The 57671-nt window shown below is 44.8% G+C and carries 44 protein-coding genes and 1 pseudogene (1 of these 45 running past the window's edge); 26 read left to right on the top strand and 19 right to left on the bottom strand.

The features are described from left to right. From QUA58_RS07515 to cobU, 3 genes are all read right to left on the bottom strand, one after another. Positions 1-1539, bottom strand: partial view of an AarF/ABC1/UbiB kinase family protein gene (locus QUA58_RS07515; protein ID WP_333393520.1) — the 5' portion only. 534 nt of this gene lie to the left of the window's left edge; 1539 of the gene's 2073 nt are visible here — the first part of the coding sequence; its start codon is at positions 1537-1539; the stop codon falls past the left edge of the window. 77 nt (positions 1540-1616) lie between these two features. After that, entirely contained in the window at positions 1617-2039 is a 423-nt protein-coding gene (locus tag QUA58_RS07510) for a hypothetical protein (protein WP_333393519.1), read from the bottom strand. A 277-nt stretch (positions 2040-2316) separates the two neighbouring features. After that, the gene (gene cobU, locus QUA58_RS07505; RefSeq protein WP_333393518.1) at positions 2317-2868 is read right to left on the bottom strand and encodes a bifunctional adenosylcobinamide kinase/adenosylcobinamide-phosphate guanylyltransferase; all 552 of its coding nucleotides are present in this window, start codon (positions 2866-2868) and stop codon (positions 2317-2319) included. Positions 2869-3263: 395 nt separating this feature from the next. Between cobU and QUA58_RS07500 the strand changes: the two genes are divergently transcribed. Continuing rightward, positions 3264-4235, top strand: a complete 972-nt coding sequence (locus tag QUA58_RS07500) for a glycosyltransferase family 2 protein (RefSeq protein ID WP_333247596.1) — start codon at positions 3264-3266, stop codon at positions 4233-4235. Position 4236: 1 nt separating this feature from the next. On the opposite strand, the gene QUA58_RS07495 is transcribed toward QUA58_RS07500, so the two are convergent. Then, positions 4237-4449, bottom strand: a complete 213-nt coding sequence (locus QUA58_RS07495; RefSeq protein WP_333247943.1) for a hypothetical protein — start codon at positions 4447-4449, stop codon at positions 4237-4239. On the opposite strand from QUA58_RS07495, the gene QUA58_RS07490 reads away from it, so the two are divergent. After that, on the top strand, positions 4358-5293 hold the full coding sequence (locus tag QUA58_RS07490) for a glycosyltransferase family 2 protein (RefSeq protein WP_333209095.1): 936 nt from the start codon (positions 4358-4360) through the stop codon (positions 5291-5293). The genes QUA58_RS07495 and QUA58_RS07490 overlap by 92 nt on opposite strands. Before the next feature lie 88 nt (positions 5294-5381). Here QUA58_RS07490 and QUA58_RS07485 read toward each other — a convergent pair whose 3' ends face one another. Further along, on the bottom strand, positions 5382-6179 hold the full coding sequence (locus tag QUA58_RS07485) for a cation diffusion facilitator family transporter (protein ID WP_333393517.1): 798 nt from the start codon (positions 6177-6179) through the stop codon (positions 5382-5384). A 55-nt stretch (positions 6180-6234) separates the two neighbouring features. Between QUA58_RS07485 and hpsU the strand changes: the two genes are divergently transcribed. Continuing rightward, positions 6235-6912: a hormogonium polysaccharide biosynthesis acetyltransferase HpsU gene (hpsU, locus tag QUA58_RS07480; protein ID WP_333393516.1), complete on the top strand. Its 678-nt coding sequence runs from the start codon at positions 6235-6237 to the stop codon at positions 6910-6912. Between the two features lie 19 nt (positions 6913-6931). Here hpsU and QUA58_RS07475 read toward each other — a convergent pair whose 3' ends face one another. Both QUA58_RS07475 and QUA58_RS07470 read right to left on the bottom strand, forming a co-directional pair. Beyond that, complete coding sequence (locus tag QUA58_RS07475; RefSeq protein ID WP_333393515.1) at positions 6932-8260, bottom strand: response regulator; 1329 nt, start codon at positions 8258-8260, stop codon at positions 6932-6934. 5 nt (positions 8261-8265) lie between these two features. Continuing rightward, positions 8266-12399, bottom strand: coding sequence for a PAS domain S-box protein (locus QUA58_RS07470; protein WP_333393514.1), 4134 nt, complete (start codon positions 12397-12399; stop codon positions 8266-8268). A gap of 1099 nt (positions 12400-13498) precedes the next feature. Here QUA58_RS07470 and QUA58_RS07465 point away from each other — a divergent pair. Together QUA58_RS07465 and QUA58_RS07460 are read left to right on the top strand one after the other, a co-directional pair. After that, positions 13499-15010 carry a mechanosensitive ion channel domain-containing protein gene (locus QUA58_RS07465; protein ID WP_333393513.1) on the top strand — a complete coding sequence of 504 codons (1512 nt, stop codon included), beginning with the start codon at positions 13499-13501 and terminating at the stop codon, positions 15008-15010. A gap of 11 nt (positions 15011-15021) precedes the next feature. After that, a complete protein-coding gene (locus tag QUA58_RS07460) occupies positions 15022-16218 on the top strand; it encodes a flagellar assembly protein H (RefSeq protein WP_333393512.1) in 1197 nt (398 codons plus the stop codon). Positions 16219-16306: 88 nt separating this feature from the next. Here the strand turns inward: QUA58_RS07460 and QUA58_RS07455 are convergent, their stop codons facing one another. Then, a complete protein-coding gene (locus tag QUA58_RS07455) occupies positions 16307-16918 on the bottom strand; it encodes a TetR/AcrR family transcriptional regulator (RefSeq protein WP_333393511.1) in 612 nt (203 codons plus the stop codon). A gap of 112 nt (positions 16919-17030) precedes the next feature. On the opposite strand from QUA58_RS07455, the gene QUA58_RS07450 reads away from it, so the two are divergent. The 3 genes from QUA58_RS07450 to QUA58_RS07440 all read left to right on the top strand — a co-directional run bounded on the left by QUA58_RS07450 (position 17031) and on the right by QUA58_RS07440 (position 20659). Beyond that, a complete protein-coding gene (locus tag QUA58_RS07450) occupies positions 17031-18449 on the top strand; it encodes an HlyD family efflux transporter periplasmic adaptor subunit (protein ID WP_333393510.1) in 1419 nt (472 codons plus the stop codon). Positions 18450-18581: 132 nt separating this feature from the next. Next, complete coding sequence (gene devC, locus QUA58_RS07445) at positions 18582-19766, top strand: ABC transporter permease DevC (RefSeq protein WP_333393509.1); 1185 nt, start codon at positions 18582-18584, stop codon at positions 19764-19766. Between the two features lie 176 nt (positions 19767-19942). Continuing rightward, positions 19943-20659: a DevA family ABC transporter ATP-binding protein gene (locus tag QUA58_RS07440; RefSeq protein WP_333393508.1), complete on the top strand. Its 717-nt coding sequence runs from the start codon at positions 19943-19945 to the stop codon at positions 20657-20659. A gap of 235 nt (positions 20660-20894) precedes the next feature. Here the strand turns inward: QUA58_RS07440 and QUA58_RS07435 are convergent, their stop codons facing one another. From QUA58_RS07435 to QUA58_RS07425, 3 genes and pseudogenes are all read right to left on the bottom strand, one after another. Next, a complete protein-coding gene (locus tag QUA58_RS07435; RefSeq protein ID WP_333247576.1) occupies positions 20895-21950 on the bottom strand; it encodes a glycoside hydrolase family 104 protein in 1056 nt (351 codons plus the stop codon). Positions 21951-22094: 144 nt separating this feature from the next. Next, positions 22095-22517, bottom strand: a pseudogene (locus QUA58_RS07430) (glycosyltransferase); the annotation flags it as partial. 588 nt (positions 22518-23105) lie between these two features. Continuing rightward, positions 23106-23993, bottom strand: a complete 888-nt coding sequence (locus QUA58_RS07425) for a YihY/virulence factor BrkB family protein (RefSeq protein WP_445243618.1) — start codon at positions 23991-23993, stop codon at positions 23106-23108. Between the two features lie 114 nt (positions 23994-24107). On the opposite strand from QUA58_RS07425, the gene QUA58_RS07420 reads away from it, so the two are divergent. The 4 genes from QUA58_RS07420 (at position 24108) to QUA58_RS07405 (ending at position 27553) form a co-directional block, all read left to right on the top strand. After that, entirely contained in the window at positions 24108-25193 is a 1086-nt protein-coding gene (locus QUA58_RS07420; protein WP_333393506.1) for a hypothetical protein, read from the top strand. Between the two features lie 369 nt (positions 25194-25562). Then, on the top strand, positions 25563-26456 hold the full coding sequence (locus QUA58_RS07415) for a CNNM domain-containing protein (RefSeq protein ID WP_333393505.1): 894 nt from the start codon (positions 25563-25565) through the stop codon (positions 26454-26456). 118 nt (positions 26457-26574) lie between these two features. After that, the gene (locus tag QUA58_RS07410; RefSeq protein ID WP_333393504.1) at positions 26575-26772 is read left to right on the top strand and encodes a hypothetical protein; all 198 of its coding nucleotides are present in this window, start codon (positions 26575-26577) and stop codon (positions 26770-26772) included. 154 nt (positions 26773-26926) lie between these two features. After that, positions 26927-27553, top strand: coding sequence for a hypothetical protein (locus QUA58_RS07405; RefSeq protein ID WP_333393503.1), 627 nt, complete (start codon positions 26927-26929; stop codon positions 27551-27553). Between the two features lie 57 nt (positions 27554-27610). Here the strand turns inward: QUA58_RS07405 and QUA58_RS07400 are convergent, their stop codons facing one another. Continuing rightward, positions 27611-34594: an FkbM family methyltransferase gene (locus QUA58_RS07400; protein WP_333393502.1), complete on the bottom strand. Its 6984-nt coding sequence runs from the start codon at positions 34592-34594 to the stop codon at positions 27611-27613. A gap of 500 nt (positions 34595-35094) precedes the next feature. Between QUA58_RS07400 and ftsH3 the strand changes: the two genes are divergently transcribed. Then, a complete protein-coding gene (gene ftsH3, locus QUA58_RS07395; RefSeq protein ID WP_333247568.1) occupies positions 35095-36933 on the top strand; it encodes an ATP-dependent zinc metalloprotease FtsH3 in 1839 nt (612 codons plus the stop codon). A 234-nt stretch (positions 36934-37167) separates the two neighbouring features. On the opposite strand, the gene QUA58_RS07390 is transcribed toward ftsH3, so the two are convergent. Further along, positions 37168-37431, bottom strand: coding sequence for a type II toxin-antitoxin system RelE family toxin (locus tag QUA58_RS07390; RefSeq protein WP_265237788.1), 264 nt, complete (start codon positions 37429-37431; stop codon positions 37168-37170). Then, positions 37424-37741 carry a hypothetical protein gene (locus QUA58_RS07385; RefSeq protein ID WP_333247566.1) on the bottom strand — a complete coding sequence of 106 codons (318 nt, stop codon included), beginning with the start codon at positions 37739-37741 and terminating at the stop codon, positions 37424-37426. Before QUA58_RS07385 ends, QUA58_RS07390 begins: the two co-directional genes overlap by 8 nt. A gap of 257 nt (positions 37742-37998) precedes the next feature. Between QUA58_RS07385 and QUA58_RS07380 the strand changes: the two genes are divergently transcribed. Both QUA58_RS07380 and QUA58_RS07375 read left to right on the top strand, forming a co-directional pair. Beyond that, on the top strand, positions 37999-38637 hold the full coding sequence (locus tag QUA58_RS07380; RefSeq protein ID WP_333247564.1) for a bifunctional 4-hydroxy-2-oxoglutarate aldolase/2-dehydro-3-deoxy-phosphogluconate aldolase: 639 nt from the start codon (positions 37999-38001) through the stop codon (positions 38635-38637). 125 nt (positions 38638-38762) lie between these two features. Continuing rightward, entirely contained in the window at positions 38763-39284 is a 522-nt protein-coding gene (locus QUA58_RS07375) for a L,D-transpeptidase (protein ID WP_333247563.1), read from the top strand. 285 nt (positions 39285-39569) lie between these two features. Here QUA58_RS07375 and QUA58_RS07370 read toward each other — a convergent pair whose 3' ends face one another. Next, on the bottom strand, positions 39570-40397 hold the full coding sequence (locus QUA58_RS07370) for a YwqG family protein (protein ID WP_333247561.1): 828 nt from the start codon (positions 40395-40397) through the stop codon (positions 39570-39572). Positions 40398-40470: 73 nt separating this feature from the next. After that, positions 40471-42060: an Hsp70 family protein gene (locus tag QUA58_RS07365; protein ID WP_333247929.1), complete on the bottom strand. Its 1590-nt coding sequence runs from the start codon at positions 42058-42060 to the stop codon at positions 40471-40473. Positions 42061-42270: 210 nt separating this feature from the next. On the opposite strand from QUA58_RS07365, the gene QUA58_RS07360 reads away from it, so the two are divergent. After that, on the top strand, positions 42271-42960 hold the full coding sequence (locus QUA58_RS07360) for a type II CAAX endopeptidase family protein (RefSeq protein ID WP_333393500.1): 690 nt from the start codon (positions 42271-42273) through the stop codon (positions 42958-42960). A 296-nt stretch (positions 42961-43256) separates the two neighbouring features. Here the strand turns inward: QUA58_RS07360 and QUA58_RS07355 are convergent, their stop codons facing one another. After that, positions 43257-43472, bottom strand: a complete 216-nt coding sequence (locus QUA58_RS07355) for a hypothetical protein (RefSeq protein WP_333247558.1) — start codon at positions 43470-43472, stop codon at positions 43257-43259. A gap of 960 nt (positions 43473-44432) precedes the next feature. Here QUA58_RS07355 and QUA58_RS07350 point away from each other — a divergent pair. The 6 genes from QUA58_RS07350 to QUA58_RS07325 all read left to right on the top strand — a co-directional run bounded on the left by QUA58_RS07350 (position 44433) and on the right by QUA58_RS07325 (position 50583). Further along, complete coding sequence (locus QUA58_RS07350; protein WP_333247556.1) at positions 44433-45623, top strand: glycosyltransferase family 4 protein; 1191 nt, start codon at positions 44433-44435, stop codon at positions 45621-45623. A gap of 588 nt (positions 45624-46211) precedes the next feature. Continuing rightward, on the top strand, positions 46212-46901 hold the full coding sequence (locus QUA58_RS07345; RefSeq protein WP_333393499.1) for a hypothetical protein: 690 nt from the start codon (positions 46212-46214) through the stop codon (positions 46899-46901). Between the two features lie 30 nt (positions 46902-46931). Then, a complete protein-coding gene (locus QUA58_RS07340; protein WP_333247552.1) occupies positions 46932-47225 on the top strand; it encodes a glycosyltransferase in 294 nt (97 codons plus the stop codon). Between the two features lie 106 nt (positions 47226-47331). Further along, a complete protein-coding gene (locus QUA58_RS07335; RefSeq protein WP_333247550.1) occupies positions 47332-48702 on the top strand; it encodes an O-antigen ligase domain-containing protein in 1371 nt (456 codons plus the stop codon). A gap of 443 nt (positions 48703-49145) precedes the next feature. Beyond that, the gene (locus QUA58_RS07330; protein WP_333247548.1) at positions 49146-49940 is read left to right on the top strand and encodes a WecB/TagA/CpsF family glycosyltransferase; all 795 of its coding nucleotides are present in this window, start codon (positions 49146-49148) and stop codon (positions 49938-49940) included. A gap of 199 nt (positions 49941-50139) precedes the next feature. Beyond that, a complete protein-coding gene (locus QUA58_RS07325) occupies positions 50140-50583 on the top strand; it encodes a DUF4079 domain-containing protein (RefSeq protein ID WP_333393497.1) in 444 nt (147 codons plus the stop codon). Positions 50584-50664: 81 nt separating this feature from the next. Here QUA58_RS07325 and QUA58_RS07320 read toward each other — a convergent pair whose 3' ends face one another. After that, positions 50665-51573 carry an alpha/beta hydrolase gene (locus tag QUA58_RS07320; RefSeq protein WP_333247927.1) on the bottom strand — a complete coding sequence of 303 codons (909 nt, stop codon included), beginning with the start codon at positions 51571-51573 and terminating at the stop codon, positions 50665-50667. 467 nt (positions 51574-52040) lie between these two features. On the opposite strand from QUA58_RS07320, the gene QUA58_RS07315 reads away from it, so the two are divergent. The 4 genes from QUA58_RS07315 (at position 52041) to QUA58_RS07300 (ending at position 55556) form a co-directional block, all read left to right on the top strand. Beyond that, a complete protein-coding gene (locus QUA58_RS07315; RefSeq protein ID WP_333247545.1) occupies positions 52041-52400 on the top strand; it encodes a FeoA family protein in 360 nt (119 codons plus the stop codon). Between the two features lie 235 nt (positions 52401-52635). After that, positions 52636-52878 carry a FeoA family protein gene (locus tag QUA58_RS07310; protein WP_333247543.1) on the top strand — a complete coding sequence of 81 codons (243 nt, stop codon included), beginning with the start codon at positions 52636-52638 and terminating at the stop codon, positions 52876-52878. Then, complete coding sequence (gene feoB, locus QUA58_RS07305) at positions 52878-55217, top strand: Fe(2+) transporter permease subunit FeoB (RefSeq protein WP_333393496.1); 2340 nt, start codon at positions 52878-52880, stop codon at positions 55215-55217. The genes QUA58_RS07310 and feoB overlap by 1 nt, the downstream gene beginning before the upstream one ends. A gap of 72 nt (positions 55218-55289) precedes the next feature. Beyond that, a complete protein-coding gene (locus QUA58_RS07300; protein WP_333232888.1) occupies positions 55290-55556 on the top strand; it encodes a FeoC-like transcriptional regulator in 267 nt (88 codons plus the stop codon). A 191-nt stretch (positions 55557-55747) separates the two neighbouring features. Here QUA58_RS07300 and QUA58_RS07295 read toward each other — a convergent pair whose 3' ends face one another. Then, positions 55748-57592, bottom strand: coding sequence for an ATP-binding protein (locus QUA58_RS07295; RefSeq protein WP_333393495.1), 1845 nt, complete (start codon positions 57590-57592; stop codon positions 55748-55750). Positions 57593-57671: the final 79 nt, after the last annotated feature.

Genomic DNA, 57671 nt, shown 5'->3' with positions numbered 1-57671 from the left:
TTTGAACAGCAAATCTTTCAGAGATGCTCTCAATTCCGGTGCGGGGTCGCTCAACAGCCGTTTTGCTACGTAAGGATAGGCTTTGCTGAGCACTTTGAATTCCGGGTCAACGTTGATGGCGATGCCTTCTAGGGTGACGAGCGATCGAATAATCAAAGCGTAGTACGCTGGAACTCGGAACGGATATTCGTACATCACGGCGGAAAGTTCGTCAGTAATGCTTTTGAAATTGAGTTCGGCAACGCTAGCACCCAAAGCATTGTTAAACACGCCGGCCAAAGCTGGAATAATTGGCGTTAAATCGGTATCCGGTGTCAAAAATTCTAACTTGACATAATCTCTAGCTAAACCTTCAAAGTCGCGGTTGACCAAATGCACTACAGCTTCCAACAAGCCGTATCGCTGATAAGGTTTAACTTCGCTCATCATTCCGAAATCGAGATAAGCTAATTGACCGTCAGGAGTTGCCAAAAGATTGCCTGGATGCGGGTCTGCGTGAAAGAAACCGTGTTCTAGAAGTTGTCTGAGAGAGCACTGCACCCCCACTTCAATTAAGTAAGGAGCATCGATTCCTTGAGCTTTAACGGCTTCTAAATTCGTAAGTTTGATGCCGGTGATCCACTCCATTGTTAAGACGCGGCGGCGGGTATATTCCCAGTAGATGCTGGGAACATAAATGTCTTTGATGTGGCCGTATAGTTGGGCAAACCGTTCGGCATTTTGACCTTCGTGGGTGTAGTCCATTTCTTCGTAAATGCGCTCACCCAACTCGTCCATAATGCTTGCGAGGTCACTGCGAATTATTTTGAAGTTGTTTTGTGCCCAAACTGCAACGCGCCGCAGGATGTAGATATCTAAGCCGATGTTCTCGGCTAAGCCTGGTCGCTGGACTTTGATGGCGACTGTTTCTCCGGTTTTGAGTTTGCCTTTGTAGACTTGTCCGAGGGATGCTGCTGCGATCGGATCTGCACTGATTTCTGCGTAGATGTCTTTGGGGTGGGCTCCCAATTCTTCTTGGATGAATTGATATGCTACTTCGTTGGGAAATGCTGGCAATTGGTCTTGCAGCGTTGTTAGTTCTTCTAAATATACTGGCGGTACTAAGTCGGGACGTGTTGAGAGTGCTTGTCCGATTTTGATGAAAGCTGGGCCGAGTTGAGCCAGAATTTCTCGCAGTCGGACGGCGCGACGCTTTTCGTTTTTGAGGGTACGACCTGTTTTGCCGTCGAACCACAAACTGAAGGCAAAGCTAAAAAATGTCCAAACAACGCTCGACAGCCTTCCCCAGACTTGTAGAGGTCGATTTTGGTACAGGGCTGCGATCGCCACGGGATCGTACCGAACAGCATCTCCGGCCAACTCGAAAGCTATTTCTCTGACTGATTTGAGCCGATCGTCCGTTACCACCTCCGTCTCTAGTGATACTGGTACTGCTTGCAGGGGAATTGTATTTGCATCTTGGAGATTGCCGAGTACAGCCTGAGTCCCTGAATTTACATAAGTTTGCGGGGAGGCTGGCGATACTGTCTTGACATTCATAAATCAGACCTAGTGTGAAGCATTGTAAATATATTGTAACAATTTAAGGAAGAAGACCCTTCTTCCTTCTTATATACTTACTCGTCGCTGGATTTTTTGAGTCGATCGCGAATGCCTGAAAGTTGCGATTTTGTGCTGACGGGCGATCGAGGTTGGGGCATTTCGGTATCGGGCCAGTTCGGTAAATCGTTACAGGGACAGAACTCCGGCTGCATCCCGTTTTGTTGGAACACTACAGGCATAGCGCAGCGCGCGCAGGGACTGATTTCCCATGCTGGTGTCAGCAGTTGGGCAATTGTTTCGTTTGTGCCTTGCAGGTAGCAGTCTCCGCTTTCGGGGGAAATGATTTTTTGCCAGCAGTCTTCAAATTCGCGGCTGTAGCGATCGCCCGCAATTACCGATTTTGGCAGCAGCGCTTCGGAACCGTTGCGAATTAATACTTTTTTGCCTAACTGAAACCAGTAAGCAATATATTTTTTTACTTCAGTATTTGATGCCATAACTTTTTGTCAATCCTGCGATTAGTTGATGATTTTAAGCTTAGAAATTGAAATTTGCACTCTTGTTCAAAAGACATTTTCTATTTTACATTTTTGCAAAATTTGGCTATTCCTCGTATCAAATTGTTGTGCGGGTTGCCCGATGGAGTATTTTTTGCGAGTAATTTTTGTGAGGTTTGAGTTTTCAATCTTAGTTAGAACTATACCTGATTTTTAGTTAAAATTGTTCATCGGGAAACCGACATTTTTTCTCCCTTGTCGATCGGGACTCCGCCTGTTAATTTTTCGCAGCAGGCGGCAGTGGCGTACCCAGAGCGCTCAAATTCAAGGCGTAACCTCCGGTAGCGAGATAAACAGTATCGGCGATCGCCCCGATGTGGCGGACGAGAGTGCCGAGGCGATCGCGAAACAGTCGCCCCGCCGGATAAGCAGGCACAACACCCCATCCGGTTTCTTCTCCTACAAAAATTACATCGGCCGCCGTTGACTTCAAACTAGCGAGCAAATCTTGCTGCGTAGTAGCCCAAACTGCCGCTTCTTGTTCCAAAAGATTTGCTGTCCAAGTTCCTAGAGAATCAATTAACAAGCAATCCGACGGTTGGCCGGCACGCACAACTTTCGGTAATTCGATCGGCACTTCGAGAGTTTTCCAATTAACTGGACGGCGATTTCGGTGCTGTTCGAGACGACGAACCCACTCCAAATCCGCTTCATCAACCAAGCCGGTAGCCACATAGATTACTTGTTTTCCTGAATCCGCCGCCAAAGTTTCGGCCCATTCACTTTTGCCACTTCGGGCCGGCCCAGTTACTAAGATTATTTTAGTCATTTATGGTTGGTTATTTGTTGTTGGTTATTTGTTGTTGGTTATTGGTTATTTGTTATTGGTTATTTGATTGCCAATTATTTTAAGGCGATAATAGCATTAATGGGACAATATAGCGGTTCTCAAAAAAGTGAGGTATGCCATATCCCCGATGCCCGATGCCCGATGCCCGAAGCGTACCTGATCTTTCTGAGAAAGGCTATATCAGAGTCAGTCGATCGAGCTTCCTAGCATAGCCGTTTTCTTTTCAAGTGAGGTACTACTAATTCGCAATTCAGGTAGAAGAAGCAAGAAGCAGAAACTATTCCCAATGCTCAATCCCTCCGCTTCGCTTCGCCCAATGCCCTGTTTGGCCAATGCCCGATGCCCGATGCCCAATATTTCCCAAGCTGTTATTTATGCCAGATCATCCTCAGATCTCAGCGATTATTTGCACCCACAATCGCGCCGCCTATTTAGCTGGGGCGATCGACAGCTTGCTGGTACAGGATTTTCCCGACAACTTTGAAGTAGTAATAGTCGATAACGGTTCTAGCGATTATGCGACTGCCGAAAGTTCCATTTCGCGCACCCGTGAGGTGGTAGAAGCGAGACTGGGCGATCGACGGCTCAAGTACGTATGGGAACCCGAAATCGGTCTGTCAGTAGCCCGGAACACTGGCGCAAAGGCAGCTCGTAGCCAAATATTGGCTTATCTCGATGACGACGCTATTGCTGAGCCGAATTGGCTCAGGGTGCTGCACGCGGCTTATCAAAGCAATCAAAAACTAGCCATAGCAGGCGGCAAAGTTAATTTGCTGTGGCCTGCTGGAGTCTCTCCGCCCGACTGGCTGTCGCCCGGATTGGCCCAGAATTTGGGAGTTTACGATTTGGGCGATACTTACCAGTACGTGACGACAGCAGGTTTGACTCCCAGGGGCGTAAACTACTCGATCCGGCGCGATTTTCTCGAACAAATTGGCGGCTTCGATGTCAAACTCGGTAGAGTCGGCAAAAAGTTGCTGTCAAATGAAGAATTGCGCGCCACAGAATTAGCATTAGAGTTAGGTTGGCAAGTAATTTATCTGCCGTCCGCGTTGGTGATGCACAATGTTGCCCCAGAACGGCTCAACAAAGCTTGGTTTCTAGAGCGCGGTTGGTGGCAAGGCATCAGCGAGTGTTATCGGGAACAATTGTGCGATCGAGCCGGTATTGCTCAGCTTGGGCGGGGGGGTGAAAGAATATTGAGGGGTGTATGGAAGTCTTTTAAATATATTAGAGATCCAGGGCTGCGCTTTGAAAATTTCGTTTTTGCCTGGGGTCAAATCGGTTATTTGATCGCAGCCATCCGCGGCCTGATTTTTGCACCGAAATCGACCAGCAGGCATTAGGCTATAGGCAATATCCCTCGCTGCTCAAGTCGTCGGCGCGGCTGTGCCGATCGCAATTCATCCACCAAAACTCGACCGCATTTAGGTTCAAGCACTCGATTATGACATCTAGTTCATCCAAGATTCCGGTTTCAGTTCTCATTCCGGCAAAAGACGAAGAACTTAATCTACCTGCGTGTCTAGCCAGCATTGCCAGGGCGGATGAAGTTTTCATGGTTGATTCCCAAAGTAGCGATCGCACGGTAGAAATTGCCATCAGCACTGGCGCAAAAGTAGTGCAGTTTTACTTTGACAACCGCTGGCCGAAAAAGAAAAATTGGTCTTTGGACAATCTGCCCTTTCGCAACGAATGGGTATTAATTGTCGATTGCGACGAGCGCATTCCGCCGGAACTTTGGGACGAAATCGCGCAGGCGATCGAAGACCCGAATTTTGACGGTTACTACCTCAACCGCAAAGTCTTCTTTTTAGGTCAGTGGCTGCGTTACGGCGGCCGATATCCCGACTGGAATTTGCGTTTGTTCAAGCATCAAAAAGGACGTTACGAAAATCTCGGCACTGAATCCGTCCCCAATACTGGCGACAACGAAGTTCACGAACACGTCATTTTAGCTGGTCAAGTCGGCTACTTAAAAAATGACATGATCCACGAGGATTACCGCGATTTATTTCACTGGATAGAACGGCATAACCGCTATTCTAATTGGGAAGCTCGGGTTTATTACAATATTATTGAAGGGCGCGACGACAGCGGCACTATTGGCGCTCACTTATTTGGAGATGCAGTGCAGCGGAAACGCTTTCTCAAAAAAGTTTGGGTGCGGCTGCCTTTTAAACCAATGCTCAGATTTATTTTATTTTACTTCATTCAGCTCGGCTTTTTGGATGGAAAAGCTGGCTATATTTATGCAAGGTTATTGAGTCAATATGAGTATCAAATTAATGCAAAACTTTACGAGTTGCGTTGTTGTGGCGGTCAGTTGAATGTGGCAGAACCAGAGCCTACTCTGTCGCCGCCAGTAGTTATCACTCAGGAGACAGAAGTGAAATTGCCTTAATATTTTGGAGGCATGGGGGAATTGGGAATTAGGAAGTGGTAGTTGGAAATTAGGAAAGTTAGCCCCTACCGAGTGGGTTGAGGGATTTTCATTTAATAAGTTCTTCGAGGGATGGAAAAAGCAATTTTTCTGCGCTCACTTTTTCGCAGTCGCAAGGCGGTTGAGTTGCGGATATTGCTGATACTTTTCCCAGCAGCAATTGGATGCTTTCGATTAGCAATGGTAGAGTTAATAAAATAATTGATGCAGAGACTAGCAAGCTAATTAAGCCGTCAGCCCAATTCCAGTGCAGCCACGCGACGGCGATCGCAGCTAAAATTACTCCAACCGACGAAAAAATGTCGGCGACTGCGTGCAGAAAGGCGCTTTTGAGATTCAAGTCGCCGTGACAGCAGGAATGCAAACAACAAGCATTAATCGAGTTGATGCTTAAACCGACTATGGCGGTAATTAACATCGGCAGCCCTTCTACTTCGGGAGTTGGGGACTGCAAACGGGCGATCGACTCTGCTGCAATCCACAGGGCGATCGCTACTAAACTGATACTATTAATTAAAGCAGCAATGATTTCTCCTTTTTCAGGGATTGGCGATTGTGCGATCGTACAATCTACGGATTTACTTTTGCGTTTGACTGAGGAGTACCAAGTCGCTGTCAAAGTTATTGCTAAAGCTGCTACATCTGAAAAAACGTGACCCGCGTCTGCTAATAGGGACAAACTATGAGAATTAAGTGCGGCGATTAACTCTGCTACAAAAAAGCTGCTAAGCAGTACCAATGCTGTTTGTAAAAGTCGAACTTTGCCAATTCTGGGATTTGTATTCTCGCATTGTGGGAGATCCTTGGCGTTTTCAGACTCAAAATTGTCCCTAACTGGAAATATCATGCAGCAGTCCTTAAGGTTAAATTCGATTTTAAATTAAACATTAAATTAACTATCAATGACCGATTATATACCAAATCCCAACCAAGATCAGGAAAATTTGATCGCAAATTCCCCAAATCCTGAAATAAACCCTAGTCCAATTAGCGACAATCACGCAAATACTTTGACAGGCGAATCTTTGGTTGATTTGCGCCGCTACGATCAATCAAAGTTCGATCGGGGAAAGCCTACTTGGCTAATTTTGCTTTGGTGGTTCGTCCAGGCGATCGCATTTCCCCTCACTCCACACCCTTGTAATAGCATCAGGAGCGGGCTGTTGCGGTTATTTGGAGCAAAAATAGGTCGCGGTGCGGTGATTCGCCCTACGGCTCGTTTTACCTATCCTTGGAAAATTGAAATCGGCGATTACAGTTGGATCGGAGATGATGTTGTATTGTACAGTTTGGATCGAATTGCGATCGGCAAACACTGCGTCATTTCTCAAAAAAGTTACCTCTGCACCGGCACTCATGACCCTCAAGATCCAGCGTTTCGCTTAATCACAGCACCTGTTATCATAAATAACGGCGTTTGGATTGCCGCCGACTGTTTCATTGGCCCCGGCGTCGAAATCGGTGCCAACGCTTTAATTGGAGCTCGCAGCAGCGTCTTTAAAAATATGCCAGCCGGCTTTATTTGCATGGGAACACCCTGTCGTGCCCGCTACCTGCGAGAAATTAACCAAAGTTCATAAGAGACATTGCACCGGGATACTAAGCAGCTTGACAAGCTTCCTGCCGAATAGGAATTTCAATGACGAATTCTATTCCCTTTCCTTCTGTAGGCTGGCAGTACAATCTGCCCCCATGCTTTTCAACGATAATTTGGTAACTGATAGATAACCCCAATCCAGTTCCCTTACCGATCGGTTTGGTGGTAAAAAAGGGGTCAAATAGCTTTGGTTGTAGGGTTTCGCAAACTCCTCTACCGTTGTCACTAATATGAATAGCCACCGAATCCTCGTCAATTACTTTTGTACTAATCTGAATGCGGTTCGGGTGTTGTTTGATTTCTGAAAACGAACGCTGCTGATTAGATTCATCTAAAGCATCAATGGCATTGGCAATAATATTCATGAACACTTGATTTAATTGTCCGGCATGGCATTCTACTGGTGGAAGCTGACCATATTTTTTTATTAGTTCAATCTCAGGATGCTCTGGTTTTGCTTTTAAACGATGATGCAGAATCGTGAGTGTACTATCAATTCCTTCATGAATATTTACTGCTTTCACCTCGGCCTCATCCACACGAGAAAAGATTCGCATAGACTTGACAATCTCCTGGATGCGCTGCGTCCCTAAGTTGATAGAGTTAAGAACTTTGATAAAATCTTCCTCCACAAATTCCAGTTCTATTTCATCCATTGCTGCTTGAATCCGAGGGGTGGGATTTACATAATCTTCTTGATAGAGATGTATAAGTTTTAGTAAGTTATGAGCGTACTCTTGGGCATAACCCAGATTGCCAGATATGAAATTTACAGGGTTGTTTATTTCATGAGCAATACCAGCAGCCATTTGCCCTAAGCCGGACATTTTCTCGCTTTGGATTAACTTAAGTTGCATTTGTTGTGAATCTTCATAGGCTTGGCTGACTTCTAAAACTTTTTGCTCCAATAAGGTATTTTTTTCTTCTAATTTATCAGCTAGAACATGAAGCTTTAAATGCAGCTTGACGCGAGCTAATACTTCCTCCTGTTGGAAGGGTTTGGTAATATAATCTACAGCCCCAAGCTTAAACCCCTCAACTTTATTAGCCGTATCCGAGAGAGCAGTCATAAATATAATGGGAATCTGTTTAGTTTCTGGATTAGCCTGTAATCGACGACAGGTTTCAAATCCATCAATTTCTGGCATCATGACATCTAGCAAGATTAGATCCGGTAGAGCATATTTGACCCGCTCTAGTGCCATTTTTCCAGATTTTGCAACCCGAATTTCAAATCCTTCCTGACTTAAGGCATCAGATAAGACACCCAAGTTGGCTGAATTATCATCAACTATAAGAATTGTACCCTTGGGTTGAATTGCTGAATTCATAAACCTTACTTGTAGGATTGAATAAAGATTAAAATCTCTTCGTCTTGAAAGTCCTTTGCCATTTGATGCAATCTTTTAGCGAAGGGAATGTATTTTGGATCTATTTCTTCAAGTAATACCGCCTGTTTAACTATTTCTCGGAAATTTCCTTTCATCGCCAGCTCGTATAGTATTTCCATTTCTGTAGCAGGTGGGGCAATTAGCTCATTGGTGTCTGAGGATCTCGCCAGTGGCTCTTCATTAGCTTCATAAACCCATTCCAAACCAAGATACTGTTGCAATTTTTGTAGTAGTTCCGTGGCTTGAACAGGTTTGGGAATAAAGGTGTTGCCTCCTGCTTCTAAACTTCTGTATTGATCGGTTTCAAATACGCTCGCAGAAGAGACAATAATCACGATGTCTTTGAAATTTTCCGATTCTCGAACCCGCTTAATTAGTTCGTAGCCATCTAGTTCGGGCATTAGTAAGTCGGTAACGATTAAATCTGGCTGCACCTCTATAATTTTTTCCCATCCTTCCTGCCCATCGTTGGCTTCAGACACCTCAAAGCCGATCGGACTAAGCAAATTGCTAATTACTGAACGGTTAGCCCATTTGTCATCGATCACCACAATTTTAGGTTGGCGGTCTTTGATGCCGATTATCTGCCCGCGATGGTCGATTTGAGACGTTTTCACCCATTCCTCGGCTTGATACAGATCGACATCAAACCAGAAAATACTGCCAACATTCATCTCACTTTGAACCTGAATGGTACTCCCCATTAGTTCTACAATCCTTTTGCTAATTGCCAGTCCCAATCCGGTGCCTTCCGTCTGCCGCCTGCGATCGCCTACCTGCTCGAAGGGCTGAAAGATAGTTTGGAGTTGATCTTGTGCAATGCCAGTACCTGTATCGCGTATTTCAAAGCGAATTTTTTCGTGTGTGGCAAAACTGACTATAAAAGTAACAGTGCCCGCATCCGTAAATTTAATAGCGTTACTCAAAAGATTAATTAACACTTGTCGCAAGCGTTTTTCATCCGCACGAATACCGATCGGCAGTTCGGGGCTTGATGGAAAATGAAACTGAATTCCCTTTAGTTCAGCTCGGATGCGACACATCTCTGCTACACCTTGCAGGAACGCTGGGAAATGAAAATCGGTGGGCTGGAGTTCCACTTTCTGTGCTTCAATCTTCGACAAATCGAGAATATCATTGATTAAGGTTAGTAAATGGGAACCGCACTGATAAATGACATCAATGCGCGATCGCTCTTCTTCCTTCAAGACTTTGGAACGCTGAAGAATCTGTGCGTATCCCATGATGCCATTCAGGGGAGTTCGCAACTCGTGGCTCATGTTAGCAAGGAATTCACTTTTAGCCCGACTAGCAGCTTCTGCGGCTTCCTTGGCTTTTGACAGTACGAATTCTGCTTGTTTGCGATCGTGGATATCGGTACAAGTGCCAACCCACTCCCGAATGCTGCCATCTTCATTCAGAATGGGTACGCCTCTACCTTGGAAATAACGATAGTTTCCATCCGCTCCGCGAATTCGATATTCTATGTCATACAGGCTTTTCGTTTGCACTGCTTCCATCCATACCTGAGCCGTTTGTTCGCGATCGTCCGGGTGAATTGCATCTAACCAGCCAAAACCAATTACCTCAGCTTCGGTTTGTCCGGTGTAAGCTCTCAGAGTCGGCATATCCGGGCATCGCCCCTCAGAATCGCCTGTCCAGACAATTTGGGACGTGGCAAGGATTAGCGATCGATAGCGTTCTTCGCTTTGTTTGATCGCATCTTCCGCTTGTTTGCGATCGCTAATATCTCGGCTTGTGGCGATGATGCCCAGAATATTGCCCTTAGCATCCCGCCAAGGAGCTTTTGTAGTCAAAAAGGTTGTAGGGGTTTCATCATCAGCAGAGATTTCATCCTCGAAAGTCTCAGTGATTCCTGCTGCCATGACTTGGCGATCTTTTGCCATAATTTCACGAGCACTGTCAGCAGACATTAATTCTAAATCATCTTTGCCGATGATTTCCTCAATTGGCTTGCCCAAAAAGTTGGCTACGTTGGAGTTAAGGGCAACATAACGCCCTTCTAAATCTTTAACAACAATGATGTCTGGCGTACTTTCCAAAATAGAGTTTAGTAAGAAGTTGCGATCGCGCAACTTTGCTTCCATTTGTTTGCGATCGCCAATGTTTCGTGCTATGGCGATCAGGCCGAGAATATTGCCCTGAGCGTCTCGCCAAGGGGCTTTTGTTGTTAAAAAAGAAGTGGTCTCCTTACCATTAAAAACCTCTTCTTCGTAGGTTTCAGTAATGCCTGCTTCCATGAGTTCGCGGTCTTTTGCCATTATTACAAGGGCACTAGCAGAAGGAAGAAGTTCCGAATCATCTTTGCCGATGATTTGCTCAATGGGTCTACCGTAAAAAGAGTTTGCTACCTCGGAATTAAGGGCAACATATCGGCCTTCCCGGTCTTTAACCACAATTATGTCTGGCGTACTTTCCAAAATAGAGCTCAGCAAGAGGTTGCGATCGCGCAGCGCAGCTTGCTGTTCGTGCAGAGCTTCTTCAACTTGTTTGCGATCGGTAATATCTGTATTAGCTCCCACCCATTCCCGAACTGAACCATCCGCGTTCAGAATTGGTATACCACGACAACTCATGTACCGATATTCCCCGTCATAGCGGCGCATACGTAATTCATCTTCATAGAGCGATCGATTGGCCACGGCAGCCGACCATATACTACCAACACGAGCGCGATCGTCTGGGTGGATCGTGTCTAGCCAACCCCGTCCTTTATACTCCTCAAATGTCAGTCCTGTAAATGCACCTAAAGTAGGTTGTTCACTAGCCAATTCGCCCTCAGCATTACCGATCCAAATACTTTGAGCGGTAGCTTCGATTAAAGAACGAAATCGTTCTTCATTTTGTTTGAGGACTTCTTCTGCTTTTTTGCGATCGCGAATATCCCGCGTAATCGTGGCAATTCCTATCGGTTCATTAGTCTCTGGATGATTGACCAAAAATAGGGTGTAGTCTACCGCGATGGGTTGACCTGTCACGAAATGTCTCAACCGGAAATCACTTCGCCAACTTCCCTCTTTCATCAGCACAGGCAGGATATACTGCTGTACAAAGTCTAAATCTTCTGGCATGAAGAAGTCGGTAATGTGTTTGGTTTTGGCTTCGTCCACACTACTCAGTCCCATTAAATCCATGCCCGCTTGATTTAACAGCATCGGCCGACCATCCATTGAAGCAACGCCAATAAAGTCACGGCTGTTCTCAATTGTGGTAGCAAGCAATTGCCGTTCTTCCTCTGCTTTTTTGCGATCGCGCAGGGCAGCTTGTTGTTCGCGAATATCCCGCGCAACAGTCGAAATAAACTCGACTTCACCCGCTGCAGTTTTGTGAACGATCAAAACCTGGGAGACTGGAATTTCTTCCCCATCCCGTGACAAAAATAGGATTTCACCAGCCCACCTACCCTCTCGTAAAGCGGTGGGAAAGGCTTCATCCTGAAATTTTGCCGTTGCCGAGGGAGCTAACACAGAATCTAGACTAAACGGCGATCGTGCTTCCTCTGGGGACATCCCCAGCATTTCCTGTCCGGCTTGGTTGAGATAGACGCTATGCCCAGCCGTATCACAAACTCCTACTAAGTCGGAAGTTGCTTCCAAAATTGCCGTCAGTCGTGCCTGCTTTTGTTCTGCCCGCTTGCGATCGCTAATTTCAATCACAATGACACCCACACCAAAAACCCTGCCATTTTCATCCAGCAAAGGATAGTAAGATGTTTCCCAGTAGCGGAGGATGCCTGGTTGTTTCGGGGTTTCACCCACTACTTCATAGTCGAGAATTGGCTTGCCCGTATCCAGAATCCCTTGCAGCATTGGTTCCAGAGTCGGAGCCAAGTCGGGCAGCATTTCACCCAGCGACCTACCAATATGGTCTGCCACAGGAATGCCATTGATCTGGGCCAGAACTTCGTTAATTGAGACGTACCGAAGTTGGCTGTCATAAATCATCATTCCGGCGTTGGCACCTGCAAAAAAAGCCTCGAAGTGATCCTGTCGCAATACCTCTGCTGTTGTGTTCTCTTGCTGTGGCAATTGGGTTTTCTCTGGTGGGAATTTGCTCATGTTGGCTCGTGCATTTCAGCTTTTATTCTACAACTTGTGTCCAATTGGGCGATCGCAAGGTTTTCATTACCTCCAATTTTGGTACTGAAGAAAACGTTCAGTAGCGTGACCATTAGGCTTTCAATCTGCGATATTCTGTATCCCTTGCGACACTATTTCCCTTAATTCTTCGGATGTATCGCCAAGTATTTCTATTTCTCATCAATTCTATTCCTAATCAATCCTATCGGTAGAACATTAGTGACAACATCAGCTAGGGAAGCGCTTGTCAATCAGCAATTATGCTCATAATTTACTCAGATTGGGCGGGGGGAAACTAAGATTTGGGCGATCGAGCAATAATGGCGATCGGCTCGCCATATTTATGCCCACCCACCCCCAAATCGCCAATTTTCCACTCCTAAATAAGCAAAGCAATATTTTCAGTAAATTTACGGATTGACAAATGCAATTAAGTTATAGTTTGTCCCCCATATCGGTAGAATGCCAAGTATTCTTGGAACGTTATCAATTTTAGCTAGATCCGTTAAATTTTTACTTAGATATACACAAGACGGACGCCACTGGCAGAGTAATAGCAATATCTCTCCCACCAGTTAAAGTCATTGTAATACTTGGATATTTGACTTGTCCACTTAAAGAGTCATTGAATAATCCCCGCTTAAGTTGATAACGGGACTTCCAAAAATAATTAGTGGAGAGTATGATAAAATCGCATAGAGTTAATGTTGAATAAATTTACTATAGCAATCCTTGCAGGAGTCGTATTTTTTTTACCCCACCCCAACCCTCCCCTTGGTAAAGGGAGGGAGTAAGAAATTCACAAATGATGCGAGGATTGCTATAGAGGGTTCGCTTTAATAATAGATGTGTCGGATCTCGTCTCGCGAAAAAGTGGCACAATAACCGCAGGTCTGCGAAGACAAGGTATCCGAAAAATTCGCAAGAGGGATAACTGCGTAGTATGAGGAACCACATATCTATGTAAAGACTTCATTTTTTTTACCAAAATAGGCTAACATTTGTGATAAAGACTTCAGGATTTTATTTTTAAATTTGGCACTGAGGACTTTATTGTTTACTACTACCAACTTAAAAAATGACAACACAAAAAACCTTATGGCCGGAATTGGAATTTAATACAATACCAGAAGAAGTATTGACACAGCTCTCGAAAATATTTACCGCTACCCTATTTAAAATAGGTGAAAATCCTGTATCCTTGCAGTCCCTGGTGGAACTGATTATATTGTTTATGGCTATCCTTGTGATAGCACGATATTTTACAAATTTTCTTAAGGAACGCTTGTTAGTCAGACTGGGAATTGACGAGGGAAATCGGGAAGCAATCGCAGTAATTATTGGGTATTTAATAGTAGCTTTGGGTGTGATAGTCGCCATCCAAAGCATCGGATTCAACCTCGCTTCTTTTGCAGTAGTTGCGGGGGGATTGGGAGTGGGAATTGGCTTCGGAATCCAGGATTTAACCACTAATTTTGTCAGCGGCTTAACGCTGCTTTTAGACAGGCCTGTGAAAGTCGGAGACTTTGTGGAATTAGAAGGATTAATGGGAATCGTCAAAAAAATCTCGATTCGATCGACCATCATCCAAACCACTGAGGACTCTAGCGTCATAGTTCCCAACAGCAAAATGATTAGCAACAAAATTGTTAACTGGAGTTACGAAAACTCGCTACTCTGTCTGCGAGTTCCCATAGAAGTAGCCGAGAATAGTAACCCGCTGTTAGTGACAGAAACTCTGTTAAATATTGCTTACGCGGAATCGGGAGTTTTATACGAACCGCATCCGAAAGTATTGTTTGTCGAGTTTGGTGATGATAGTTTTAAGTTTGAACTTTTAGTTTGGACGGACAGGCCGACTGAAAGAGAAGTAATTAAAAGTTCTTTGAATTTTGCAATTGAATACAATTTCCGCCAGCAAAAAATCGAATTTCCGTTCAATGACAGAGAAATTTATTTGCAAAATCCCGAAGTTCTGTTATCAATTTTCAACAAAAAAGAAACTGCAATTGACCTCCCGAACAGTTACTCTGAAAATGAGCAAAAACAGCCAATTTTTGCAGAAAAACCGAAAAAGCCATCGTCCCTTAGCTGTTTGCTGCGAGAGGTGGAATACTTTGAAAATCTGACTGATCTTGAATTGCGGCAATTGATTGAAGTTGGATACCGCAAAAGGCTGCGATCGCAAGAATATTTGTTTCACGAAAACGACCCCGGAGATGCTTTTTACATGATTCTTTCAGGTTCAGTAGAAGTTTTTGTAGAAGCTATTGACAAACACCTGAATAACCTCGGTTCTGGTCAGTTTTTCGGGGAACTTTCTTTGATGTTGGGAATCCCCAGAACTGCTTCGGTGAGAGCTTTAGAAGAAACAATTTTGTTCGCGATCAATAAAGAAGGTTTCCAGAAAGTTTTAACTGAACGACCGGATTTATCTGAACAGATTATTAAAGAAATAGTCAAACACAAAGAAGAACTCAGCGAGAGACAGCAATTATTGCGAGAAATGGAATTAGTAGATGAAGCAGAAGAGGATGAAAATCCTGTAGAATGGGTGAGAAAACGGCTAAAAAATCTATTTAGTGTTTGAAATAATTTCTTATGACGCGATTTATTCATGACCTCTTTGCCAAAGAATACCTGGAGGAATTGCTGTCACCACTCGGAACGGTTAATATCGGCCGCGATGTGACTTCAGAAGTCCGAGAAATCGATGTTTATTTCACTCCCAGCACCGCCATTCCCGAATACTCAGAAACCCTGGGATTGTTGGGGAAAATGGCAAACACAACTGCAATTTTTGAACCGTTTCGCAATCCGGCAAACGTCAGCGAAATTTGTAGCTGTCTGGGCAAGTTATTGGATGTGCGAGGTGAATTGGAGCGAAAATTTAGGAGAGAAAATACTCGCTATGATGACGCTCAGTTACCCAAACTGTGGATTTTGATGCCCACAGCATCGAAAGCATTGGTAGAGAGCTTTAATGCGATACCAGACACAGAGAACTGGATGCAGGGAATTTATTTTTTGGGTGAATCTTTGCGAACTGCAATTGTGGCGATTCACCAGTTGCCAGAAACTCCAGACACCCTGTGGTTGAGGATTTTGGGCAAAGGGGGAGTGCAGCAAAGGGCTATTTCCCAATTAAGCGCTTTAGCAACAGACGATCCGTTGCGGATTATCGCGCTAGAATTGCTGTATCGGTTACAGTCAAATTTAGTAACCGATGTGCCACAAGAATTAGAGCCAGAAGAGCGGGAGTTAATTATGGCCATTGCACCACTTTTTCAACAACAAATACAAGCAGCACAGCAACAAGCTAGAGAAGAAGGACTAGAACAGGGACTAGAAGAAGGACTAGAACGAGGACTAGAACGAGGACTAGAACGGGGACTAGAACAAGGGCTAGAACAAGGGCTAGAACAAGGACTAGAACGAGGCAGACAAGAACAACAGCGCTTAATCTTAGAAAACTTTTTGCGAGTTCGATTTGGAGAATTAAGTCCAAAAATGACTGCTTTTTTATCTCCAATATCCAAGTTGGCGGCGGCGGAATTTACAGTGCTGTTGCTGGCAATATCGATGTTAACAGTCGATGAAACAGGGCGAGAAGCAGCGGTTAAATTGTTAGCTGAAAGTGCGTTGCAAATACGATCGCCTGAATTGGGCGATCTTCTGCCTACAGCAGTTACTAATTTATTGGCATTGCCTGTAGCCGAATTGACATTGTTTGTAGAACAACTGCCGCAGTTATCGGCTGATGAATTGAGGGACAGGTTAGGAAAAACACCTGACTAAAACCTGCGATCGCAGCCATAAAGGGATCTCGCTCTTTATGGCATTTAAATAATTATCAAAGAAAATTCCTAGATTCTGTCGATCGCACTTAGCAATTGGACTGCGGGCCTAAAATCAAGTGCAGCAGACCGTCGATGAGTCGATCGCGCTCCATTGGGATAATATCTTGGCCGTGCATCATATGCTGCGTTAACTGAAAATATACCAGCGATCCAATAAAAATCCGCGCCGTTGCCTCCGGATCGGATAATTTTAACTCTGGATGCGATGCAAAATATTGAGTAAGCCGCTCGATACCCGGTTTAGCTAAGTTTTTCACAAAAGTCTGCGCTAGCTGGGGAAAACGCCCCGACTCCGCAATCACTAACCTCACAAAATTGAGAAATTCAGGTTCCTGCGTCACCTGCTCTAATAGAGTTGTGGCAACGAATCGCAGCGCTACGGCGGGTTCTTCATCCAGAACTGTAAAATGGACTTTTTTTTGCGCCAGCCGCTGTACCAAGGCCACGAATAATCCTTCTTTATCTGCAAAATAGCTGTAAACCGTGGCTTTGGAAACTCCTCCCGTCTTCGCTACCTTGTCCATACTTGTGCCCGCGTAGCCGTGGGTTAAAAATTCTTGCATCGCACCTTGCAGGATTTGTTCCGTCTTGTCACTTGCTGCGGCGCTGTCTGGTTCGATCGGTTTTGTCCTGGCCATCACTTGTTTTTGTAATTTTTGCTTGGGGTCTTGACATTATTATACTAAACGGTTTAGTCTTAAAAAAGAACTAAACCGTTTAGTTTTATTAACCTAAAAGATGAGGTGTGTCATGGTACACCAACCAACAGCAGACGGCTTATCCTCAAATCCATCCCTAGTTAAACAACTCCTAGTTGTGGCAGCATTAGCAACCCTGGCGGCAGGGGGAACCACAGGCTACACGATCTGGCGATCGCGCATACCCGACCCCAACGCAGTAGCAGCAGCAGCCGTCGCAGCATCCCAATTAACCACAGTTACAGCCTTGGGGCGACTGGAACCCAGAGGAGAAGTAATTAAAGTCTCCGCCTCCGGTGCGGCGGAAGGAAACCGGATCGATCGACTTTTGGTAAAAGAGGGAGACAGGGTGAAAACAGGTCAGGCGATCGCAATTTTGGACAGCCGCGATCGCCTGCAAGCGGCCCTCGACCAAGCTCAAGAACAAGTGCGTGTCGCCGAGGCAAATCTAGCAAAAGTCAAAGCAGGAGCCAAAAACGGCGAAATCCAAGCCCAAAAAGCGACTATTAGCCGTTTACAAGCCGATCGCAGCAACGAAATCACAGCGCAACAGGCGATCGTTGCCCGTCTAGAAATCGATCGCAGCACCGAAATCGCAGCGCAACAAGCCACAATTGCTCGCTTGAGGGCCGAACAGCAAGGGGAAATTCAAACTCAAAAAGCCGCAATTGCCCGCCTACAAGCCGAACTCCGCAACGCCCAAAGCGAGGATCGGCGCTATTCGCAACTCTATGAACAGGGAGCAATTTCCGCCTCAACTAGCGACAGCAAAAGCCTCGCCGCCGAAACAACTCAACAGCAACTCAACGAAGGAAAGGCAAAACTGAATCAAATTCAGCAATCTCGCCAACAACAAATTAACGAAGCCCAAGCCAAATTGAATCAAATTCAGCAATCTCGCCAACAGCAAATTAACGAAGCCCAAGCCAAACTCAGCCAAATTCAGGAATCTCGACAACAGCAGATTAATGAAGCTGCGGCAAATCTCGATCGTATCGCCGAAGTGCGTCCCGTTGACATAGCAGCAGCCGCCGCCGAAGTCAGTTCCGCCGCTTCAGCCACCAAAGGCGCCAAAGCCAATCTGGCTCTAGCTTACATTCGCTCTCCTAGAGATGCCCAAGTCCTAAAAATTCACACATATCCAGGCGAAAAAGTGGGGAATGACGGCATTGTCGAACTCGGACAAACTCGCGAAATGCTGGCTATTGCTGAAATTTATCAAAGCGATGTGGACAAAGTACGCATTGGACAATCAGCTAAAATTACTAGCGATTCTTTCAAGAGTGAATTGCAGGGAACTGTTGAACATATCGGCTTACAAGTGCAGCGCCAAAATATTATTAACACCGATCCTTCTGCGAATATTGATAGTCGAATTGTGGAAGTAAAAGTGCGCTTAGATGAAGCTTCCAGCCAGAAAGTAGCGGGATTAACCAATTTGCAAGTCAAAGTGGCGATCGGCGGGAATTAAGGATTAAGAAGTTTTTAACCACAGAGAGCGCAGAGAACGCAGAGGAAGAGAAGAGAGAGATGAATAATTTCGACTTTAATTAAAGATTAAGAACATGACTGACGAAATCCACAATCTAAAATCTAAAATCCTATGCTTGGACTAATCAAACCATTACAACAATTAAGAAACAGAACTCCTCTTGGATGGCTACAACTTAGTCACGACAAAGGGCGAATGGTAGTAGCAGTAGCGGGAATTGCCTTTGCTGACGTTTTGATGTTCATGCAGTTGGGCTTTCAAAATGCGCTTTTTAGCAGCAATACGCGCCTGCACCAAACTTTGCAAACAGACATAGTTTTGATTCACCCGCAAGCCAGAAATTTAATTAATTTGTCTTCTTTTCCCAGGCGCAGATTATATCAGGCAATGAATGTACCGGGTGTGAAATCAGCCGAGCCGCTTTACGTCAAAATTGGCAACTGGAAAAATCCCGAAACTCGTCGCGAAACGTCAATTATGGTGGTCGGTTTCAATCCCGATCGCCCTGCATTTGCGTTGCCCGAAGTCAACCAAAATTTGAACTCGATTAAATTGCCGGATACTGTGTTATTTGACCGAGCTTCTAGAGGTAATTATCAAGCAGCTATCGCACAAATCAATCAGGGAAAATCTGTTAAAACAGAGGTCGATCGGCGCACAATTAACATCAGTGGTTTATTCACAATTGGAGCATCTTTCGCCGCTGACGGTATTTTGATGACCAGCGACCAAAATTATTTGCGCCTATTTCCCAGACAAAATGCCACGAGTGTTAATGCCGGATTAATTCAACTGCAACCGGGTGCTGACCCTGTGGAAGTTCAACAAGTTTTAAAGGCATATTTGTCGTCGGATGTCAAGGTATTGACCAAACAAGAATTTATCGAGTTTGAGAGAAATTATTGGGCGAATAATACTGCGATCGGCTTCATATTTAACTTAGGCGTAGCGATGGGTTTCGTAGTAGGAGTAATTATCGTTTACCAAGTCCTATCAACCGATGTCAGCGACCACATGGCAGAATACGCTACTTTTAAAGCAATGGGCTACCGCAATATTTATTTGCTTGGCATTGTTTTTGAAGAAGCTATAATTCTTTCTGTTCTCGGTTTTTTGCCTGGGGTAGGAGTTTCGGTAGGACTCTATCATTTAACTCGCAATGCAACAAATTTACCTCTATACATGACTATAATGCGGGCAGTTACAGTATTAATTTTGAACATGGTAATGTGCAGTATTTCCGGAACTATTGCCACTCGTAAACTGCAAGCAGCCGACCCAGCCGACATTTTTTAATCTGCATTTCGTAGATAACTCGGCGGTTAAAACCGCGAGACTAAGAAATAAAAAGTAAACGGATATTTAAGCCGGATTTTGTATCATATCAAATCCTCGATTCATCCGAATTATTCATCTCTCTCTCTGTGTTCTCTGCGCCCTCTGTGGTTAAAAAAATCCGAATCTTTGAAATTATGCAATCCACTACCCTCAACCCCACAACCGACAACTTACAGATTTCTGAGCCAGTAATTTCCATGCACAAACTCGACCACTACTTCGGTCAAGGTCAACTGCGAAAACAGGTACTTTTTGACATCAACCTAGAAATAAATGCAGGTGAAATCGTCCTGATGACCGGGCCTTCTGGTTCGGGAAAAACCACGCTTTTAACATTGATTGGCGCACTGCGTTCTGGTCAATCTGGTAGTCTCAAAATTCTCGGTCAAGAAATGTGCAAAGCGAGTGCAGACCAATTGGTAAAGGCGCGGCGCAAAATAGGCTACATTTTTCAAGCGCACAACTTGCACCGCAGTTTGACCGCACTGCAAAACGTGCAAATGGGTTTGGAAGTTCACGGCAATTTGTCGCGTTCCCAAATGCGCGATCGATCGGCAAAAATGCTAGAGTTAGTAGGACTGGAACAGCGGATTAACTATTATCCAGATGATTTGTCGGGAGGACAGAAACAAAGAGTTGCGATCGCCCGCGCTTTGGTCAGCCAACCGCAAATTGTTTTAGCTGACGAACCGACAGCCGCGCTGGACAGCAAATCCGGCCGCGAAGTTGTCAATTTGATGCAGCAACTAGCCAAAGAGCAGGGTTGTACTATTTTGTTAGTAACCCACGATAACCGAATTTTGGATATTGCCGATCGCATCGTTCACATGGAAGATGGCAAATTAGCATAATTTTTAACATACCAAAGAATAGACATCATATCATTTCCGGTTACACCGGAATGATGTTGACTGTTGACTGTTGACTGTGCACAGTGAACAGTCAACAGTCAACAGTGAACTCGAATTTACTATTCCGATGCTAACGGATTTGATATCACCCATAACTCCCCCATTTTCAATTTTGGATGTCAAAATTTAATCCAAAATTCCCAACCCCAATCTAAACTTGTCCTTGAACTGTTGACTAATTGCTAACAACCAATCCTTGCCGGTAACTACCCAATTTTTGCAGGTACATTGCTTCTAGTTTCGGCAGAGAGGATTCCACGGAACCGCCATAACGCCGAAAAGAAGGCCAGATGTAAGCGAGTTTTCTGACTGCTGACTCCAATCGACCCGCTTCTATATCTTCTAATGCACCTTTTTCTCGGATTAACTCTATAGCCATCAAATCTTGATTTTCTGGGCTGAAATCGCTGACGCTAAATTTTTTGGCAAATCTGTCCCAAGTTGTACTGAGAAACTGATATCGCCCCGCTGCGTCTGAACAGAGTTTTTTGCCATAGCGGCGGCCGCACCTCATTTCCCTGGGATGATCTTGAAAGCTGACAAATTTCGTGCCGGTGTACTGGGTGCGGTAGCCGTCGGGGCTAGCGGTTCCTTCGGCGGCGGCAATCGTGTCGAGAAAGGCTTTGACTCGACGTTCGGGCCCAATGCTATCGAGTCGGCTATCCTGTCTCGGATCTGGTGAATTCAGGGTTCCAGTTTCGGTTGTTCGATCGCGATCGATATTATTCTCTCCTTTGTCTGCTGAACCGAGGGCCGCAACTTCCGGTAGGCGTTTCGGGGCGGGCGAGCTTTCTGCCGAGACCGATTGCCCCCACAGTCTCGGCGTCATTCGACCTAAGAAAAAGCACAAACAGATTAACAAAGTCCACGAAAGTTTAAAACGGAGGTGTTTGGACACTTGCCTGCGCTGCCGCACAGGCCACCCCTGCAGAGGGAGGGCTGCGGGCAAGATTCCCGTTTGCTGGCCGAAGGCGAACAGCGATTTCAGCGCTAGCAAGGTTTGCTTGTAGAAACCGGGTGCAAGTTTGCTCACCCTCATTGCTGCGGCGAAAGTCTCGACATCTGTCAGAGTCACTTCTGCCAGCGGTTTTTCTACAAACAGCCGAAAACGGTTGGCCGCCTGCCAGCTAAAGCGCTTGCTGCGGGGGGATTTGCGCTCCACCCACAGGCGAATTAGCTCGATGTCGGAAATGGGTTGTAGATGGCTTCCCAGATGTTCTGGCGCGTACAAGAGTACCTCCTGATATCACTTCTAGTTGAAGGTTGCCAGTTAGAACGGATGAGTGAAATAGGGATCAAGGGAAACTGGGTTCAACCATATTAAGTGATACTACTAAGCGCTCACGGGGTCAAGCTCAAGGGCCGATTGTTCGAGCAGTTGAGTGTAAGTTTGAACTTGCTGCAGGGGTTGGGATTTTTTCAACTCCATTCCCACCCAAGAAGACAGCCAGTAATTTGTGTGAACTAACGGATATTGAAAGCCTGACTCTAACTGAAACTTCTGAAATTCTTGAACAAAGATTGGTAAATATCCGTAGAGTTCGTCGCGCGGAATAAATTCTTGCGGCCCTGCTACTAGCCGAATTGTCCGGCAATTGGGACTGTGCTGTACAATTCTTGCTTATTGGCGATCGGATGAGCGGGTGAACATATCAACTTGCCACCCCTGTTTAGCCAGAGCTTCCCCTACTTGACGCACGTAAACATTTTGCCCGCCCGCTTCTTCTTTGCCAATTTCCACAGCGGGATCGCCGTGTACGGAGATGAGACCGATGCGTTTTTTAGTTAATGAAATCATGATTGTTTACCAAAAATTAAAAATATTTCAGGAGAAGATTGAAAATGCAATTTTGGCTGCAGCGCCGGGACTCGAATCTTCTAGCTAATTTGTATTAAATAGAAAAGGCTGGATCTAGAAATCATCCTTCAGGGATAAGTTACAGGGAAAAATTGACAGACGACTTCCTTCTGCTGACAGAGACGTGCAGCAGCTCAAACTCTAGATAATCTAAATAGAAATGAATGAGGGTGAAGGGAATTTCCTGGATTCTGGTCGGTGTAAAAATTGCACCTGCTTTCAGCTTGGTGTTCGAGATGCGAGGTCAGTCGAAGGTATAATTTTTACTTCTCTGGATAAATAGGTAGGGATTTGGAGAAAGCAGAAGTATGTCGCCCCGAAAACAGAATGTTACAGGGTAAGAAAAAAAAAGCCAAATTATTGCATTGAAAATTTTTCTTTCTTTCCGCCTTCCGCCTTCTGCCTTTTTCCCTCTTCCTTCTGCGTTCTGCTTCTTGCTTCTTATCTCAAACTAGGGATTCTGGTTTAACCTCAAATTTCCCGTTTGTGTAATGTTAAGAGTTCTTCCGATGTTTGCGTGCAAAGGATTCATTTTCCTTTTTCGATGTTGAGGATATTGTTTCGCGAAGTTCGCATTCTGGAGCCGTATCGGTTAGCCCAAACTTGGGTAAACTCGGCACCTAAGAAGAGAATTTGAGCGGAATAATTAATCCAAAGCAGGATAATCACGAAGGAACCCGCTGCACCGTAGGTAGAGGCGATACCGCTACCTCCGAGGTAAGCTCCAATTAGGGATTTGCCGATCGTAAACAGCACTGAGGTGATGGCAGCGCCTATCCAAACATCGTTCCAGGCAAGCTCGACATCGGGCAAGAGTTTGTAAATTAAGGCAAAAAGCATCGTGACTACGCCAAAGGAGAGAGCAAAATCCACAATCTGCCAAATGCCGACTGGTAAGTGCAGCAAGTCGTTCAACCAAGAGCTGATGGCTGCTAAAACGGCGCTAATTACTAAAGATACTAGCAGTAGAAAGCCTATGCCTAAAATCATTGCAAAAGACAATACGCGGTCTTGCAGGAATCCCCAGATCCCACGTCCGGGAGGCGGTGAAACATTCCAAATAGTATTGAGGGCTTCTTTGAGATTAGTAAACACGTTGGAAGCGCCCCACAAAAGTGTAGCGATGCCGACTAAAGTAGCAATCATTCCCGACTTGGGTTCGGAGGCTTTGAGAATTAGTTCTTGGACGGTTTGAGCGCCATCTTTGCCGATTAAACTTTGCAGTTGGGTGACGATTTGACCTTGGGCTGCGTCTGCACCAAAGACTAAACCCGCGATCGCAATTACGATAATTAGCAACGGGGCGAGGGAGAAGACTGTGTAATAGGCTAGGGCGGCGGCTAGGGTTGGGGCTTTATCTTTTTGCCATTGACTAAAAGTTTCTTTTAGCAGCGATATGACTGTTTTTAATTTCACGGCTTTTGGTTTCCTTATACTTAGCGTTCACCAAGGGATTATAAGCTGTTAGGGGTTTTTTAGCGTCGGCCACAAGACAGATTTATCGATTAGCAAATTCGGAAAATTACTTTTATGTCAGATTCCAACACAACTGTTAACAGCACCGATGTAAACTTGTCCAAAAAAGCAATGTCTTGGGCAAAATTGAGCGCCTTAGTAGCGGTGGTCAATTTATTGCTGGTGCTTTTCCATTTCAGTTACCTTCAGTTGCGCCCTGTTTATCAGAGCTTTTTTCCGGGTTTAGTTAAAATTTATGACCCAATTAAAGGCATTGATTCGAGTTTGCCAAATCCCGAATTTTTGAAAAGCGCTGACCAGTTTTGGCGAATTGATACGTTTTTTATCGGTTTTTTTGGGGCGGAATTTTTGATTAAAAGTCTGTTCCATACCCGCCGCAAACCGGGGGTAACTTGGTTTGATTTTGTGCTGAGGCGCTGGTACGAGGTGTTTCTGGTGATCCCGATTTGGCAGGGGTGGCGGATTCTGCCGGTATTGGTGCGGCTGCACAAGTCGGGTTTGGTGAATCTCGATCGCGCAGTTGCTCAAGTTACCTATGAACCGGTGGCTTATTTAGCCAATACGATGTCGGAATACATGATGGTGCGATTTATCAATCAAGCTAAAAGTTCGATCGAACAGGGCGACGCGGTGCAGATGTTGCTGGCGCAGCAGCCGTACCTTCACGTCAATCAGGAAAATACGATCGAACAAATTACCAAGCGGATTTTAGATCTGACAATTTACAAAGTTTTGCCACAGGTGCAACCGGATTTGGAAGAATTGCTGCACCACAATTTGGAAACAACAATCAAACAGTCGGATTTTTATCAAATCCTGCAAAATTTCTCTCCGATTAACATTTTGCCGACGGAGATGACGGAACAGCTAGCGAATTATTTGGCTCAAACTGCTGTTGATGTGGTAGCTACTACTTATGAAGACGATAAAGGTCGAAAAATTTTAGATAATTTCAGCCAAGAATTTAATCAAAGTTTGCGGCGGGAATTGCAAGATGAGAAAACTCTAGGGGAATTGCAGTCGCTGCTGTCGGATTTGTTGGAAGAAGTGAAGTTGAATTACATTCAAGGCGGGTTGAAGTCCGATCCGGTGCAGACTTTTACGGAAATTAATTCGCTCCGGGGAGTAAGGGAGAGTTGATACAGCAATGAGTTGCGGTTTTGTGAATTGGATTCTTTTTTTTACTCACATCTTGCATCATTGTCCAGAACAGGCCGGAAAGCCTGTTCCACAATAAAATTTATCTCTTGTGGAACAGGCCGGAAAGCCTGTTCCTAAACAAGTAATTTAGAATGGTGCAATATCTCAGTTAAAACGAACCGCGAAGACGCCAAGGGCGCGAAGGAAGAGAAGAGAAAGAGTTCACAAGTTCTACGGGTAAGGTGCGCCTCGGCGCGCCTACGAATAAGGGTAGTGGGGATATCCGATAGCTGAGGCAGTCAATCAATCTGAATCGACAGCTAAAATAAACGTATTAGTCAAAAACATCTATCCTATTAGATATCTATCTTGAACAACCTTGCTTGCCTGGAAATAGAAGTCGCCCAAACACTGCTGAGATTAGCAATGTTGCTGGGATTAACACTTTTAATCGCATTTTTTGTGGCGGCAGAATTAGCATTAGTCTCAGCCGATCGCCATCAAATCCGCCAACTGGCTCACTTGCGCGATCGCCCAACCGCCAAAACCGCCGAACTCGTCCACCAAGCGCAGAAGAACATACCGCATTACCTGTCGGTGACTCAAACAGGCACAACGGCAGGGAGCTTGCTGTTGGGTTGGTTGGGCGAGAGTGCGACTGTACACTGGATCGAGCCGTGGATCGACAAATTGCCGATCGGTCATTTACCCGCCATGTTGAGCGCTCATTCGATCGCAGTTCCCGCAGCTTTTATCTTTGTAACTTATGTAGAAATAGTCTTAGGAGAACTAATCCCCAAAGTATTAGCAACCCACGCCCCAGAACGCACCGCTTTGCTGTTGATGCCGGCCCTCGAATTCTGCTCAAAATTACTGTGGCCGCTGCTAGCAATTCTCAACGGTACCGTGCGGCTGCTGACTGGTTGGATTACCAGTAAAGAGCCTCAACCGCTGGTGTCACCTTCCCAGGCAACTTTCGTTCAAAAAGATGCTCATTCGGCACTAATTTCTGGCAATTGGGAAGTGACAGCAGTTAACGAAAAACTCGGGTTAAACCTGCCGACTAACCAAGCTTATCAAACAATCGCCGGATTCGCGATCCACAATTTAGGTAAAATGCCCAATCAAGGCGATCGGCTATTGTGGGGCGAGTTAGAAATAGAAGCAGAAAATGTAGTAGAAGGCAGTTTAGAAACAGTGCTCTTGCGCCAGGTAACTCGCCCTTTGTTTGAGCCGCAACATCCAGAACTTGTGTTAAATTGATACTAAATCAGGCTTAAATACTTCCTCGATCTATGTGTGTGAGGTTGTAATTAGTCGCTCAGTGCGACAATGTAACAGAAATCTGCAAATTGCATAAAGCACAGTTTATGAGGTGGATATGCTAAAAACACTTTGGGCTACTGTTCGACAAGGGAAAATTGAACTGCTGGAGTTATCAGAGTTACCCGAAGGGGCAAAAGTATTAGCAACAGTTTTACCTGATGAAGAAGCTGAGTTTTGGCTTCAAGCCAGTCAAACATCACTAGATACAGTTTGGGATAATACTGAGGATGATGTCTATGCCCAGCTACTCTAAAAATGACATAATTTTGGTTAGATATCCCTTTTCAGACTTGTCTAGCTCTAAGGTAAGAGTAGTGCAGTATTTACTACCCGATGGGTTCGGTTGTCCGTAAGCTGAGCTTTTTAGCAGACGTTAGACTTGAGAAGTGGTCATTGAGTAACAAATTATGCCTTTTACAAACTATGCCTTAGATAACTACTTCGCTCAGGGAATTTCAGAATTGTCTGAGTGTAATGCTCCGGATCTAGCAGAGCACTCCGCTGAGGTACAAGATTTGATTCATAACTTTTTCCTTAATTCTATATTCATATTTCCTATTAAAACCGAGTACAAACCTTATATTTTTGGCATCATCCGTCGCGTACAAATGGCTTTAGTTGAGTATCAAAATGGTCGTACTCTACTGCTTTTATTTTTAAATGAGAGCAAAAAGAACAAATCTTTATATTTTCAAGCGCTTTCTCATTTTGAAATAGCAGTTACACAATTATATCAGGCTTACGAATTTCGGAGAAAACTAGAAAAAAAGATAGAGTCAAAGGAAACGAAATTGTTTGAGAAAGGAGACGGTAGCTCTCTTGAAAAGCTTAATAGACTTTCCAATATTAGCAAACATCTTGAAACGTCGTCAACTATACCTGAAGGAAATTTACACCATGTTTGGATTTCCAACAATGGTATTTGTGCAAGCGGAGTCACAATGTCGTTTACAGAGTTAGCAGACCTTGTTAAAGAATACGTAGTAGCTCTTGCTAATGCCTTTTCTAATCCAAATCAAGATTCAATTCCCTAACTAATCGATCGCGCCAGATCGGCCTGGGCGAGTCGCTGCCCGCCCAGCGCGATCCGTTTACTTCACCGCAAGCTCGATCGCACCCCCAACAAACTGCTCGTAATCCGCCAACAACCACTCCGGCAAACAAGTATTCGCATCCTGAACCCGCAACTGTCCTAGGCGACAATACAGCATCGCCGCCAACAAATTATTTACAGCTTTAGGCGCTCCAAACCCTTTACTCAACTCAACAACCAATGATTTGAAAAACTCGCGATCGCTGTCATGCAGCGGCTCGTTAATAAACCCGCTTCCTAGCATTGCTTTGTAGCCCTTACCAAAATCGCTCCGGTACAAAACTTCTACTTGTTCGCCGGAAACGCTCAGCCACAAATCGGCAATTTGCTTGCGAATATCCCGCAAATCTGCTATTACCAATTCAGCCGTCGGGTCGATTTCATAAAGATTAACCGCAGCAGTTAATTGATTGAGAAACTGCGGCAGATAATCGGGTTTTGCAAGTGTTGGTTCTGTTGTCGCGAATACGCTCTCAAACACCTTTTCATAATCTTCAAGCAACCACTGCGGCAAGCGGGTGCGAGCATCGGGAACCCGCATTTTTCCCGGAACAAAATACAGCATTGCCCCCAGCAGAGCATTGATAGCTTGAGGCTGCACCAACCCTTTGCTAATTTCGGTCAATTGCTGCAAAAATTTTTGTTCTGCTTCAGTCATTGCTTCTGCTTGCAAGCCACATCCTAGTATTGCTTGATATCCCTTGCGAACTTCTCCTCGGTAAAACTTTTCTAGTTTCTCTGAAGGAACAGTCAGCCAAAAATCAGCCATTTGTTTTCTGATTTGGCGGAGTTCCAAAACTACGGATTCGTCTGACGAATCAATGCGGTAAAGATTGACGCATCCTAACAGTTGATTCGCAAATTGCGGGGATTGAATGTATTGAGCTAGCAAGTCAGAACTTGAATCAGACTTGACGGCGGCTTCAGTCTCAAAAACTTGTTCGTAATCCCCAATTAACCAGTGTGGCAAACGGTTACGAGCTTCGGGAATTCGCATGGTTCCCGGTGGGAAATACAGCATCGCCGCGAGCAAGGCGTTGACAGCTTTGGGATGCACTAATCCTTTGCTAATCTGGGTTAATTGCTGCAAAAATATTTGTTCGCTTTCGATCATCGGTTGACGTTGGAAACCGCTCTTGAGCAGGATTTGATAGCTGTTACCGGGCGCGCTTTTGTAGGCGGTTTCAAGGTTTTCTGTGGGAAGGTTCAGCCAAAAATCAGCGATTTGTTTGCGGATTTGACGCAGTTCGGATATTGCTGAGATGTTTGATGAGTTTCTTTGGTAAAGCTTGACGGCATTCGAGAGCATCTCGCCCAAATCTGCCTGTTTGGGAATGCTATCTTGTAAGCTGCGGGATGCTTCCAGGTGGCTCGTTTGCCATTTGCCAAAGAGTTGTTGGAATAATTTGCCGATCGCCCCCGAGTATGCAACACTATCAAAACAGGCGGGATTGCCCTGCATTTTTTGCTGAATTTCCTGCCGTTTTTGCTGGCGCAGTTGCGGGTTAGTGCCGAGGGTAACGGCTAGCTGAATGTAGGATGCTTCGTCATGGGCGATTAAATCTGGCATCAAGAGCGATCGTACCACAGCCGCTCCCATGCGCGATCGTAAAGTATTCCCATCCCTAACCACCGTTGGAAGTCCCACTTCTAACGGATCTACAAGGGAAGTAGTCCCCGCATAGGGATAGGAATCCAAATAAACATCCCCCAACTTCAAAACTTCTTTAACATCCGCACGGTTAGGAAAACTCTTCAACACCCGCAAACGATTACTCTCAATGCCATACTTAGCAAAAACGGCTTTCATATTATTCACAAAAGCCGCCCCTGGATAATAATTAGTCCAGCTAGGGCCAAAAGGCATTAAAAACAGCACCGAATTAGGAACAGCCGCCATAATCTTTGCCCATGTTTCCCTTAACTCCGGCACTAGCTTATACAAATTCGCACTCGAAATAAAAACAACCGATTCCTCGGAAATGCCGATACTATTTCTGGTAAAATTAATGTTAGGAGTGTAAGGTTCGAGGGTATAGCTAAAACAGCATCCAGGGCCGTCAATAGTTGCTAATTCCTCGCGATAATGCTCCTGTCCTTCAGGTGCAGGTTCCATCAACTTACCAGCAATGTAATAGTCAATGTGTCGTATTCCTGTAGTCACAGGAGAATTAAAACAAGTAGTTTGTACCCGCGCCAATCGATGCAGCGCCAGTAAACTAATCGGGTGAGTAACCGCAGTAATATTTGTAGCTATCAGCAGAATATCTAAATCATCAGCGCGGATTGTCAGAACTTGACTTGGCAAGTCATTCGACAGTTTAACCAGTCTGTCAGCGCGACTCTGACAATACTGTTCTAGTTTGTTCCCGTCGAGATTAAGAGCGTACAAAATAATTTCAAATTGCTCTCGGTTCAGATATTCAAAAGCGGGTAACGTGGCGAAAGTTTCCGTCATCGCCCCAAAATGTTTAGTCAGAACACCGACCCGAATTTTCTGTCTGTTTGCAGGCCTTGCCGGAAAAATGCAATCAATGGCAGCCCCGCGATTTTTCATCGCAAATTCAATAATATCTGCCCGCTTCCTGTATATTTCTTTGAGATTTTCGCTATTGAAATACAGCGGGATGAAGTTAGCAGTTTGAGTGAAAAACCAGGCAATTTCCTGCCAAACTTGTGAATTTTGGTTTTGGAATATATTGCGGTGTACGTAACTAACCCATCCCTGCACGTAGCGGCAATAATTGTCAGCCTCTCCTAGTTCTTGAAAGAGAGTCGGCGCCGCAAACATAAATTTGAGATAGTCGTTGACAAACCAATTGGGTATAGCTGCGTTTTCATACTTCAGCAACAACTGGTCAGCCCGACGGTAAAGAGCGGCTGCTAGTAAGTAGTTAACATCTTTGAGAGTTTTAATTCCCTGAGATATATGTGCTGCTAGTTGAGCTATCAAACTCTGTTCGGCATCTGTTAGTGCTTCATATTTGATAGTGCTGTTGAGCAGCATTTGATGTGCCTTACCTGCATCGCCGGAGTAGGCAGTTTCTAGTTTTTCTGCGGGTAGATTCACCAAATAATCGGCAAGTTGTCGGCGGCAGTCGCGGATGTTAGCCAAAGCAACTTGATTAGTTTGGTCTTTTTGGTAATCTCCCAAGTATTGAGGAAGGGAAGCTAAGAATTGTTCGGGTTTATTAATTTGAGCTAATTCATCAGCAATTAAGTTACCGTGTTGCTGCAAAATTTGTTCTGACCAACGAACTTCTTCGGGTTTATAAAGTTGAGAGTGTAGGCGAACAATTGTAGCTCTCATTAAGTCTAATTTTGGGCGTTCTCCCGCCATTTTTTGGGTTCTGCTAGAGCCGTCGCCATGTTGCCTATAGTACAGGTAAGGCTGAGGTAATCGATCGCCTAACCAGCCTTTTTCATAGGCAGAAATCCAAAATTCCCAATCTTCGCATCCCAGCTTCATCACTTTTTTCAAGCCGCCTACTTGCTCGTAAATCTCCCTTCTAAATAGGGAAGTAGCAGGGGCTTGATTGTCTCTCAAAAACCGATTAGCATTAAAGTCACCGTGAACAACTAAATCGCAGTTGGCTCCGAAGTGCTGCACATCTGTATAAACAAAACCAACCTTGGGTTTTGCTAATAAAATTTCCACGCACTCCTCTAGAAATTTGGGATGAAGTTTATCATCAGCATCTAGGAATAAAATAAACTTTCCTGACGATTGCTGCACGCCAACATTTCTCGAATCAGCGGGCCCGGTGTTGGGTTTATCGATCAGGCGCAGCGCTTTTTGAGGATACAATTGAATTAAATAGTTTGCGAAGTTGTTGGTATCATCGGTGCTGCCGTCATTGACAATGATGCACTCCCAGTTTTGATAGGTTTGACTGACAACACTTTCTACAGCTTCTCTGAGTAGATTTGCGTGGTTGTAGCAGGGGATGATGATGCTGACGAGTGCTGGTTCGGATGTGCGGTAGGGCATGGCATTTAGCTGTGACGGAGAGATGGCAACGGGGACGGTAGTGGCGGGTTTGACACCTCGGCGGATGATGCCGTATTCATTCCATATCTTAAGCGTTTCTTGTTGCGATCGCCCTGAACCATGTTCTAAACCTTGTTCGTTGTGGTAATAAAGCCCAATGATTTCCGGGATGCGGCACATATTTTCTGTTTTGCCAATCCGCAACCAAAATTCGTAATCCCCAGCCGCAGTCAATTCTGCTCGGAAATAGCCATGTTTTTCGTGCAGAGATTTTCTCCACATCGGCTGAGAACCTGTGATGCAGCGCTGTTCCAGTTCCCCATAGGAAAATTCCGGCCAATTCCACCGCGTTTTAGATTGCGTCCCCGCCCAAGTATCATTAACAACATTCGTAATTAATTGATCTCCGTAAACCAGAGCAGTTTCTGGTTGCGAGTCTAAATAATTAGCCATGATTTCCAATGCGTCGGGGCGGTGTCTGTCGTCGGCGTTCGCATTAGTAATGTATCTGCCTCGCGAAATCTGGATTCCTCTATTCCAAGCCCCATAAATGGTTTCCCGTTCTGGTATCCGGCAGTAAATTATGTTGGGATATTTAGCTTGAAACTCCCGTGCTATCGCTCCTTCGTTCTGTTCGGAATTGCTGTCAATTATAATGATTTCGAGTTCGCCAGCTTTGTAAAGGCTTTGGTTTACGAGGTCTTCCAGACATCCGCGCATAAACCTTTCTGAGTTGTAGGTAGAAACTATGGCGGAGACTTTTATTGAATTTGCAATTTGAGTGGTTAAATATTGTCTTGGATATTGAATTTTTTCCGTCTGCTTGTCAATAAATGCCATGAATTGAACTGCAACATTCGTTAGCTCGCTTTGCAAACGGTTCTTGTCATCAATTAGCATTTTTTCAAATCTGCTAGACAAGTTGGAGTCGAAAAACTCCGTGAAGTGAATGCCTTTTGTTTGCCAAAAATTGTTGATGTAATTGACCTGATGTTTGATATGATAGGCAACAGGACTAGCAAGATATTTCAACTTGAGATTTTTCTGATGAGCGGTAAGCGGTATCCACAAATCCCACCAGGGAAGACCTAAACTAAATTGGGAAGTTGGAAACTGTTCTAACAGTTGTTTGTCAAAGAAGAAGAAATCAAATCCTTGAGCATAAATTTTTCCTTCTGTGTTTTCAGATGTCTCGACATCGACTCGCGAACCGAAAACTATGGAATTTTCCGCTTCTTTGCAGATTAAGGCGAGAAAATCGTCACCAGCTTTCAGGCGGATGTCTGAGTTGACTATGCCGCAGATTTTTGTAGGGCGATCGCGCAAATATGCAAACATATCATCAAGATACACTAGCGGTCTTCCCGCTTCGACCCGTGCATCGCGGTTTACCGCATGAAAAGTAACATTTTCATAGATGGGCTGTAGTTGGCTAATTTCTTCAGGGCTATTGAGCGAAACAGGGGAAAATCCCAGACTGCGCCAGCTTTCTACAGCCGCCCGCTGATTCTCAACATTTCCCGGTGCTATGCTGGTGACGATGATGGTATTGTCGATCGCACTCACAGACAAGCCACTCGAACTCAAATTACCCGCATCTTGACTGGGAAGTGGTTGTTTGACATAAAAAGCATCTCCCCAAGATGGATGGGAAGGATTGGCCATCGCTACTCGCACAAAGCCGTATGATGAGAGAAAATCATCAATTTGGTCAATTAACGCGCACCCTTCATAAAGTTCTTCGCGATTAACTTCTGTGATAATTGCGTCTATATATTTCAAAGTCTCGACAGCGCCTTGAAAAGCCAAAAGTTCTGCCCCTTGAATATCAATATTAATGATATTAAAATCGGCTGAAGTGAAGGGGCTTTGTTCCAGAAGTGCGTCTAGAGTTTTCGAGATGACGGTAACTTGATTTACCTCTACCATGCCGGGGTAAATATCTTTATGCAGCTTCAGGGGCAGAATGCTGCTGCTCATATCGTGGGAATTCACTCGCAGATTGACTGTGCCATTTTCGTTGCTGACAGCGCAATTTGCCGCCCACACATTAGGAAGTCCAGCTATATTCTGTTTCAATCTTTCAAAGACAGAAGGATTAGCCTCTATGAACAGCACTTTTGGCACGCCCATCGCTTGATATTCCTTCATTTCTTGCCCTTCGTGGGCTCCGATGTGAATCAGACCGCGCGGGGTAATCGAGTGTTCCTGACAAAGTTTCTGTAAGTTTAGATATCCTTTTGTTGCTATCACTTCATTGCTGCTATTTTTAGCTATTCCGCTACCAGAAATATGATGTTGATTTGCCTCGAATTTAGCATAAATATCTCCCCACAGTAAGGAGTCATTGCTAGATTCTAGGTACTTGACAAGGCGTTCCTCGGAAACCCATTCAGGAAATACTAAATTAGCTTGTTCGCCATTGGCAAAATTGAAAAGCTTATATCCGAGAGTTTTCAGGTGGTTTATGCACTTTTTTGTATCGTCAATAAATTCTATGGCAAACTCAAATGATATATAAGGAATTGGTGTAGATAGTCCCTTTAATACTTGATACTCGAAGCCTTCTACATCTATTTTACAAAAATGTGGTCGTCCCCACACTTCGATCATCTCATCTAAGGTAGTAACTTCTACGCTAACAGTTTCATTCCATTGGTAGTTAGCAAAACGTCCGGTCTGCCATTTTTTAGAAAAAGTTGATATGTAATTCGCATCATTACATACTGAAAGCTCCATCGTTCCCTTTTGTTCTGCCAATCCCTTGTTAACGATGGCGATATTTTGATTGTGCTGGTATTTTTCGGTCAAGATGTTGACACAGTTTGGCTGGGGTTCAAAGCATATTACTTTCGCTCCAGCGGCAGCATAGACCTCTGTTTTTTGCCCTCTATTTGCCCCGACATCAAAAACAATATCTCCAGGTTGAACAAAGTTACGAATAAAATTAATTGCCATTGATGATTTAATTTCCATTGTTTTTAAGTCCATTTTTAGTGTCTCCAGATGAAAGTCTAAATTAAGAGTTTAGCTGAATCATTATTCTGAAATTTCAACCTTTTACAAGAGATTTTATAGGACGGCGAAGGTCTGATGCTTAACTTTTTTGAGTTATTCCCTATAGGGAAACAGCCTTGAGCCTTGCCCTTGGTTCTGTCGTATCAGCTCGATCGCGCTCCTGTTACTCCAAAGCTTCTTCACAGTTATACGCCAAGTCGGCTACCAAAACAGCACAGGAGCGCGATCGCCACTTTTATAATGCACTTGACAAATATTACTTTATAGTGTATGAAAAATGCACCCGTTAGTAAAGCACTCCCATCTCCTGACGAAGTGAAGGAACCTTCGGTTTCCACGACCTCACCTCAGACCGCAGAGCCCTGGCCGGGATTCCTCCCACGCAAAAACAAGTTACAATTACGTTAAGATTGATGAACATAAATAAAAAATCCCAAATCACAGGGACTAAATAATTAGGAGGATCGACCTCGGTGAATAAACGGTGGAGAAACGCTGGCCTGTACGCACTGCTGGCTATTGTAGTCATTGCCTTAGCAACGGCTTTTTTTGACAAACAGCCCCCAAGCCGCGAAGTTTGGAAGTACAGTCAATTCATTCAGGAAATCGAAGGCAAGAGAGTAGACAAAATAAATATCAGTTCCGATCGCAGCAAAGCCCTCGTAACGGCTCAAGATGGCAACAAGGTACTGGTTAACCTGCCGAACGACCCAGAACTGATCAACATCCTGACCAAAAATAAGGTAGACATTTCAGTTCTGCCCCAAAACGACGAAGGTTTCTGGGTAAAAGCCCTCAGCAGCCTGTTCTTCCCGATCCTGCTCTTGGTGGGACTGTTTTTCCTGGTGCGACGCGCCCAAAACGGGCCCGGCAACCAAGCCATGAACTTCGGCAAATCCAAAGCTAGAGTTCAAATGGAACCTCAAACTCAGGTGACATTCGGCGACGTAGCCGGCATCGAACAAGCCAAGCTAGAACTCGCCGAAGTCGTGGACTTCCTGAAAAATGCCGATCGCTTCACCGCAGTCGGAGCAAAAATCCCCAAAGGCGTACTGCTAGTGGGCCCTCCCGGAACAGGCAAAACCTTGCTCGCCAAGGCAGTGGCTGGAGAAGCAGGCGTTCCCTTCTTCTCGATTTCCGGTTCAGAATTTGTGGAAATGTTCGTAGGTGTGGGTGCTTCCCGCGTCCGCGACTTGTTTGAACAAGCTAAAACCAACGCTCCTTGCATCGTATTTATCGATGAAATTGATGCGGTAGGTCGCCAGCGGGGAGCTGGTTTGGGCGGCGGTAACGACGAACGGGAACAAACCCTGAACCAGTTGCTGACCGAAATGGACGGTTTTGAAGGCAATACAGGCATCATTTTGATTGCTGCTACGAACCGCCCCGACGTGCTGGATGCTGCGCTGCTGCGCCCGGGCCGTTTCGATCGCCAAGTTGTGGTCGATCGCCCCGACTTCTCCGGCCGCCTGGAAATTCTCAACGTTCACGCCCGCGGCAAAACCTTGTCGAAAGATGTGGACTTGGAAAAAATCGCCCGCCGGACACCCGGTTTCACAGGTGCCGATTTGGCCAACCTGCTGAATGAATCGGCAATTTTGGCCGCCCGCCGCAACTTGACCGAAGTCTCGATGGATGAAGTCAACGATGCGATCGACCGCGTGCTCGCAGGCCCAGAAAAGAAAGACCGTGTGATGAGCGAAAAGCGCAAAACCTTAGTAGCTTACCACGAAGCCGGTCACGCTTTAGTCGGTGCCCTGATGCCCGACTACGATCCCGTGCAGAAAATTAGCATTATCCCCCGCGGCCGCGCTGGCGGTTTGACATGGTTCACACCGAGCGAAGATCGGATGGATTCTGGCTTGTATTCTCGCTCTTACTTGCAAAATCAAATGGCGGTAGCTTTGGGCGGCCGCATTGCTGAAGAGATTGTCTTCGGCGAAGAAGAAGTCACGACTGGCGCTTCCAATGACTTGCAGCAAGTGGCAAGAGTAGCACGGCAAATGGTGACTCGCTTCGGAATGAGCGATCGGCTAGGCCCTGTAGCTCTCGGTCGCCAGCAAGGGAATATGTTCATGGGTCGCGATATCATGGCCGAACGCGATTTCTCTGAAGAAACCGCAGCGACGATCGATGATGAAGTGCGTTTGTTGGTAGAGCAAGCTTACCGTCGCGCTAAAGATGTACTCGTCGGCAACCGCCACGTCCTTAATGCTTTGGCAGATATGCTAGTTGAAAAAGAAACTGTCGATTCCGACGAATTGCAAAATTTGCTAGCCAACAGCGATGTGAAAATGGCGACGATCGCCTAATCAATTTTGGATTTTGGATTTTAATCTTTAGATTAAATCTAAAGTTTAAAATAGGTAATTGGGGTGGTTCTGGGATTGTCTGGAATCGCCCCGATTTTTTTGTGTCGCGGGCTGTTTTAGAGAAAATCCGCTGACATCGGAATTATACCAGAGTGCGATCGTCCCCGATCGCGAGGAGATCGCGAGTGATCTGGCGATCGCACTGTATCATTTGTATGTAACCGGACTTGAACTTCACCCTTGATAAACTTCTCGCCGGTGACGAACTTTACTGATATCGATCGTGCGGCTGTCGTCATCAATGGTGTAGATTACCCTGTAATCACCAATCCGAATTCGCCAACCATTTTTCTCCCCCTTTAACTTGAGACACCCCGGCGGGCGCGGGACACTTGCTAAAGCATTTATCTGGGGATAAATTCGGCTGCTGATTTCAACGGGCAGAGCATCCAGGTCTTTTTGAGCCGAACGTGCAGTAATGACCAAGTAATCAGACATTCAACATACCCTTTTTCTCAAGCTGCTGCTTAACTTCTTCCCAGGGAACTCTTGGTTCATCTTTTCTAGATTCAATGGTCAAAGAGTCATAAACATCCTCCCAGAGTTCGCCGTGCTTCTCGAAGTCGAGCACCACCGCAATTTTTTCGCCTTCGCCGTCAACTAAAAACTGAAAGTCTGTCGGTTCGCCGCATTCAGCCAGCACGTCAACCCAGAAATTGCTGTGTTCTTTGAGGTCAACAATTGCAGCAGTTTTGTTGCCTAGATTATCGGTTAAAAATTGAACGCCGCGCATATTGTAGTTTGGCATATATCGAAGTTTGTAATGTGTACTAAAATTATATCCTAGTTAGAATGATACTAATTTCCCCAAAAAAAGCAACTGTATGCCCATGTTCCAAACCATACCATAATAATCATTAGTAGACCTTTGGCTAAAGTCACCTCTTGAAACTATTTGCGTTGATCTGCGTGCATCTGCCTAGTATCTGCGGTTGATCGGCTCTATCAAAATTTCATGCAAGAGGTCTATTGATTCTCAATCTTAAATCTAAAATTTCAAATCGCATGAATCATCAATCTTGGTTGACACAACTAAAAAAATACCGGGCGATCGCAGTCATCCGTTCCTCCGAAAAAGAACTCGCTTCACAGATGGCTTCATCGGTAGCAGCCGGAGGAATCCAGTTTATTGAAATTACTTGGAACACCCACAAAGCCGCTGAATTAATTGCCGAACTCCGCTCGGAATTCCCTACTTTTAGTATTGGCACTGGCACCTTATTAAACTTAGAACAGTTGCAACAAGCAATAGACTGCGGCGCTCAATTTCTGTTTACTCCCCACACCGATTTAACTATGATTAAAACAGCAGTTGACGCCGGAGTGCCGATCGTCCCTGGTGCTTTTTCTCCCACAGAAATTGTGACCGCGTGGCAAGCCGGCGCTACCTGCGTTAAAGTGTTTCCGATATCGGCTTTGGGAGGCGCGGCTTACCTGAAAAGCCTGCAAGGCCCTCTGGGACACATTCCTTTGATTCCCACTGGCGGGGTGACAGTGGAAAATGCGAAGGTATTTATTGACGCTGGGGCGATCGCCGTTGGTTTGGCCGGAGACTTATTTCCGAAACACTTAGTGGAAAATCGAGATTGGGAGGCGATCGTCCAAATCGCCCAAACTCTTACCCAAAAGTTAACAATTAGTTAAGCTCTCTTTCCCAATCCAACATTTCAAATCTACAATCTAAAATAGGACAAGCCAATCTAAAATCTAAAACTTGTACTGAGCGAAGCCGAAGTATCTAAAATCTAAAATAGTACGAGGTGTGAGAAATGAACAGCATTATCAACTCAATTTACTTCCGCCGCGCTGGAACTTTCTGTGCCGGCTGCGCCCTCACTTTTGCTACATTCTGCGGTGGTTCAATGACCGCATTTGCCAGCGAACAGCACAACATAATTGCCAATAAAATTATGCTGTTGCAGCAATCCAGTGAACGCTGGATTGAAATAGATTTGTCAAGACAAAGATTAATAGCTTGGGAAGGAAATCAACCTGTTTATGCGGTGATTATTTCCAGCGGCAAATTATCCACTCCCACCCGCACGGGAACCTTTGCCGTTCAAACCAAATACCGCGTTGCCAGAATGACTGGGCCGGACTACGATGTGCCCGACGTTCCCTATACAATGTATTACGACGGGGGCATGGCAATTCACGGCGCTTACTGGCACAATTTGTTTGGCAATCCCGTCTCTCACGGCTGCACAAATGTAGCTGTAAATCACGCTAAATGGCTGTTCGATTGGGCCTCGGTGGGGACACCCGTGGTGGTGCACAAATCTCAGGTTTAGGGCATTGGGAATTGGGCATCGGGCATCGGGCATAGTCGAACATTATTAGAACTGATGCACCGGTTTCTTCGATCGGAGTTCATCAGTTCTGGTTTTTTTAGCTTGCTGACTTTACTGCTGTTTTTATACTAATTCTCAAAACTCATGCCACAGTATCTGTAGGGTGCGTCGCCACCCTTAAATCTTAAAGAATATCCACAATCTTTGAGCGACGCACCTTACACGAGCGGGTGAGCGTAAACAAACCCACACTCATCATTGTTGCAAGACTTTAGATAATTGGTATTAACAACAATCCCAATTGTATAAAACTTTACTAAAATCTAATTCTCTGAGTGCTGATTCATCAATAAAAAAGTTACCGACACCACTGTCTCCCCACATGATATCTACTGTCTCATTGGCATCGCTATCCATTTGGAATAGAAGAATGTCTAGCTTTTGTTTTTGCTCAGAGGTATTACTACATTTTCTTACGTCGTCTTGTGTAAAATAAGGATAACCACCTATTTTATGACCAAAGGAATGCGATATTTCTCGGTACTCATCCTCAATTTCAGGGTTCCTAAATAACTCATGGATTTCCGAGCCTAACAGTTCGGTAAATTTGTAGTCAATGGTACTAATCGGCGCATATTTTTTAGTAAATTGCAAGCTGCAACAGCCATTAACAGGAATAAATTCTAGTTCCGGCAAAAAATCATAATTGGTAATGATGTTTTCAACTCGGAAGTCGGGCTGAGGAAAATAGATTATTTTGAATCTGTCTTCGACTGTGGGATTATCAACATCGGCGGAATTGCCCAAATCTAAACCATATAGGTCATCGTCGGCTATATAGAACTGTAAAATCCCCCGATCGGGAAAACCATCTAAAGGCGGTACTTCAGAAAAGTTGATTTGTGCTAGCAAGAATAAATATTTACCGTCAGCAGTTTTTGGATACTCAAAGCCTTTAGGTAAATAAGGAAATCCCCCAAATTTACTCTGCCACCAATTAACGTCATCATTATTCTGGGTTTGAATTTCGATGTAAGGTTTAATGGTAGCTTCGATTCTGTCGCGATACTTTTCTAGTTCGGGAGAGAGTGGACATTCTAGTTTGTAGTTCATCTGCTTTTAACAATTTGTTTTGAACGCCATCAGTAGGGTGCGCCGAAGCGCACCTTACCTGTAAAGTCTATCCTTAACTTAACTGCACCACTGGTTTGTCCTCTAACAACGTTTCATTCGTCAGCAAATCTTCCACAGTAATCCGCAAAAATCGCTGTTCGTCAACGCGGAAGAAGATTTTGATGCGATCGCCCCCCGGATACCCCGGCGGTGTCAATTGCGCGATACTGCGAGCTCCATCTTTGTCATTTAGGGGCTGTACCGAGGTTTGGCCGGCGATTTGGCGAGTAATCAGCCGATCGCCATCAAAATATATCTCCGTCCCGCCAGTTTCCGCTCCCAATTCACCGATAATTAATTCAATACTCGGCTGATTTTCTAAAGAAGCTCCCAAGACTAATTCTACCGGTTCGCTCATCGGATAAGACTGGCCCGATTTAATTAAACTGTGCCAACTGTGGCAATTTTCGCGGCGGTTCCAGTAGCGAATTCCGTAACTGTGATAGAGAAAATCTTTGATTTCTATGCCTTGACTCAATTGTAGAGCACCTTGGGCGATCGCCTCAAAGGGTTTGTCGCACCGAATCTTTGCCGGCTCGAAATATTGCTCAACCCAACGCTTTACGGCGGGAATTTGAACAGTACCGCCAACGAGCAAAACTGCATCAATGTCGTCAATTTCTAAACCTTGGCGGCGCGCTTGCTGCAATACTTGATTCATGCACTCGTCGAGGTTGTCAAAAAACTGATGTTCGGCGAGGATAGATTCAAAGCCATCACGGTCTAATTCTAATTCGTAACTCTCAAAATTTTCATCATCAAAATAAACCTCAACCGCCTTATTTACCAAAGATAACTGAATCTTTAACCGTTCTGCCAATCTCGTTGTAATCGGAGATTTTGCCAGCCCTTTCGTTTTGAAAAAATAGTCAACCAGCCAATTATCAATATCAGAACCGCCCAAATTTTGTCCGGATTTAGCCAAAACCCTAGCAACTTTTGCCTTTTGTGCCGAAGATTCAGCTAATAACTTTTCGCCCCATTTCAGCAGAAAACCCAGGGGCTTTTTGCCAGCAGAAATATCCAGGCGCACTAAAGAAAGGTCGAGAGTTCCGCCGCCGAAATCAATGACTAAGAGAATTTCGCGATCGGCTAAACCGTAACCCAAAGCAGCCGCAGTCGGTTCGTCCAACATCCGTACCTGTTCTACTTGCAGAGATTCAGACACTTTACCCAACCAATGGCGGTAAGCTTCAAAACTATCTACGGGCACAGTAAAAATTAGAGAATCTACAGGCAAAGGTAGTTCGCGAATTGAGTTGACAATTTTACTCAAATACCACTCACCTACTCGTTCAAAATCCACAATTTGCCCGTCTAGTTCCGGCACAAAACCCTGAACTACAGTGCCAATTCCCCGCTTGAAATTGCGGAAAAACCTAGAATCTCCACTCAGATCGAGACCTCTGTCGCGGACTTGTTGACCGAGTATTACTTTACTTTGAGCAGCGTCCTCAACGTAGAGCAAACTGGGAATTAGGGGCGGGTTTTGAGCTGAGATTGCCGACAATCCCGGTAATTTCAAAGTTTCTGGCTGCTGGATGGCCTGATTCCAGCGAGCGACGACGGTGTTGCTAGTTCCAAAGTCAATGGCGATCGTCATTGGGCCAAAATACACAGCTATTAGGGATTAGATTATATTATGGTATTTTGAGCCGCAAATGCAAACAGGCGATCGAATTGTTCTTACATGAACATTTTGTTGCAACTGAAAAGGCACGCCACTTTGATAAGCGGCACAAAACTCCCCTGTCTGCAGCAGCCAAGCTTTTACCTTCGATCTCAATACAATTTTTCAAATGTCGCGTGAAAAATGCTGGATAATGGCGATCGCAAAACAGCACTATTGGCTTTAACACTACTTGTCCCTGCGGCTAGTATTGGTATCATAGCAGCCTTGTATATTGCCCCTGGAAGCTGGGGACAAACACTGTCAGTCTTTTGTCAAGTTTGGTTGCTGGTTTTTCCGATCGCGTGGTCTGTTTTTGTCGATCGCGAAAAGCTCAGTTTATCCCTACCCAAGCGCCAAGAATTGCTGGCTGGATCTATTTGGGGAATATTCATGTTTGCGGTGATTGTGGGTATCTACAGCCTTTTCGGTCAGCACTGGATCGATCCTGTAGTTGCTAAAGAAAAAGCGCAGCAATTAGGTATTAGCAGCCCTAATATTTACTTGATGATTGAAGCATATTTTGTGCTAGTTAACTCGCTGATTGAAGAATTCACTTGGCGGTGGTTTGTCTGCAACAAATGCCAGATTCTGATGCCGGGAACAGGAGCAATATTTCTCAGTTCACTATTTTTCACCCTCCACCACATTTTTGTCATCGCAGCCTACAGCGACTGGCGCGGTGTGATTTTAGGCTCATTAGCTGTCTTTGCCGCCGGGATAATTTGGTCGCAGTGTTATCTAACTTACCGTTCGCTTTGGCCTAGTTATATCAGCCACGCGATCGCAGATTTAGCGCTGGCAATTATTGCTTGGCAAATCCTCTTTAATTAGCTAATTTTTTATCTATAATCGCTGGCAAGTATACAGTAAAAGTTGACACTTTCTCCAACTCGCTCTCCCGACTAATATCTCCTCCGATCATCTGACATAATTTCTTTGCGAGTAAGCAATTTCTAGTCCCAAACCCGTACCGCCCTACCGCAGAATTGTCCGCAGGAGCATCTGTGTTTTGCAGCATTTTTTGTTTTAGTGCTGTCTTCACTCGCTTGTTTATACAACCAAGCCAGCGAGAACAGCACTACAAAAGCTTGCGCTCAGATGCTCCCTTCGTCCACTTGCGTAAAAAATTAAAATACTCTTTCAATTTGCTCTGCATTCATCCCAATTCTAGTATCGCTGACTTGGAAACTCATCCATTTTTTAGTAGCCGAAATCTCCGATTCTGCTTCCTTCTCTCTGCTTCCTCCTTCCGGCTGCGCTTCTGGATCTAAAACATCCGATGCTGCTTCCTTTTCTCCAAAAATAATAAATCTATACTGGCGAAACTCTATGTTCTGTAGCACGATTGGGAATCCTCCTTTTTCAAATATTCCCGGACGCATCAATCGGGTTTTTTCACGAAAATACGACAAGTGAGGGCGAGGTATAGCGGTTGAAAAACCTGATTTTTTCTCTGATTTTCGCGTTCAGGAGTGTCCTTGGCGCGATCGCCCCATGCCGCTATTTGAACAAACCACCATCTCTCAATCCTGACAAAATACGATATTTTTTCCTCAAAAAATACATGACAGTTACACAAAATTACAGTCGCAGTTCGGTGTTTAGAGTAAGTGGGCGCTCTGTAAATCAATATTCTCCAATTAATAATTTACCTTTTTGACGCGACAGTATAAAATTTTGCCGGGAGCGATCGTCCGTTGACTGAATATTGTTACGAATGTTACCTCTAGCTCACGCAATAAAATTTGGGTGCTTTTTGTGTCCCGTACACCCTGTCTGTAGGATAAGTAACTTCTGTTATATTAGACGATAAGAGTGGTTTGGTGGGCGTGTTTGCTGCCAAAAAAGCTGCTGTTTGATGAGGGATAGGTTTACGGATTTTTGTTACGAATGTTACCTTTAGCTAGAGCAATAAAAGTTAGATGATGTTGGGTTTCCCGTACATCCCTGTCTGTAAGATAAGTAACTTATGTTATATCGGACGGGAAGAGTTGTTTAGCTTTGTTTGCCACAAAAAAATCTGCTGTTTGATGAGGTATCTGTCTTGAGGAGGAACATTCCCATACATGAAAATTACCCCTAGAGGAACTGTTGGGCGCTCGAATCAATCGTTATTATCAGTTCAATCGATAGCAAAGTTGTGGTAGATCGATACTGGGGTGTTGCGAACAGTCACTAGGTTGGATTCTATGTACACAGCAGGAAAGCGGTAATTAATATCCACCCGCCCCTCTTTCCTATCTGACTCTAAAACTAGCGCTAGTAGCGCCGTCAAGAGTCGGAGTCTTCAGCGGGACTGAAAAATGAAAATCACCTTTGTTCTTCCTACTTTGTCTTTGACTGGTGGAATACGAGTAATATCTATTTTCGCAGAACTTTTGAGAAAGCGAGGGCACGAAGTGTTCGTCATCTCTGTACCTCACGCCCAAGCGAGTCTGCGCAAGCAAGTCAAGTCACTGCTGCGGGGACGGGGTTGGATTTCGACACCTGAAAATGAACCCTCATTTTTTGATAACTTAGGTGTAGAACACAAAATGACCGATCGCTGGCGCCCGGTAGAAGACAAAGATGTACCTGACGCTGACGTAGTAGTTGCCACCTGGTGGGAAACCGCCGAGTGGGTAGCCAAACTCTCTCCTAGCAAAGGAGCAAAAGCTTATTTTATCCAGCACCACGAAATTTTTGACTATCTACCTCAAGGAAGAGTAGAAGCAACTTGGATGCTGCCCATGCACAAAATTACGATTTCTGAGTGGTTAGTTGAGCTAGCTAGGACGAAATATGGCGATCGCCAAGTTTCCTTAGCTCCTCCTACCGTGGACACCAAGCAATTTTACGCCTGTCCTCGCAACAAACAATCGGTTCCTACAGTTGGTCTAATGTACTCTACGATCTACTGGAAAGGAACTGACATCGCCCTCAAAGCTTTTTCCCTAGCGGCAGAAAATATCCCCAACCTGCGTCTGGTTGCCTTCGGTACAGGGGCCCCATCCTCGGAATTGCCCCTACCGGCCAATGCCGAGTATGTAATTCAACCCGACCAAGACAAAATCAAAGACTATTACAGCAAATGCGATGCCTGGTTGCTGGCGAGCCGCTCAGAAGGCTTCGGCTTGCCTATTATCGAAGCGATGGCGTGCCGCACTCCCGTCATCAGTACCCCAGCAGGCGCTGCTCCTGAAATTTTGAGCGGGGGTACAGGCATACTTGTAAGACCTGAAGATCCCGAAGAAATGGCAAAAGCCATAGAGTCTATCTGTCAGTTGCGAAATTCCAAGTGGCAAGCCATGTCTGAAGCCGCCTATGCCAAGGTGAACAATTATACGTGGGAAGATGCCACGGATCATTTTGAAGCGGCATTGAAAGTTGCTGTAGACAAATCTAAAGACCGCGACGTTCACATAGACCGCTTATCTCCCTACAAAGACCGCGACGTTCACATAGATTGCTTATCTCACTACTATGAGGACGAAAAAATTCCGGTTGAATGCTAAGTGCAGCGCCGCCATTTGAAATTCGGCGCTACGGGGATTTTCGGCGCCGGATTTCTGGGCAGAAACTCAATATCGTTTGGTGGGGTGTTTCTGCCACAAGTAAAATCGCCCGTTTCCTGTTTTCTACGTGGCAGTCTCGACACGAATTCTGACCGCAGCGACAAGGGAATAATGGTTATAAATTGATCTGCCAAAATCTGAATGAGAGTGCAACGGAGGTTTTAAGGCTGGCTTCGTTACCGGAAAACGAGAGGAAAGCCCCTGGCTTGCATCACAGGTTAAACTTGTCTAGTCGTCAAACATCTGCCGATTTATAATTGGGAAAAGTCCCTGACGACAAAGTAAGATCGGCTCGACTATCGAGTTACGATCGCTTCCAGCAGAGAACCCCACCCCGCAGAAAAGCCAAACAGAGGCTGGTAAGTGCCAAATTGCTTTAAGGAGGAGTTTTAACCAGTATCAATCTTCAGTATCTATTCATGAAAATTACTTTTGTCCTGCCTACCCTTAGTCTTACAGGTAGCATGAGGGTTTTATGTATCTACACAGAACTGCTGCAAAAGAGGACACAAAATATTTATTGTCTCTATGCCCCTGCCGCAACCGACTTTAATCCAACAATTGCGATGGCTGCTGAGGGGTAGGGGTTGGCAGTCCGCTCCCAAGACACAAAAGTCTCACTTTGACAAGGTAGATGTCGAAAGTCGAGTTATCGAAACCAACCGTCCAATTACTGACCTTGACGTACCTGATGCCGATATTGTCATGGCTACTTGGTGGGAAACTGCCGAGTGGGTGGCCAAACTCTCTCCGAGGAAAGGAACGAAAGTATATTTTTTCCCACATTATGAGGCTTTTGACAACGTACCACAAGGTCGAGTAGAGGCAACTTGGCGGCTGCCGATGCACAAAATCGCTGTGGCCCAGTGGCTGGCCGACATAGCTCGGAATGAATACGGCGATTTGTCTGTATCTCTTGTCCCTCCCACCGTGGACACCAAACAATTTTACGACCCCCAGTCGCGCCTGGGGCAGCCGCGAGGCAAGCAGTCAGTTCCCACAGTCGGGATGTACTATACTAGAACTCCTTGGAAAGGCTGCGATATTGCCCTGAAAGCTTTCTCTCTAGCTGCCCAAAAAATTCCCAACCTTCGTTTAGTTGCCTTTGGTTCCGGCGATAGTCCTCCTTCCTATTTGCCGCTGCCTCCGGGTACTGAGTATAATCAGGAACCTACTCAAGAGCAACTCAGAGAGTTTTACAGCAAATGCGATGCTTGACTGTTTTCCAGCAGATCCGAAGGCTTCGGCTTGCCAATTTTAGAAGCGATGGCTTGTGGCACTCCATTCATCGGCACTCCAGCAGGCGCAGCTCCGGAACTACAAGCTTGCGGGGGTGGCATACTTGTCAAGCCAGAAGACCCAGAGGATATGGCAAAAGCGATCGAGCAGATTTGTCAGTTGTCTGATGCCGAATGGCGCGCCATGTCCGAGACTGCTTTGGAAACGGTAATAAATTATACTGGGGAGGATGCAACTAATCTCTTCGAGGCGGCACTGTACACTGCTTTGGAACGTCAGGCACAATTAACGAACCAGACGTAAAATTGAGGTTGATTTAAAAGATTGGGGTTGGGCGATCGTTTAAGCGAGAATTTTTATCGGGCAATTTGAGTTGTCTTTCTACAATTTTACTGCCAAAAAAAAACCTATGGTTGCATTAATCCCATTTGCTATGTTCGGCTTTATTCCAGTCGTTTTTTACCTGTTTGTGAGGTTTCCGGCTCAGCGGGCAGTAATTATAAGTTTTGTGGCAGCTTGGCTTTTTTTACCGCAAGCTTCTTATCCCATCCCCTCATTGCCACCGTATACCAAAATCTCCGCAGCTTGCTACGGCATTTTGCTGGGGACTCTTATCTACGATACGGTGCGCCTCACATCTTTTAAGCCCGGTTGGCTGGACGTGCCAATGGTAATTTACTGTTTGTGTCCAATTTTTTCACAAGTTAGTAATGGCGGCAGCCCGATTTCTCCGACTATCAACCAAATCGTTACTTGGGGTCTGCCTTATTTTTTAGGACGCTTGTATGTGGGTAGTTTAGACGGGCTGCGACAATTGGCGATCGGGATTTTTGCAGGTGGGTTAGCCTACATTCCTTTTACTTTAGTTGAAGGGATTAGGGGCCCAATTCTGCACCAAATGATTTACGGCGTCAATGCCTTTGACGACTGGGGTCAAGCAAGGCGTATGGGGGGGTGGAGACCGGTAGTATTTATGCAGCACGGTTTGATGGTGGGCCTATGGATGATGACAGCCGCCTTAATTGCTGTTTGGCTGTGGCAAACTGGGACGCTTAAAAAGTTTATGGGCCGTAACATCAAGACTTTAGCAATTATATTAACTATCGCTTTTTTCCTGTGCCGTTCTACGGGCGCCTACAGTTTATTTGTATTCGCGTTGATCGTATTATTCTCTGCCAAGTGGTTTCGCACCTCTTTGCCCCTGCTATTCATAATTGGATATATAGTGTTTTATCTGTACATAGCTGCATCCGGCCAATTTTCGAGCAAAGACGTGATTGAGTTCATCAACCAAGTATTTGGCGAAGAACGAGCCGGCTCTTTGAAGTTTAGATTTGATAATGAAGAGATATTGGGGGAAAAGGCGCGGCAAAGATTTATGTTTGGCTGGGGAGATTCGGGCGGAAACCGCGTGTATAACGAATACGGTGATGATATCTCGGTCACCGACAGCTTATGGATTATTGCATTTGGCATCAACGGTGCAGTGGGTTTAGTTAGTTTATTTTCTTCCTTGTTACTTCCTGTTATCGTCTTTTCCGTGTTCAAATATCCCGCCAGAACCTGGACTAATCCCAAAGTAGCACCCGCTGCCGTCCTGGGAATAGCCTTAACTATGTACGTGTTTGACTGTGTTTTGAATGCTATGACTAACCCGATTTTTGCCCTGATTGCTGGAGGAATATCGGGTCTCGTCTTAAAAGCTCCAGAAAGTCTTAAGGCCAAGAAAACCACTTCGCCACCAAGAAGACAGTCCCTGGTTCACCAAAAATCAGGATGATTTTCAGGAATGCGATCGCTGCTTCACTTCAAGCTTGACACTATCTTGCCTTCCCTGGAGACAACAACTAAAAAATCTACCACTTTTGGATGAAATCCAGTTCGGAAGTTGCGAGATATTTCTCACTAGGTTAAAATTTTAATCTCATAAACTGTTTTTTACATTCATTGGCAATGCTTCAACAAGTATTAGCACGGGATGGATTTTTTCTTGAAACTGTGTTGCGAGTTATAAACTTAAAAATGGGCTTTATACACTTTTTCTAAAACGAGCTGATTCTTTACATAATCTTTAAAAATCCTCACTAGACAGGGAGGGTGTAGGAGGATATACTGAGAAAAGTATGTTCACTGAAGCACCCAGGTAGTTAAAACACGAAACTGTATTGTGGGTTATAATAGTTTGAGTTGTAGTTTAATATAAAGACTGGAAGGGAATAACAAATGAAAACAGTTAATTTATTGAATGTCTCGATAGATAACTTCTCCATAACCGAGTTGTTTGAAAAACTAGATTCCGAAGGCGGTGTCGTATTTACGCCAAATGTAGACCACTTGATTAAGTTGCAGTATGACCGCGACTTCTATGAAGCTTATAATAAATCTAGTTATAGAGTCTGCGACAGTCAAATATTGATGTATGCCTCCAAGTTTTTGGGGACTCCTATCAAAGAAAAAATTTCCGGTTCTGACTTGTTTCCTGCATTTTATATGTATCACAAAGATAACGAGAAGATTAAAATATTTTTGCTAGGAGCTGCTGAAGGTATTGCTAGGAAAGCCCAGGAAAAAATTAACCAAAAAATTGGTAGAGAAATAGTGGTTGAAGCACTTTCTCCTTCTTTTGGCTTTGAAAAAAATGAGGAAGAATGTGAAACAATAATTGACGCGATCAATAAATCAGGGGCGACAGTTCTGGCCATAGGGGTGGGAGCGCCCAAGCAAGAGAAGTGGCTGGTTAAATACAAGAGCAAATTAACACACGTCAAAATTTTCTTAGCAGTAGGTGCAACCATTGATTTTGAAGCTGGTTGCAAAGCCAGATCTCCCAAATGGATGAGCGAAGTCGGCATAGAATGGGCGTACCGACTGTTAAGCGAACCGAGAAGGTTGTGGAAAAGATATTTGATTGAAGGTCTGCCGTTTTTCCGATTAATCTTAGAACAAAAATTAGGGTTTTATAAAATGCCTTTCGTTGACAGCAAAACTACGAAGCTAGAATGGGAAGGTGGTTCCTAAAAACTGCAGCGACAAATCTCTAACGTCAATTAAGCTGAGTATGAGAGAAAGTGCGTTTGACTTCAAGTCAAGGTAAGACGGATGCAAGCTGTGGATAGCCCGATCGCACTTTCTGCCAAAAATATTCATTTTTGCTTTCAATTCCCGGTAAAATCGGAAAGAAACCTTTTTTGGAAATCCCTAACTAGGGATGCAACCGATGAATCTACCTTCTTTCTTGTGGTTGTGGAAAATAGCGGCTTGGTCAATGGGTGTTTCCCTGTTAGCTTACCTGTTGCTGGCGGTTAGTGGAACGTGGATGTTTGCCGCTCGCAGTACCAAACAACCGCGCCCAAAATGGCTGCGTCCCTTTCATTTAGCCACTGGTGCGGGGATGGCAACTTTGGTAATTTTACTGCTGGGAATTGGTGTAGTCGGTACGCTGGGATACTATGGCAATTTGGGTCACTCGGCTCATTTACCGGCGGGGTTAGCAGTTGTAGCTTTGGTGTTGGTTTCTGTTGGAAGCGGGCTGCAAATTGGTCCTAAAAATCCTTGGGCGCGTCCCCTCCACATCGGCACTAATTTGGCTTTGTTTGGGGGATTTGTGACTGTGTTGCTCACAGGATGGACGATCGTACAAAAGTATTTGCCGAAAGTTTGAAACCTGTCTATTTGACCTCAAACTATACCAAATGTGCAAGGAAAAACATATATGTAAGGTGCGCCACAGCGCACCCTAGGTTTAATTTTTTTGCGTGAGTCCGCTTTTTGTGATGAATTCTAAAATATGCTGCGCGGTAGTCTGTGGCTTTTCTAAGTGGGGAACGTGCCCGCAGTCGGGTATCCAAATTAGTTGAGAATTTGCGATCGCCCTTGCAAACTTTTCCGCATCCGCCGTCCCCAAAATCCGGTCTTGTTTTCCCCACAAAATCAGCGTCTGCTGCTGAATTTGCGATAATTTTTCCCCAAAACCTCCGTAACCGCCGCTTTTTGTAAACGCAATTAAAGCTTGATTCCAGTTGGGCATTTCCAAGTGCAAAGCAGCACAAGTTTGAGCATCTTGAGAAGCCAAATTTTTATCAAAATAAGCATTGACGCTAATTCGCTGGCGAATTTTGGGATTGCGTAAAAATGAAGTTGCCAGATACCCTAAAGGAGGAATTAAAAACTTTCCCTTATTAGAACTGATGGCAAAACCTGCGCTATCTATTAAAACTAATTGTTTGACAGCTTCGGGATAATTGAGAGTGAAATCAATTGCTGCTGCACCTCCCATTGAAGCACCGACTAAGATTACAGGCTGAGAAATTAGCGTTTTCCAAAAATAGTAAAGATGACTTTCAATTGCCCTCGCGCTGAATGCAAAACCAGCCGATCTTTCTGTAAAGCCAAAACCCAACAAATCAACCGCCCAAGTTTCATTTTCGGCAGCTAGCAGCGGCAACAGGCGGCGAAATTCAAACAAGGAACTGTCGAAGCCGTGAATTAGCAAAATCGGTGTGTTTCCGCTGCCTTGGCGCACGTAGGTTGTGGCAATTGGCCCACAAGATAGGGGAGTTGTAATTGCCTCGCGTTGAATGCTTTGGGCTAAGGCAATTGAGGTAGATTCTGTGAGTTGTGCGATCGATTTTGGGAGAAAACTTGCTGGCATAATTTTTGATAAATTGTGAATTCGTAGCGGCGGTGCTCCCGCGATCGCCCTAAGACTTAAGTATATATGCTCGATCGCCCCGTATTTGAGCATCGCTACTTAGTCTCGCTCAGCCCAGGCTAAGACTGAGTTTGTTAATTTAATGCTAAAATATTTGAGAATTTTTGCCAATAATTTCTTTTTAGTTTACTATGCTTAAGGGCAGTAAGTATTGCTTGATTGGGGTTGAAGCGCAAATCAGCATCTAGCGCAAGAGAGATTAAAACTAGGAACTCGCCAAAAACTCGTCTAATATCTGGGCGTGGGGAATACTTTCCTCCGAAATATTAAAGGGGAAAGAGTTCGCTAGAACGGGAAATTCAGCCCTATCTGCGATTGCACATCGATCGTATTGAGAATAAATCTCAAGTCGATCGTACCAGCAAGCCAAATAACTTGTTATTAAAGTCGATCGACTTCCAAAACAGATGAAACAACAATACAGCCAACAGAACAAAGACTCAAACCCCGGACAGTTCGAGGGTTTTACCTTTTACGGTGAGACACCAGAAGTCTCGAAAACCGAAGACAGCAGCACAGAAGCTCAACCAGACTCAGCTAAGAGTAAATCATTCCCGCTAGCAATGGCAATCATCGGCGACAAGCTGCGGATAGTTAAACTCAAGGGCTCAGAAGGCACAGTGCGCCGCCTCATCGGCATGGGATTCGTCTCCGGCATCGAAGTTCAAATCATCAGCAATTCTGGCGGTTCCGTCATTGTAGCAATTGGCGACAACCGCATCGGTTTGGGGGCCGGTATGGCACAGAAAATTATGTGTACGAATTAGGGGAATTGGGAGAGCGGAGACATTGGGCATCTTGCCCGCTCGCGAAGTCGAAGGGTGGGCATTGGACGTGAAAAAGAAGTTATTAAGCTGTTGTGCATTTAATATATTGAATGTTTAGGGCGGGCTAGAAGCCCACCCCACAAGAGTTTGATTATTTCTTGACAATCAATTCAAATGCTGATTAGCTTACCAACTACCAATAACCGATTACCAATTACCAATTACCAATAAAAAAATGAACGAGAAGAAACAACTGGGAGATTTAGCTGTTGGCAGCACCGGGAAAGTGATTTGCTATGAGAAAACAGCCCGTGGCTATAAAGGCAAATTGTTAGCAATGGGATTGACACCGGGAACCGAATTCACTGTCACTCGCCACGCACCTCTGGGAGATCCCGTAGAAATCCTAGTCCGGGGTTTTAAACTCAGTTTACGCAAAGATGAAGCAAAAACCCTATTTGTAGAGGAAGTGAAATAATGGCTAAGCAAATTATTGGATTGGTGGGTAATCCCAACTGCGGCAAAACTACTTTATTTAATGCTTTGACAGGTGCTAACCAGCGAGTGGGAAACTGGCCGGGTGTAACCGTCGAACGGAAAGAGGGAAAATATACTCACGATGGTTTACCAATTACTATCGTTGACTTGCCAGGAGTTTATTCTCTTGATGTTGAAGACGGAGATACTAGCCTTGACGAATTGGTAGCGCGAGATTATTTGCTATCTGGCGAAGCTGATATCATTATTAATATTGTTGATGCTTCCAATATAGAGCGAAATTTGTATCTTAGCACCCAAATCTTAGAGATGCGTGTGCCGATTATAGTAGCGCTAAATATGATGGATGTTGCTAAAGACAGGGACATCAAAATTGAGGTTAGCAAACTCGCAGAACGCCTCGGCTGTATCGTAGTGCCGATGAGTGCTGCGTCAAATGACGGATTGCCACTGCTGCGGGATGCTGTGAATAAGGCGCTACAAAAGCCGATCGTACCATCTGCATACGTCGCTTATCCGGCTGCGATCGAAGATGCGATCGCCCAACTCATCCCGCACATCGAAAAACACAGCCCAAATCGCAACGTCGATGCCCGCTGGACAGCCCTGAAGCTGTTAGAATATCAGGATGAAGTCGCCCCCGAACTCGCCAGTACAGAACTCGAAAAAATCGTCGTTCCGCACCGCCGCCGAGTCCATGAAACCCTCGATGACGACCTCGATATTATCATCGCCGACAGCCGTTACACCTTCATCCGCAACCTAACCCAAGGCGTCGCCGAATGTTCTAGGGAAATCAAAACCAACGTTTCCGACAAAATTGACCAAATTGTTCTCAACCGTTTCTTAGGCATTCCCGTATTCTTAGCGGTAATGTACCTAATGTTCACCATTTCGATTAACGTTGGTGCAGTGTTTATCGACTTTTTTGACATCGCCTTGGGGACAATTTTTGTAGATGGTTTCGCTAAACTTTTAGAAAGTATCAGCGCACCAGGATGGTTGATTGGACTTCTGGCAAAAGGTGCTGGTGGTGGCATTCAAACCACAGCTACATTTATCCCCCAAATTGGGATGATGTTTTTGTGTTTGTCAGTTTTAGAAGACTCCGGCTACATGGCACGGGCTGCCTTTGTTATGGACAGATTAATGCGATTTGTCGGACTTCCTGGTAAATCTTTTGTGCCGATGATGGTCGGTTTCGGCTGCAACATCCCCGGAATTATGGCGACGCGGACATTAGAAAATAAGCGCGATCGTACCATGACAATCATGATGAATCCATTCATGTCTTGCAGCGCCAGATTAGCAGTTTACGCCCTATTTTGCGGCGCATTCTTCCAAGTCGGCGGTCAAAACATGGTATTAGGACTTTACCTAATCGGAATTCTAGCCGCTGTTCTCACCGGACTAATCCTCAAGAATACCATCCTCCAAGGAGAAGCCGCGCCTTTTGTTATGGAATTGCCACCCTACCACATTCCCAAGCTCAAAGGAGTGCTGCTGCGTACTTGGGACAGGCTGAAAGCTTTTATCACAAAGGCCGGAATTGCGATCGTGATCATGGTGGTTATACTAGGATTCATGAGCTCAGTGGGCACCGACGGTTCCTTCGGCAAAGACAACAGCAAAGACTCAATTCTTAGTGCTGTCGGCCGCGCGGCAACACCTGTATTTACACCAATGGGAATCACCCAAGAAAACTGGCCCGCCACCGTCGGTTTGCTAACAGGAGTATTTGCCAAAGAAGTAATGGTTGGAACCTTAGATTCCTTGTACACTCAACTAGCAGACGAACAAAAAGCAGCAAGCGGAGAACCGGAGAAAGAAGAAGAATTTAGTTTCTGGGGAAATATCGGCAAAGCATTTTTTAGCATACCAGAGAATCTTACAAAACTTCCCGGCCAACTTTTCGATCCCCTCGGCTTAAATTCTGCTAATATTACCGACCAAAAACAAGCGGAAGAAGACCAAGGTATCTCTGGTAGCACCTACGGACAAATGTCCCAGCGGTTCGGTTCCAATCAAGCAGCTTTTGCTTATTTGCTGTTTGTATTGCTGTACTTTCCCTGCGTCTCCGCAACGGCTGCGCTTTACCGCGAAACTAACTTGGGATGGACTGTATTCGCAGGCTTATGGACTACTGGTTTAGGTTACTGGGTTGCAGTCCTCTATTATCAAGTCGCGACATATGCAGAGCATCCAGAATCTTCAGTTATTTGGGTAGTGAGACTGGTAATAGCTATGGCGCTGACACTTGCGGGATTAAAAATGATCGGTGCAATACGCCCCAAGCGACGCGCAGCAATCAGTAGTTAGTTGACTGTTGACTGTTAACTGTTGACTGTTAACTGTTAACTACGTTTAAGAATCAAACAAAGGAGAAAAGCCATGATTTTAAGCGAAATCCAAAAATTTATTGCTGACAACAAAAGAGCCTCTATCGCGGATCTAAAAATCCACTTTCGCATGGATGGTGATGCTTTGCGTGGAATGTTAAATCGCCTAATTCGCAAAGGCAGAATTAGCAAAATGGCAGAAGCCAAAAAGTGCGGGGGGTGTGGCAGTTGCGCCGACGATGCAACGGAGATTTATGTATGGGTAAATCCTGGCGAGTCGGTGTCAGCAAAAGAGCCAGTTTCTGCAACTTGCCATTAAGTGATATTAAGTTTGTAGTAAGGACTTCAGAAATCAGGATACGGCAATGCCGTTTCCCTACAATTAATCGGGGTAGGGAAACGGCACTGCCGTATCCTCCTCGCGAGTTCATGATTATTTTGCGGTAGAGAAACGGCAATGCCGTCTCCTCTAATCAAATAGCTAACTGATATTCAATTCAAGCAACTGTCTTAACTCTGGCACAAACAAGCGGCTTCTTGGCTGCGGGCTTTAATCGGCAAATAAATCACAAACTCTGCTCCCTCACCTATTTCCGAATTCACTTCTATTTTCCCTTGATGCTTCTCGATAATCTGGTAGGAAATTGACAGCCCTAAACCAGTTCCTTTCCCCACAGGTTTAGTCGTAAAAAATGGGTCAAATAGCCTATTGATTGCATCCGGATCAATCCCATTACCGTTATCTCTAATCTTCACCACCACTTGATTTACTCCTGCTATTTCTGTGATAATTTCAATCTCCTTGTTTCGCAGGTTTTGATTGCTCAACAGTGCATCAGCAGCATTGGCTATGATATTCATAAATACCTGGTTTAACTGCGACGGATAGCACTCTACTAAGGGCAATTTTCCATATTTTTTAATTACTTTAATCGCTGTTTTTATCTTGCTATTTAAAATTAATAGAGTGCTGTCAATTCCTTCATGGATATCGACTGGTTTCATTTCAGCTTCATCTAACCTAGAGAAGTTTCGCAGGGACAAAACAATTTGCTGAATTCGCTCAGTACCCATTTTCATCGAAGATAGTAACTTCGACAAATCTTCTGATAAAAAGTCGAGTTCAATTTCCTCGATGCAGTCTTGAATCGGCGCGCTTGCATTCGGAAATTCCTGCCGGTAAAGTCTTACAAGCCTGAGCAAATCTTGAGTATATTGGTTAGCGTGACAGAGGTTGCCATAAATAAAGTTAACTGGGTTGTTAATTTCGTGAGCGATACCAGCCGTCATCAATCCCAAACTGGACATTTTTTCGGCTTGAATTAGTTGGGATTGGGCATTTTTCAACTCATGGAGCGTTTGTTGCAGTTGGTGCAACTGGATATTGAGTGTACGATCGCGATTTTCTACTTGTTCTATCATACAGTTGAAAGCTTCCGCAAGTTGACCTACTTCATCGCCGGAAGGAATGGGTACTTTACCAGAAAAGTATTCATTGCTTGCCATCCAATTCACGTTTTGAGTTAAATCTAGAATTGGTTTTCCGATGATTCGGCTAACTACAGCACCAACAATCGTGGCTAGAATTACTCCTGCCCAAAAGAAACTATCTAGCCGTTGAGATAAAGTTAATTGCGTTTGCTGCACTGTCGCCATTGGGTTAAACACAGCTAGAGCTATGCTATCGCCTATTTCGGATATTTCTACCGTTTTCATTATGTAAGACAGGCGCTCAATATCTATTTTAGTAGTCGATGTCTGTGGTGTAGGTTTTTTCCAAGATTTAGAGCGAATTTGGGGAAAATTAGTAGCAATTAATTCTCCTGATTTAAAGATAGCGAAGTAGTTTTTACTGTTAGTATCAATGTTGATATTATGCAATTGTTCGTCTGTCACTAAGTCACCTACGAGTACAGCACCAATTATCCTATTCTTGCTTCTAATCGGTGCAAATCCTACTAGCAATGCTTGCGGTTTGCCATCAATGCTGACGAAATTTGACTTTTCTAAGCCTTTAAGTGCTGAATTTATCGCTGCGCTATTGATTAACTTCTTATCTATGAGCGAATCTTCTCGCAACTCTGCTACCATTTCGCCCCGCCCGTCTACTATTTTGACTAAATCTAGTTTAAATGTGGTTTGTAGAGATAATATATCTTGACGCAAGATGTTTGTGTCTTTCTTTTCTACAGCGCGAATAACTTCTGGTTCTTCTGATAGTAGTTTGGCTTGCATTGTCAATTGAGTCGATCGACTTTTGAAGTCTCGCACGGCTAAAACAGCTTGGTTTTCAACTCGCTCGCGCACTCCTTTTTCGAGAGTGTTGGCAAATCCGATTTTAACTGTGTGTATCACTAAGGAATGAAAATTTAATAACTTTAGCGTCTGCTAAATAGTCGGAACTGCACGATAATTCCATTTTGGTAGATATTCA

Origin of the sequence: Microcoleus sp. N9_A1, assembly GCF_036701795.1 — a bacterium.
In the GTDB taxonomy this organism is placed as follows: domain Bacteria; phylum Cyanobacteriota; class Cyanobacteriia; order Cyanobacteriales; family Microcoleaceae; genus Microcoleus.
Note: the sequence above shows the minus strand (reverse complement) of the source record. Positions and strands in the feature narration are given on the sequence as shown.

Coding starts and splice junctions, on each gene's coding strand:
- QUA58_RS07510 (WP_333393519.1), bottom strand. CDS start 2,039: ATGGCATCAAATACTGAAGTAAAAAAATATATTGCTTACTGGTTTCAG.
- cobU (WP_333393518.1), bottom strand. CDS start 2,868: ATGACTAAAATAATCTTAGTAACTGGGCCGGCCCGAAGTGGCAAAAGT.
- QUA58_RS07500 (WP_333247596.1), top strand. CDS start 3,264: ATGCCAGATCATCCTCAGATCTCAGCGATTATTTGCACCCACAATCGC.
- QUA58_RS07495 (WP_333247943.1), bottom strand. CDS start 4,449: ATGAAAACTTCATCCGCCCTGGCAATGCTGGCTAGACACGCAGGTAGA.
- QUA58_RS07485 (WP_333393517.1), bottom strand. CDS start 6,179: ATGATATTTCCAGTTAGGGACAATTTTGAGTCTGAAAACGCCAAGGAT.
- hpsU (WP_333393516.1), top strand. CDS start 6,235: ATGACCGATTATATACCAAATCCCAACCAAGATCAGGAAAATTTGATC.
- QUA58_RS07475 (WP_333393515.1), bottom strand. CDS start 8,260: ATGAATTCAGCAATTCAACCCAAGGGTACAATTCTTATAGTTGATGAT.
- QUA58_RS07470 (WP_333393514.1), bottom strand. CDS start 12,399: ATGAGCAAATTCCCACCAGAGAAAACCCAATTGCCACAGCAAGAGAAC.
- QUA58_RS07465 (WP_333393513.1), top strand. CDS start 13,499: ATGACAACACAAAAAACCTTATGGCCGGAATTGGAATTTAATACAATA.
- QUA58_RS07460 (WP_333393512.1), top strand. CDS start 15,022: ATGACGCGATTTATTCATGACCTCTTTGCCAAAGAATACCTGGAGGAA.
- QUA58_RS07455 (WP_333393511.1), bottom strand. CDS start 16,918: ATGGCCAGGACAAAACCGATCGAACCAGACAGCGCCGCAGCAAGTGAC.
- QUA58_RS07450 (WP_333393510.1), top strand. CDS start 17,031: ATGGTACACCAACCAACAGCAGACGGCTTATCCTCAAATCCATCCCTA.
- devC (WP_333393509.1), top strand. CDS start 18,582: ATGCTTGGACTAATCAAACCATTACAACAATTAAGAAACAGAACTCCT.
- QUA58_RS07440 (WP_333393508.1), top strand. CDS start 19,943: ATGCAATCCACTACCCTCAACCCCACAACCGACAACTTACAGATTTCT.
- QUA58_RS07420 (WP_333393506.1), top strand. CDS start 24,108: ATGTCAGATTCCAACACAACTGTTAACAGCACCGATGTAAACTTGTCC.
- QUA58_RS07410 (WP_333393504.1), top strand. CDS start 26,575: ATGCTAAAAACACTTTGGGCTACTGTTCGACAAGGGAAAATTGAACTG.
- QUA58_RS07405 (WP_333393503.1), top strand. CDS start 26,927: ATGCCTTTTACAAACTATGCCTTAGATAACTACTTCGCTCAGGGAATT.
- QUA58_RS07400 (WP_333393502.1), bottom strand. CDS start 34,594: ATGGACTTAAAAACAATGGAAATTAAATCATCAATGGCAATTAATTTT.
- QUA58_RS07390 (WP_265237788.1), bottom strand. CDS start 37,431: ATGTCTGATTACTTGGTCATTACTGCACGTTCGGCTCAAAAAGACCTG.
- QUA58_RS07385 (WP_333247566.1), bottom strand. CDS start 37,741: ATGCCAAACTACAATATGCGCGGCGTTCAATTTTTAACCGATAATCTA.
- QUA58_RS07380 (WP_333247564.1), top strand. CDS start 37,999: ATGAATCATCAATCTTGGTTGACACAACTAAAAAAATACCGGGCGATC.
- QUA58_RS07375 (WP_333247563.1), top strand. CDS start 38,763: ATGAACAGCATTATCAACTCAATTTACTTCCGCCGCGCTGGAACTTTC.
- QUA58_RS07370 (WP_333247561.1), bottom strand. CDS start 40,397: ATGAACTACAAACTAGAATGTCCACTCTCTCCCGAACTAGAAAAGTAT.
- QUA58_RS07365 (WP_333247929.1), bottom strand. CDS start 42,060: ATGACGATCGCCATTGACTTTGGAACTAGCAACACCGTCGTCGCTCGC.
- QUA58_RS07360 (WP_333393500.1), top strand. CDS start 42,271: ATGCTGGATAATGGCGATCGCAAAACAGCACTATTGGCTTTAACACTA.
- QUA58_RS07350 (WP_333247556.1), top strand. CDS start 44,433: ATGAAAATCACCTTTGTTCTTCCTACTTTGTCTTTGACTGGTGGAATA.
- QUA58_RS07345 (WP_333393499.1), top strand. CDS start 46,212: ATGCCCCTGCCGCAACCGACTTTAATCCAACAATTGCGATGGCTGCTG.
- QUA58_RS07335 (WP_333247550.1), top strand. CDS start 47,332: ATGGTTGCATTAATCCCATTTGCTATGTTCGGCTTTATTCCAGTCGTT.
- QUA58_RS07330 (WP_333247548.1), top strand. CDS start 49,146: ATGAAAACAGTTAATTTATTGAATGTCTCGATAGATAACTTCTCCATA.
- QUA58_RS07325 (WP_333393497.1), top strand. CDS start 50,140: ATGAATCTACCTTCTTTCTTGTGGTTGTGGAAAATAGCGGCTTGGTCA.
- QUA58_RS07320 (WP_333247927.1), bottom strand. CDS start 51,573: ATGCCAGCAAGTTTTCTCCCAAAATCGATCGCACAACTCACAGAATCT.
- QUA58_RS07315 (WP_333247545.1), top strand. CDS start 52,041: ATGAAACAACAATACAGCCAACAGAACAAAGACTCAAACCCCGGACAG.
- QUA58_RS07310 (WP_333247543.1), top strand. CDS start 52,636: ATGAACGAGAAGAAACAACTGGGAGATTTAGCTGTTGGCAGCACCGGG.
- feoB (WP_333393496.1), top strand. CDS start 52,878: ATGGCTAAGCAAATTATTGGATTGGTGGGTAATCCCAACTGCGGCAAA.
- QUA58_RS07300 (WP_333232888.1), top strand. CDS start 55,290: ATGATTTTAAGCGAAATCCAAAAATTTATTGCTGACAACAAAAGAGCC.